This window comes from Pseudomonas sp. NPDC079367, from assembly GCF_044542195.1.
Classification (GTDB): domain Bacteria; phylum Pseudomonadota; class Gammaproteobacteria; order Pseudomonadales; family Pseudomonadaceae; genus Aquipseudomonas.
This window is the reverse complement of sequence record NZ_JBITTW010000012.1, coordinates 56,138-113,808: the sequence shown is the minus strand read 5'-3', so window position 1 is coordinate 113,808 and position 57,671 is coordinate 56,138. Positions and strand designations below refer to the sequence as shown.

Here is a 57,671-nt window from a genome sequence, read left to right as displayed (position 1 = left end):
GCAGGCGGCACTGGTGCGTCAGGCGATCCAGAAAGGCGGGATCGAAGACCTGGAAAGCATCCGCATCGCCGTGGAGGCGTCCGGTTCGCTGGAGTACACCGCGCAGCTGGCTCGCGACTACGTGGCCCGCGCGATCAAGTGCCTCGAGGCGCTGCCGGCCAGCGAATACCGCTATGCGCTGGTTGAACTGAGCGAGTTCGCCGTCGCCCGCACACACTGATATTGCTGAAACAAGATCAAAAGATCGCAGCCTTCGGCAGCTCCTACACATCAACGTAGGAGCTGCCGAAGGCTGCGATCTTTTGCTTTTGACTGCCCCAAAAGCTAAAACCCTATACAATGTGCGCCCTTTAGCCCTCCTGATACCCAAGGAACCTTAGTGAGCACGTTGCCACCCTGCCCGAAATGCAATTCCGAATACACCTATGAAGACGGCACCCAACTGGTCTGCCCCGAGTGTGCCCACGAGTGGTCTGCCAGCGGCGAAGCCGAAGTGGCGGCCGATGATGCCGTGAAGAAAGATTCGGTCGGCAACGTCCTGCAGGACGGCGACACCATCACCGTGATCAAGGATCTCAAGGTCAAGGGCACGTCGCTGGTGGTCAAGGTCGGCACCAAGGTCAAGAACATCCGCCTGTGCGATGGCGACCACGACATCGACTGCAAGATCGATGGCATCGGCCCGATGAAGCTCAAATCCGAGTTCGTCAGAAAAGTCTGAACATTGCGTCATCCATCCCGCGCCAGCCGTGGGATGGAGCTTCACCCTCCCCGCCTCACCTCGGTTAAGTCACTCGATAGCCAAGCGCCAGTCGTTTTGACCTGACACAACCTTTACCCGGAAAAATCCTCTATCCGCCAATAGGCACTTGCTATTTGATGAATAAGAATTATTCTCATTGAAACCCTTCAAGGAGATGAGACTCATGACTTATTTGATCGATGCGTGGCTGGACCGCCCACACCCCTACCTCAGAATCCTCCATCGGGAGACTGGCGAAGTCTGTGCGGTGCTTGAGGAAGAAGCCTTGCATGAGCTGCAGGATCAAGGTGATCTGGATGTCAGCAGTCTCAATTCCAGCGAACCGCTGGTTCTCAAGGAACTGGTGCGCAATCTGTTCCTGTTCTGCTATGCCCGGGCGTTGCGCCCGACCAATGAGTTGCACAACAAGATCGAAATATGAAAATGCAACAGGTCGCAGCGAGCCCTGTGGGAGCGGGCTTGCTCGCGAAGAGGCCGTAACATTCAACATCATCGTTGAATAACACACCGTCTTCGCGAGCGAGCCCGCTCCCACATGACCGAGCCCGCTCCAACCATCAAGCCTTACAGAACGTCCAGCAGCTCGACGTCGAACACCAGAACGCTGTGCGGCGGGATGCTGCCAACGCCTTGTGCGCCGTAAGCCAGCTCGCTCGGCACGTACAGGCGCCATTTGCTGCCGGCATTCATCAGTTGCAAGGCTTCGGTCCAGCCAGCGATCACGCCGCCGACCGGGAATTCTGCAGGCTGGCCGCGCTCGTAGGAGCTGTCGAACACAGTGCCGTCGATCAGCGTGCCGTGATAGTGCGTACGCACCTGGTCTTCACGGGTCGGCTTGGCGCCGTCGCCTTGTGTCAGCACTTCGAATTGCAGGCCGGAAGCCAGAGTGGTGATGCCGTCACGCTTGGCGTTTTCCGCGAGGAAAGCCAGGCCTTCGCCAGCCGCGGCTTCAGCCTTGGCAGCCGCTTCGGCTTGCATGATTTCGCGGATAACCTTGAAGCTGGCGGACATTTCTTCCTGGCCAACACGGCTCGGTTTGCCGGCGAAAGCATCGGTCAGACCGGCCAGGATCGCGTCCAGGCTGACACCCGGTGGCGGGTTGTCGCGCAGCTGGTCGCCGAGTTGACGGCCGATACCGTAGCTGACGCGGGTTTCGTCGGTGGACAGATTTACTTCGGACATGACACTGCTCCGCTGTGCGGACGGTTACAGGACTTGCCGTGCGTGCACAGCGCGTCCCGGCGCGCCCGGAACCAAAAGGGCGAGCAGACTAGCACAGATACCCCGTACTTGGGGCCGGGCCTACAGGGCCGAACGCCAGGCGAGCGGCACTTTCAGGCTTTCATCGAGGCCACCGACCAGACCACACATTTCATCGTGAACCGAGGTGTGCACAAGGTTGAACGGCAGAACCGGAAAGGCATGCAGCAGATCCCGCGCGTGCTCCACTGAGCGCAGCGTCAGCATATTGCCCTTGAGATCGCTCAACGGATACGCCGTCCCATGCATCCTCGCTTCCAGCAGGTAAATGCCCCCTTCCATCGAGATCAGGTTCAGTTCATCGACCTTCCTGGCAACAGCAAACGCGTTCAACTCTTGCAGGTTCATGGAAGCACCTCACACCGTGGCGAATCGCACCGTTACAGGGATAGGCCGGTGCGCTTGAAAGCACAAGGCAGAAACGAAACCGCCCGTCTGTTTCGCAACAGACGGGCGGCTTTTTGCCTGATCGGGTGATCAGTGCTTGGTGACCTTGTCGAGGTAACCCATGGCGAACGCCGAGATCACGAAGGTCATGTGAATGATCACGTACCACATCAGATGCTCGGGATCGACGTTCTTGGCGTCCATGAAAATGCGCAGCAAATGGATCGAGGAGATCGCCACGATCGACGCCGCGACTTTCATCTTCAGCGACGAAGAGTCCATGGTGCCGAGCCAGCTGAGCTTTTCCTTGCCTTCGTCGATGTCCAGCTGGGAGACGAAGTTCTCGTAGCCGGAAATCATCACCATCACCAGCAGACCGCCCACCAGCGCCATGTCGATCAGCGACAGCAGCACCAGAATCAGTTCCGACTCGGCCATGGCGAAGACGTTGGGCAGGATATGCACGATTTCCTGGAAGAACTTCAATGCCAGCGCCAGTAGACCGAGGGACAGGCCGATGTAAATCGGAGCCAGCAGCCAGCGCGTGGCGTACATTGCGTTTTCGATAAAGCGTTCCATTGACTCTCACACCAGGGGCTGGAAATGGCGGCGAGTATAACAGCCCGCTGTGACAGCCAGAAACCGCCGAAAAATCCGCCACCTGCGCGTGTGTGACAAAGCTTTTCTGCTAGTGTCCAAAGCATTGACAGCCCTATAACAGTGGACGGGACGCGTGGAAATGGATGTGCGATCAGCCTTGACGACTGCTGGAATCTGCCTCGCCTTGCTCATCGGCGGTTGCTCGCCCAGCGATGAAAAACACGTCGCCAACCTCGACGAAAAAACCGCCACATTCGAACAGTCACTGGATGCGGTCAGCGATCCGAAGCTAAAGGACGCCATTACCGAACTCGGCGGTTCGCTGCTGTTGCTCGAACGGGCCCGACTCAAGCTCGACGACATCAACCCACACACCGAATACGGCGCCGACGCCCTCGCCGTGCTCAAGCACTACCCTGACCCGCAGGCGCTGGTCGATACGTTCATTAATGGCCTGTTCGTGCTGCACAAGGATGCCAGCTCGGATTACCTGACCGATCTGCAACCGGTATTCCCGTTCAACCTGAACATTCCCGGCGGTTTTCTGTTTCCGCACGGCATCGAGTGGCATTCGGTCACGCTGAGCAACAAACGGGTAATCGCCTGGCAGCCAGAGTGGTCGGAAACCGATCCAGGCATTCAGCTCAGCCCGTCCAGCTCCAACGTGACCAACCCCGACGACCTGACCGTGACCTACCCGTTCATCGACGGCCTCAACGTCGACAAAAAAAGCCTGCCACAACCGGTCAGCCTGCAAGGCCAGGTCGAAGTCATCGCACCGCGTCGCCTGTACAGTTTCGACCTGACGCAAAAAGACGTCGGCCAGACCCGCAGCAACGACAATCTGAGCGTCAAACTGCTCAAGCTGGAAAAGAATTACGCCGAGGTTGAAGTCAGCAACAGCCTGCCGTTGGCCGCAGAAGTCGCCGAAACCCGGATCAATCCGCTGATCGTCCAGGCCCGCGACGCCAGCGGCCAATACCTGGTGCGCGCCGGTTCGATCAACGAAAGCCCGGAGCAGGTCGCGTTCTATCAGCAACAACTGGCGCAGCTACAGAAGCAAACGAGCTGGAGCGATTCGCTGGAGAAACAGCTCAGCGACGACCAGCAGGCCTTCGAGAAAGGCCATCCGCGCCGCTACAACAAGGTCTACTTTCACGGCCCGATCGAAACGCTGGAAGTCAGCGTACTGGACTTTTCCTCAGCGACGATCACACGCAAAAAGCTCGACCTGCCGGTCCGCACCTTCAATCTGCACACCACGGCCAAAGCCGTGCAGCCGCTGGATCTTCCGGTGGTGGTGTATGACGATCTCGCCGCCAGCTGGCTCAAAGGCGCGGAGCTGACCGAAGAACAACTGAAGGCCGGCGTGCGCATTCACCAATCGGTGGAAGAGCCCAGCGCGGCGCGTATCGAGTTTTCCCACCGCCGCACGTTCAATGACGAATTGCTTGGCGACGAACTCAACCCCGGCGTCAGCCCAGTGACCTTCTTCACGGAAAAGCGCGGCGGCAAACTCGACGAGCCGATCGAACTGCCGCCCGAGGCTTATCAGGTCGATGCGCTGCAAGCGACGATCACTTATGACCTGAACCTGTTCCCGGAAAACCCGGCGATCGCCGTGGGCTCGATGCCGTTGTTCCTGGCCACGGTGGCCAGGCAAACCTACGACGCGCCGTCATTGCCCAAAGGCCTGGCGATCAAGGACAACACGCTGGTGGTCGACCTGAAAACCTTCCCGGCCAACGAATGGCGTTTCTTCGTCAAGGACGACAGTGGCAATTACCTCAAGCAGATTCTCTCGGTCAGCCACGACGCCCGCACAGAAGGCCCGGCACTGCTTGGCGTGCATTACTTTTACGGTCGCCCGACTCGCGTGGAAACCTATCAGCGTACCGACCTCGCCACCGTGCAATACGGCTTTGAGGTCAAACTCGAAAAGGCGCCGGTGGACGAGACGGCACCTTAACCGTTGAGGCTGCGCCCACGGCCGCCGTTGATCTGCCGCAACTGAGCCTGCAGGTGCAGGCTCCAGATCTGCGGATCATCGGCCAGTTCATAACCGTGCAAGGTCAGACTCTCAACAATGGTGTCGAGAATCGACTCGGCCGCCACCGGGCCGTGGAACGGGCCCTGGGCTTTTATCGCGGAAGGTTGTTCGCCGGCCATGCCGGCCGCGAAGAGCAGCGTCCACATGCCGTTATCGCCGGCCAGCGGCTTGACGGCGCATTCGATCCGGGTCACCAGACCCAGGCATTGACGGGTGAGACAGAGGTTGCGCGACATGGCGGCGACCCTCGGTAAAGCCGGTATTCAGCCCCCACGGGGGGACTGGCTCGATCCAGTGATACTGTCGATATCCTTGACCTGAGAATAGAAGAAAAGTGTCCCGCACAAGCCAAAAGGGACCAGAAGGCGCCGAATGGTCATTGTATGAAGTTTGACGCCAGAGTAGTGGCACATTTGCCGAAGATGCCCACAAAAACCAATTTGCGAACATAACTGTGGGAGGGGGCTTGCTCCCGAATTCGGTGTATCAGCCAACACATCTGTCGACTGAAACACCGAACCCGGGAGCAAGCCCCCTCCCACCGGGGTTAAGTGTGAATCAGGTCAGGCGGGTTTGGCTTCAGCCAAAGCCTCCTGCGCCAGTTCCTTCTCGGCCTCCTTCAGATCCTCCTCGCTGATCATCTCGGCAATGTCGCGCAGGCGCTCGACCACTCGGGCATTGATGCTGCCTTCGGGGAATTCGCCATCGGCGTTCGGCTCCCCGGCCGGCTCGCCCACCAACAGGCTCAACGCCTCGTCGGCCTGACGCACCGCATAGACGTGGAACTGCCCGGCACGCACTGCGGCCAGGACTTTCTCATCGAGCATCAGCGTGGCGACGTTGGCCTGGGGAATGATCGCGCCCTGCTCGCCGGTCAGACCACGTGCTTCACAGAGCCGGAAGAAGCCTTCGATCTTCTCGTTGACCCCGCCGACCGCCTGCACTTCGCCAAACTGGTTGATCGAACCGGTGATTGCAAAACATTGCTTGAGCGGGGTTTTCGACAGCGCCGAAATCAGCGTGCACGCCTCGCCCAGCGACGCACTGTCGCCGTCGACGTAACCGTACGACTGCTCGAGCGCAATGCTCGCCGAGATCGCCAGCGGGAATTCCTGCGCATAACGGCTGCCCAGATACCCGGTGAGGATCATCACGCCTTTGGAGTGGATCGGCTGGCCAAGATTGACTTCACGCTCGATGTCGACGATGCCGCTGCCGCCCGGATAGACCGTGGCGGAAATTCGCGCTGGCACGCCGAACGCCGAATCGCCGACCTCCAGCACCGTCAGCCCGTTGCACTTGCCGACTGCTGCACCATCGGTATCGATGAGAATGATTCCGGCGAGCATGTCGTCGAGAATCCGCGCCGACACTCGCCCCGTGCGGGTGGCCTTGGCTTTCAGGGCGCGTTCGATATGGCCGGCGTCGGTCATTTCATCGCCGGCCAGATGACGAATGAAATCGGCCTCACTGACCAATTGGAACAGATCGCCAATGCGCGCCGACAAGCGCCCCTGATGCTCGGCCAGCCGTGCGCTGTAGGTCGCCAGACGTGCCACCGCGTCGGCGGTGAGCGGCGCCATGCCTTCTTCCGAAGTGCGGGTTTTCAACAGTTGGGCGAATTGTTCCAGGCTTTCGTCGACCATCGGGATGTCTTCGTCGAAGTCGACCAGAACGCGAAACATCTCCTGGAAGTCCGGATCAAGATCCTGCAGCGTGTAATACAACTGCCGTGCACCGATGATGATCACTTTGACCTGCAACGGAATGTGCTGCGGGTTCAAGGTCACAGTGGCGAACCGGCCCATCTCGCCCAGTGGGGATTCCATTTTCAGTTTGCGCGATTGCAGGGCGCGTTTCAGCGCATCCCACACGAACGGCTCGCTGAGCATTTTTTCCGCTTCGAGTATCAGGAAGCCGCCATTGGCGCGGTGCAGTGCACCCGGACGCAACTGCCGGTAAGTGGTGTAGAGCGCGCCTTGATCGGTGGTGTACTCGATACGGCCGAACAGGTTTTCATAAGTCGGATGCGGCTCGAACACCACCGGCGCACCGCCGCTGGCCGGATGACCGACCACCAGGCTCGGCGCGTATTGCTCCTCAAGCAACTTGCGCGCGACGGCGTCAGTCTTGCTGTCATCGACCAGTTGCTCGACCACGGTTTTCAGCAGGTAGACCTGCATCGCCTGCAGATAACCACAGACGGCGGCATTTTCTGCGTACTTCTCCGACAGCGGTGCCAACAACGGCTGCAACGCCAGCGTGATGGTTTCTTCGTTGAGCTGGCGCAGTTGATTGTTCGATTCGCGCTTCCACTGCGGCAGGCTGGCAAGTTCTTCGTTCAGGCGCTCTTCGAGTCCGGAAATATCATCGTGAAAACGCTCGCGCTCGGCTTCCGGCAACTGAGCGAATTCGGCTTCGTCCAGCGCCTTGCCGTCAAGCATCGGGGTGAACGCGATGTTACTGCTGTCGCGGTACAGGGCGACGTCCTTTTCCAGGGCCAGGCGCTCGATGATGTCCAGCGCCTTGTCGTAGCGCTGGTTGAAGGCCCGGTCGATGGCGCTTTTTTTCTGCTGGTAGGACGGATGTTCGAAGACTGCCGGGAAGGTCGCCAGCAGGTTGTCGATCAAGCCGTTGATGTCGCCGATGAACGAGGCCGCCGTGCCCGATGGCAGCTCCAGTGCGCGCGGTTCACGCGGCTCATCGAAGTTGTTGACGTAGACCCAGTCCGCAGGGGTCTGCAGGCGCTTGCCTTCGGCCTTCAGGTAGCGTTTGACGAACGAGAAACGGCCAGTGCCGGGCTCGCCCATGACGAATACGTTGTAACCGGGGCGTGGCATCGCCACACCGAACTGCAAGGCTTCGACCGCGCGTTCCTGGCCGAGCACACCGCGAAAGGGCTCCAGATCATTGGTGGTAGTGAAGCTGAACTGTTCAGCGGAAAACGGACGAGTCAGCGCTTCGGGCGCAAGACGCAGGCTGGCAGCAACAGGATCAGGCATCGGGCTTCCTTAACAATCAGGCGGGGCAGGTAGCGGCATTCTGGCGCTGCCCGTGCCCCACTGGCAAGGCGCGCCACATGACAAAGCATAGACAAGCGCGCGGCCGACCGACGCGTTCCGGCAAATGGGGGTTTTATTCCAAATATTTTGCAAAAAGTCACGGAACCGCTGGAACGTGCCTAAACTCCAAACTGCGCGGCTGGAACTAATACCGGCCCACTGACACTTTCGGCGTTGTCCTCGGGCAGAGCGCGAAAGGCCAGAACCCTGTCCATTGGTATGCACATAAAGAGAACAAAGCTATGAAACGGATTCTTCTCGGTACTCTCTTCACCGCTGTATCCATCAACGCAATGGCGCAAGCTCCAGGCGGCCCGGATTGCGGTTGGGGCAACATGCTGTTCGAAGGTCAGCGTGGCACCCCGGCGCACTTCCTTGCTTCCACCACCAACGGCACTTCCGGTAACGCTACCTTCGGTATGACTTCCGGTACCAACGGTTGCTCGACCAACGCGTCGCTGACCTACGGCGGTAAATCCTGGTTCGCCATGAATGGCATGATGAACGAGCTGTCCGAAGACATGGCCAAAGGCAACGGCGAAGCGCTGACCACCTATGCCGTGGTACTGGGCGTGGCACCAGAAGATCGCGCGCACTTTGCCGCTGTCACTCACGAGCACTTCCAGCAGATCTTCAGCAAGGCTGACGTGACCGCTGAAGACGTGCATACCAACACCCTGGCGGTACTGAAGTCGGACCCACGTCTGGCCAAGTACGCCACTCAGGCTTAAGCTCGACCCCACCCGCTTCCTTCGGGGAGCGGGTTTTTATTTTTTGCCAAATGACGCGTTGCAGGAGCTGACGAGTGCAACGAGGCTGCGATCTTTTGATCTTCAAAAGCAAAGATCGCAGCCTCGTTGCACTCGTCAGCTCCTACAGTTCGATGGTATTGAATTTTTTCTTTTCGACTTAAGTTGCCGACTATGCTCAAACGCCTTGCCTGGCTGGCGCTCTGTGTCTGCGCCCCGCTGTCCGCCGCGCCTCACATCGATCCTCAACGTTTGCAGCAACTGGCCAACGACCGCTTCTGGATTTCCCTCGGTCACTACGAAACCGCCAAGCTCGGCGGTTGGCGCAGCTATGTCAGCGACAGGAAGTTTTTTCTCGCGCCCGACGGCAACGAACATCCGGACCGCGAACTCGCGGCCACCGTGCAGGCACTGTATGCGCCAGCCAGCCTTGGCGAGCAACACGCACAATGCGTTTACCCGGCGCGCACGCGCTGGCTGAAAGCCCAGCTCAACCTCAACGATCTGCCGACGCCGGAATGTGCCGAATACAAAAAGTGGTTCAAGGACGTCTCGCCGCACAGCGCAGTGATGATTTTCCCGGCCGCCTACCTCAACAGCCCTTCGTCAATGTTCGGCCACACCCTGTTGCGCATTGATCAGGCCGATGTACAGGCCGACAAGACCTCGCTGCTCAGCTACGCGATCAACTTCGGCGCCTATATCGAAGGCTCTGACAACAGCATTCTTTACGCCTGGAAAGGCCTGATGGGCGGCTACCCGGGGCTGTTCGCGCTGGTGCCCTATCAGGAAAAACTCTCCGAATACCGCAGCCTGGAAAACCGCGACCTGTGGGAATACCGGTTGAACCTGACGCAGGAAGAAACCGCACGCATGGTCGAGCATGTGTGGGAGCTCAAGCAGATCCAGTTCGACTATTTCTTCTTTGACGAAAACTGCTCCTATCGCTTGCTGGAACTGCTGCAAGTGGCGCGGCCAAGCCTGCGCCTGACCGAACAATTCCCACTGACCGCGATCCCGACTGACACCGTCAAAGCGGTGAAAGAGGCCGGGCTGGTCGAGCACATCGAATACCGCCCGTCCCGCGAGCGCGAATTGCTCAGCCGCGCCGAGCCGCTGAGCGATGACGAACAGCAATGGGTGCTGAAAGTCAGCGCCGATCAAAAGGTATTGCAAGAGCCGACATTCAAGGCGCTGCCCCGTGACCGTCAGGCGCTGATCGTCGATGCGGCCTATCGTCTGGAGCGCTACCGCGCCAACGGCCAGGAACGCGATCCGCAACGGGCGCAGCGCAGTTTCGAACTGCTGCGGGCGATCAACAAGAACCCGGCGCCGGAGCTGGAAATTCCGCAACCGGGCCTGCCCGAAGACGGTCACGAATCGCGCACCTGGCAGGCCGGCCTCGGCACGCGCGGCGATCGCGCCTTCGGTGAATATGGCCTGCGCATGGCCTATCACGACCTCAACGACAACGCCGAAAGCTTCCCCCTCGGCGCGCAGATCGAGATCCTGCAACTGAAGTTGCGCCAGTACGAAGGCAACGACTGGCAATTGCAGCAACTGGATCTGGCGACCATTCGCTCGCTGACACCGCGCAACGAGCTGCTGCAGCCGTTGTCGTGGCAAGTCACCGGTGGCCTCGAGCGCGTCCCGGGCAAGCATGACGACGAAACGCTGGTCAGCCACGTCAACGGTGGCGGCGGCGGGACGTGGCAGCTGGGCGAAGACGTGCTCGGCTTTGCCCTCGGCACGGTGCGCGTGGAACACAATAACGACTTCGCCGAGTTCGTCTCCCCGGCCGGCGGTTTCAATACCGGGGTGCTGTGGAAAAATCCACTGGGCAATCTGAGCCTGGAGGCCAAGGGCGATTACTTCTTCAACGGTGAAGTACGCCGCAGCCTGAGCCTGAACCAGCAATGGGAGCTGTCACGCAACCTGGGTCTGCGTCTGAGTGCTCAGCGCGAATTCAGCCAGCTCGCCAGCCCTGAAACAGAACTCATGCTTGAAGTGAAGTGGTATCACTACTGATCCGCAGCCCTGCAAAAATCCTCTGTGGGAGCGGGCTTGCTCGCGAAAGCGGTCGGCCCGTCGATATTCGACTCGCCTGACACGACGCCTTCGCGAGCAAGCCCGCTCCCACAGTCGGATCTGTGGTCTGCAACGAATTACTCACACGCCTTTCACCGTCACCTGACGAATTCCCTTCTAGACTTTCCTCATGAGCCGAAAACCGGCGTGGGAGAGTGCAATGTGGCGGTGTGCGGGTGTGCTGGGCGTGTTGCTGGTGCTTGGCGGTTGCCAGACCACCCATGAAGATCTGATCGCCAAGGGTTACCCACCGGCGTTCGCCGACGGGTTCGATGACGGTTGCGTCAGCGGCCGGCAAGCCGCCGGTTCGATCAGCGGCGAATTTCGCAAGAACGTGCCGCGCTATCTCAAGGATCAGCAATACGCCGATGGCTGGGTCGACGGCTTCCGTCAATGTCAGGCGATGCTGGAAAACAAGAGCCGCGAAGACTATCGCAACGAACATTGGGACGAACGCGAGCGCGCCTGGCAGCAACAAAAGGATCAGGACACCGGGCGGGCCTATCGCTCGCAATAGGTCGCTTGCAGACATCCGTTGAAACCAAATGCCGGCGAGCATGGCCCAAATCCTTTAGAGGAGGACTTCATGAGTCGTGCATTCGTCAACGAAGACAACGCCGCCGCGCAGGCCGATCAGCCGGTCGAGCGCCAGGTGAGCACACAGCCCAATTACGTGACGCCGCAGGGCCTGGCGCAGTTGCAGGCGAAAGTCACCGAGCTGCAAGCCCGGCACGCCGAGCAAACGGCCAAAGGCGAGCAAGCCGACAAGCAACGGCTGGCGGATCTGCAACGCGATCTGCGTTATTTCACCCAACGCCTCAGCAGCGCCCAGGTGGCTGTTGCCGCGACCTCCACCGATAAGGTGCAGATCGGCAGCTGGGTCACTTATGCCGACGAGCACGACACCGAACACCGCGTGCAACTGGTCGGCGAGGACCAGGCCGACGCCAGTCAGGGCCTGATCAACTGGGCCTCACCGCTGGGCCGGGCCTTGCTCGGCGCCCGGCTCAACGATGAAGTGTTGTGGCAGCGGCCTGCAGGCGATCAACTGATTGAAGTGATCCGCATCGAACCGGCTTAAACCACGCCTTGCGCCAGCATCGCATCGGCGACTTTGACGAAGCCGGCAATGTTCGCGCCCTTGACGTAGTTGACCTGACCGTTGTCTTCGCCGTAATGCACGCAGGCGTGGTGAATCGACTGCATGATCGCGTGCAGCTTGCTGTCGACCTCGCCCGCCGTCCATAAGAGGCGCATGGCGTTCTGCGACATCTCCAGACCACTCACGGCCACGCCGCCGGCATTCGAAGCTTTGCCCGGCGCAAATAGAATGCCCGCCTCGATAAAGATATCCACTGCCTCCAGCGTGGTCGGCATGTTCGCGCCTTCGGCCACACAGACGCAGCCATTGCCCAGCAGCGTGCGCGCGGCTTCGGCGTCGAGTTCGTTCTGCGTCGCGCAGGGCAGCGCGATGTCGCACGGCAGCGACCATGGATGCTGCCCAGCGCGGAATTCCAGACCATGGGCGCTTGCCAACTCGCTGATGCGCCCGCGTTTGACGTTCTTCAGCTCCAACAGCGCCAGCCACTGTTCTTCGCTCAAGCCTGCTTCGCAATACAGCGTGCCCTCGGAGTCAGACAGAGAAATCACCTTGCCGCCCAGATCCATGACCTTGCGTGCCGCGTATTGCGCAACGTTACCGGAACCGGAAATCACCACCCGTTTGCCTTCCACGGTCTGGCCACGACGCTTGAGCATTTCTTCAGCGAAATACACGCAACCAAAACCCGTGGCCTGCGGGCGAATCAGACTGCCGCCGTAGGTCATGCCCTTGCCGGTGAGCACGCTAGTGAACTGATTGCTCAGGCGCTTGTACTGGCCAAAGAGGAAACCGATCTCTCGCGCACCGACACCGATATCACCGGCCGGCACGTCAACATCGGCGCCGATGTGGCGGTACAACTCGCTCATGAACGCCTGGCAGAAACGCATGACTTCGGCGTCGCTCTTGCCTTTCGGATCAAAGTCCGAGCCGCCCTTCCCGCCGCCCATTGGCAGGGAGGTCAGCGAGTTCTTGAAGGTCTGTTCGAAGGCGAGGAATTTCAGCACACCGAGGTTCACTGACGGATGAAAACGCAAGCCGCCCTTGTACGGGCCGATGGCGCTGTTCATCTGGATGCGGAAACCGCGATTGACCTGGACCTTGCCCTGATCGTCGACCCATGAGACCCGGAACACCACAGCGCGCTCCGGCTCGCAAATGCGCTCGAGGATTCCTGAACTCAGATAGTGCGGATTGGCTTCAAGAAACGGCCACAGACTGCGCAGGACTTCTTCGACAGCCTGGTGAAATTCGGGCTGATCCGGGTCGCGTTTTTTCAAGCGTGCGAGAAAGGATTCGACGGATTCGATCATGGGCAAAGTCTCGGCAAATTTATTATCGTTGGAGGAGATTGGGCCGGACTGTAACAAACGAGTTGCGCACAGGAACAGAGCAAAATGTCGCAGTTATGAAATTAAATGGTGCACAGGATATAAATCAGGACCTTTTTTGAGCTGTACTTGCACCTGAACAGGGATGACATATCCGAGCCATGCACCAATAGTTACATCGCCTTCGCGAGCAAGCCCCCTCCCACAGGGAAATGCATTTCAAGTGTGGGCGCGGGCTTGCTCGCGAAAGGTGCGCGTCGGTCCCCCTGAAAAAACCCGGACAAAAAAAACGGAGCCCGAAGGCTCCGCTTTTTCTGCAACTAACCCGGATCAGGCCAGTTTCTTGTGACGAACCCGGTGTGGCTGGGCCGCTGCTTCGCCAAGACGCTTTTTGCGATCGGCTTCGTACTCTGTGTAGTTGCCTTCGAAGAACACCGCTTGCGAGTCGTCTTCGTACGCCAGGATGTGCGTGGCGACACGGTCAAGGAACCACCGATCGTGAGAGATCACAATCGCCGCGCCCGGGAAGTCCAGCAGCGCTTCTTCCAGCGAACGCAGGGTTTCCACGTCGAGGTCGTTGGACGGTTCGTCGAGCAGCAGGACGTTGCCGCCCTCCTTCAGGGTCAGTGCCAGGTGCAGTCGACCGCGCTCACCGCCGGACAAGTCCTTGACGAACTTCTGCTGATCGCCACCCTTGAAGTTGAAGCGGCCGACGTAAGTGCGCGACGGAATCTCGTAGTTGCCGATGCGGATCTGGTCGGATCCGTCGGAGATCTGCTGGAACACGGTCTTGCTGCCGTCCAGGTCTTCACGGCTCTGGTCGACGCAAGCCAATTGCACGGTTTCGCCGACTTCGATGGAGCCGGAATCCGGGGTTTCCTTGCCCATCAGCATGCGGAACAGGGTTGACTTACCGGCACCGTTACCACCGATCACGCCGACGATGGCGCCCTTTGGCATCGAGAACGACAGGTTGTCGATCAGCACGCGATCGCCGTAGCCCTTGGTGACGTTCTTGAATTCGATGACCTTGTCGCCCAAGCGCGGACCGGCCGGGATGTAGATCTCGTTGGTTTCGCTGCGCTTCTGGAATTCCTGCGATTGCATCTCTTCGAAGCGTTGCAGACGAGCCTTGGATTTCGACTGGCGGGCCTTGGCGCCTTTGCGCACCCACTCCAGTTCTTCTTTCATCGCTTTTTCATGAGCCGACTGCTGCTTGGATTCCTGGGCCAGACGATCGGACTTGGCTTCGAGCCAGCCCGAATAGTTGCCCTCATAAGGAATGCCCGCGCCGCGGTCGAGTTCCAGAATCCAGCCGGCGACGTTGTCGAGGAAGTAGCGGTCGTGTGTGATCGCAACCACGGTGCCCGTGAAGTCATGGAGGAAATGCTCCAGCCACGCCACCGAATCGGCATCCAGGTGGTTGGTCGGTTCGTCGAGCAGCAGCATGTCCGGAGCGGAGAGCAGCAGACGGCACAGGGCGACACGACGTTTTTCACCACCGGACAGGTGTTCTATTTTTGCGTCCCAGGCCGGCAGACGCAGCGCATCGGCGGCGACTTCCAGTTGACGCTCAAGGTTGTGGCCGTCACTGGCCTGCAGGATCGCTTCGAGCTTGGCCTGTTCAGCGGCGAGCTTGTCGAAATCGGCGTCCGGGTCAGCGTAAGCGGCATAGACCTCGTCCAGACGCGCTTGCGCATCCTTGACCACGCTGACCGCTTCCTCGACCACTTCACGTACGGTCTTGGCAGGATCGAGCTGCGGCTCTTGCGGCAGGTAACCGATGTTCAGGTCTTGCATCGGACGTGCTTCACCTTCGAACTCGGTGTCGACGCCGGCCATGATTTTCAGCAGCGTGGATTTACCCGAGCCGTTGAGGCCGAGCACGCCGATCTTGGCGCCGGGGAAGAAGGACAGCGAAATGTTTTTGAGAATTTCCCGTTTCGGCGGAACAACCTTGCCCAGCCGATGCATGGTGAAGACGTAAGAACCTGTCTGTCCGTGCTTGTCACCTTTTGCCATTTTTAAAAACACCTATAAGTCAGATATTGTCGGGCGTTGCAGTGCTTTTCAGCACGCCATACAGAATGAATAGAGTTTCAGACCGGCTAAATTCGATTCGTTACTATACTTGAAAAAGTCAAGTTCTGGAGGCGGATCGTGGGCCATCCCTGGCTCCGCAATTCAAACTCCGCGAGCGCGTACTGGAAAAGCACTCCAGACCTTGTCTACACCTACCGAGCCTTCTAAAAGGGGCAGCCTGAAGCAAAGAACCATGCTTTTCTGCTGGTATCTCATCGACGCAATGATGGTAGCCCCCTCGCACCCGAGTTGGCACATGTTCAGCCACATGTGTTGCGCCACGATGCCGTCTTCACGCTCCTCGGGAGCCTGCACGAGGAGTTGGAAACACTTGCTCCCGAGGACAGCACGACAGAGGCTCAACAACCTGCATCCAGCCCCCCCACAGTCCGATGATGTGCCGGAAATATCTGGCGGCATATCACCGAGCGACAGTCAGCAGCATCAAATACCCAGCGAAAGCTGAACTTACAACTTGCGGTGCATTTTCACAGATCGAACAGGGTGATGAGTTCCTGATATGCGCATTATATGACCGGGCACTCAGCCGAAAGCGGCGATTTAACTAGTATCCAACAAGCACACTAACTTCTCCACTTCTTTCTCCCGCCTTGATGCATACCCAATAAAACATATCCCCAGCAGTGCGCAACGACAATACATACAACCTTATACCCGATGCATGTTTATTTATTTTTTGAGTAGCCCGTCTGAAGAACTCACACTTCCTTACGATCAAAACATGGCGCACGTCCGAAACCAGAGTGTAAGTTCGCAAACATCAAAACCGTCGCCCCACAGCGAATACAACAACTTCGCACAGTGTTTTTTTTGTATTTGAAAGAGGAGATATGATAGTGAACTCGACCACTCTAAATAATTAAGCACTCCGGCAGCCCCGCAGAAACCCTAGTAACAATCAGACAGGCTAGTGGGAATCAAGACTTTCTTTGCTCAACTTTCCTGCTGCCCTTAATGCCGTAGTGCGCTGCATCAAGTATTGATCCAGCCACCGTCAAGTAACTACTCTAAAGGATAATTCTATGAGCCTTAACACCGTTACGCGAGTAAAGCTGTTGTCTCAGCGCGCGGAACTGGAGACTCTTGTCGAGCACACACAAGACTCCCCAGAAACTTTTCGTCAGCAGTTTTCGAACGAACTGCTTTCCAGTGAAGCCGATGAACTTTACCAGGCCGCCTGGGATGCGCGAGACACCGCAATAGTGCACGAAAAATGCCTGCTGACTCGATCGTCGCCATTGCTCCAAAATGCGGTAGCTCTCGGAGTGAAGACCCCACAGGGCGCGTTGCGCGACTACGAAGACCAGTTTGGCAACCGTGCCAGCCGCTATACATCACCCGGTTCGGTGTCTTCGATGTTCTCCCCTGCTGCGTATCTGACCACTCTCTATCGCAACGCTCGCAGGCTGTACCCAGACCAGTCGCCCTATCATATTGACTTCCGCCGCCCGGACCTGAAGGAATTGGCGCTGAGCCAGCACAACATGAACAAGGTGGTGCCGGCGCTGTCGTTGTCTAACGAAGTGCTGATGGCCCATGCCCGCGAGGCCCTGTCCGAGGATAGCGACAGTGCCGTGTTAGATCACTTATCTACCTGGCGCCTGAGCAGCGGAACGCCGTATCACCACGCCTACTCCCGCCTGCGCCAGTGTCGGACACTCAAGGATGAAAAATTTGAGCAGTTGAACGCCAACCCGCAGGTGGCCGGGCTATTTTCTGGCCCGTCATCGGTAGGTATGGCGTTTGATATTTCACCAGAGCTGTACGCCATCCTGACGGAGGAAGTGACAAAGGAAAATGCGGAGGCGCTGTACGCAAAAAACTTTGGTGACCAGTTGCCAGAGGTAATGTTGGAGCCCGAGAACCTGCGCCGCTTTTATGGCCTGAGCGATGACGAAATTCGGTTGTTTCTCGATACAGCCAGCAGCGACTATGTTAACAACCTGCTGGAAGTCAGACTAGGTAACACCTTTTACCGTCTGGAGTGTCAGAGTGTGAGTCCCGACATTAACTTCGCCAGATTGTACCCGCAGGGAGATGGCAGTTATAAATTTCTGGTAAATAGAAAAAAAACAGGGGGCTCGTCACTCACTTGGCTTGAAGCTCAGGTAAGCGGTAAATCCATAGATGCGACAACTCGCACCCTCCCTCACTTGCAAGCTGGAGTGACGTACGAAGTAATCATTTCGCCAGATAAATTGGACTTGGGAAGGTTTGCATTTAATCTCCGCTTCACAAGTACGATCGGCGGCCATTCCGGCTTTATTGATAATGCATGGTACACCATCGATGTTGTATCTCCCGCCACCTATGCATTGAAGTTAAACAAGGCCGTTCGCCTGTGGCGAGCTACAGGCATTCATCCGCAGGCGCTACAGAATGTTGTCAACAGCGTAAACTCCAACAACATTACCGATGAAACGCTGCAACTACTAGTTCAAGTCCAGCGCTGTGTACAGCGTTATGGGATTAAGCCGGACGAAGCACTGAGCCTATGCGGTGGCCGGCTGTCCCTGTCCTCCCATGACGGCGCGCTCAGCCAATTCGACCAGCTATTTAATAATCCGCCAATCGGTGACACGGCGTTCGCCCCCTCTGGACTTCGGCTGAACCTGTCACCCTCTAACACTCAGAACCTAGTTGAAAAAGCCACGTTGAAGCGAGCGCTGCAGGTCGATGCCGCTGGGCTATTCGTACTGTTGGGCATTTATGACAAGGATAACAGCGATGGCGTTATCGAATTAAACCTGCAGAATCTGTCCCGGATGTATTCGCTCAGCCGTTGGGCAAAGTTGCATGCGCTGAGTGTTTGCGAGCTGGGGCGGTTGCTGCAGTTTGCAGGTGCGCCAAGGCTTTTCGAGGCGAACTCAGAGCTCTGGATGTCTTGGTTACAGAGTGTTGACGCCTTGACGAGGTGGCTTAAAGCCCAGCAGTGGGCTGTGGCTGACCTGGGATTAATGCTCGATACTCCGCTCAATGAAAAGACGCCCGGCATCGTTAGCTTATTTGACGCGCTTAAAGAAGAAGCAACGAAAAAACCAGATGCTCTTGCTGAGGAGAAAGTGGCGCTGTTGGCGCCCCACGTCGCCGCTGCGTTTCAACTGCCGTCGGCAGACATCGCGGTTACTTTACTGGAGTGGGGGGACGGGCTGAAATCAGGAGGAATGGGGATTGCTGAGGTTTGGGCTGCCCTGAGTTCGAGCGAGCCCGAAATCCCCGAAACGGCCTTCGCTTTTATCCATGGCCTTCCCCAGTTGGCACTGATTTATCACGCTTCGGGCATCAGCCCACAAGCCTTTGCGCTGTTCGTGGCGACGCCTGAGCGGCTCCAGGGTGGCAGTGCCGTGGTGCTGCCACGCACCTTGAGCACCTTACAAGGGTTCTGCGGTTTTTCAACCTGGTTAAAAGGCCTGGGCGATGCCGCTACCCCCGTGCTCACGGCTTTTTTAGCTGACACCTTGGCGCCCGCCAAACTAGTAGATGCACTGAAATCAGACACCACAACGTTGGCGCAGGCTGCCGCGCAAGCGGTGAAGCATGGACAGGTGAGCAGTGCTACCAAGCTCGGCAACTGGGCAGAGCTGGACGCTGTACGTCAGTGGGTCGCGCTGAGCTCTGCCTTTGGTGTCACTCCGGTGAATATCAGCAACTGGATTGAACTGGAATATGCGCCGAATACAAAGGCAACTTGGGCAGAATGGGGCCTCGTCGCCGACGCGTTCGCGGCCGGCTTGAAGCCAGGCGAGACAGCGAGCGTTGAGCTTGCCCTTTCATCCTCTCTAAGCACCGCCCTGAGTGGGGTTCTGCTGAGTCCGGGTGGAAACCACTACGTGACACACGGTTCCCGCGAAGATCTCTACCAGTACCTGCTATGCGACAACCTGAATGGTCCGCAGGTGAGTACCTCCAGGATTGCTGAGGCCATTGTGAGCTTGCAAACCTTTATCCAGCGCACCTTGAGCTCGCCGGAGGGCGCGGTGGAAAAGTCCGAGCTCACCTCGCAGTTTTTCACAGACTGGGAGCGTTATAACCAGCGTTACAGCACTTGGGCCGGGACTGCGAAGCTTCTCTACTATCCGGAAAATTATATTGACCCAACCGTACGCCTGGGTCAGACCGAAATGATGGGGGAGATGCTACAGACGCTTGGCCAATCCCAACTGAACACCGATACGATTGGGGATGCGTTTCACACTTACTTGAACGGATTTGAGGAAGTCGCCAATCTTCGAGTTATCAGCGGCTATCACGATAACCTGAACGTTAACGAAGGCAAGAGTTACTTCATCGGCACCAACCAGAGCGAACCAAGAGACTTTTACTGGCGCAGTGCCGACGAGGGCAGACGCAGCGAGGAAGGGCAACTAGCGGCTAACGCATGGACCGACTGGCGCGAAGTGGGTTGCGCCCCACAACCGTGGGGAGACTGCATTCGCCCGGTAATATACAAGTCGCGCCTCTATCTCTGCTGGCTCGAACAACAGGATGTCACTCCGCCGAAAGAAAACGGCGACCCGGGCGAAAGTAAAAAATACCGCTACACGGTGAAGATGGCCTACCTGCGTTACGATGGCAACTGGAGTACACCGAACGCCATTGACGTCACAGCACAAATAAACGATTTGGAGTTGGGAGATGAACGCCCAGGCTTGTACTGCAGTAGTTTCCAGTCGGAGACGACGATGCCCGTACTGCTGTATAAAAAGCAGCCGAGCTATGCCGCCAACCAACCGGTGAAAGGACACCTGTTGTATATCTATGAAGACATGAGCTTTGCCCATCAATCTTATTTAACTACGCAGACGTTTGTTGAGTACATGAAGCATGAGTTGGACACCCCAGCGAAAGTTGTGATGAATAACACTTATGCTCAAGGTTTACAGGTGGATAGCGTACTGCGCGACAGGACGGGCACTAGTCTTACCTTTAACGTAACCGGGGAAGCTAGCAATATTGTTGTTGATGGAGGCGCAAGCGGCGATGCGAATGCGACCATTTCTTTGCTTCCTCAGCTTAACGTATCAGTCAATATAGTTGAAGATAGATTACGTGCATTGATCTCTGCCGTCCCCGAAATACGGAGCGCACATGAGTTTTACTTTTGTAAAGGCGTTTCACAATACGTGGCCATCGGCAGGACCAATGGATTTTTCTATGTTATTGCGAAAGGACATTACGGCAATCTTGGAAGAATGGGTGTCCGCTTTGCCGGATTCAGTAACGCCATCCTAATTGATAAGGAGCGAGAGTATCACTATCAAGATTTAAAGATTGGCGTATATAAAGATCCACACCCTCAACTGGATATTCCGCCAGGGAGTCAACATGACCTTAGCATTCAAGTTTTCGTCTCCGGGGGGGGGTACAATGTTCTTTTGGTCGACACAACGACAGGCGGAAACTTACCCAACCCTTTACTGCCTATCCCTGCAGCAAGCGTGAGCATTGAATTTTTTGACGGAACGACAAGGACTCCTTTTTTGGCAAGTCAACATGTAGAGACGCTGCCCTCGTTTGACCCCGACAATGAAATGCACTACTCCTTTAAACCATTAACCAACATCCCGGTGAAGAAAGATTGGGGTGGCCGAAATGAACTGTTGATCGATGTATTTTTCAAAGTGGGCGGCGTGGATTTCGCCAAATACACTCTGCGCCTGTATCGCTCCGTCATAAATGCACAGAATGTCATCCGCCTGGGAACTACCACTGAAAACGCCCAATACATGGAAGTTGGGCCTTACCGCACCCGACTGAACACGCTGTTTGCGCGCCAGCTGGTTGAGCGGGCCTCTGCGGGTATCGACACTATTCTCAGTTATGAGACGCAGAATATTCAGGAACCGAAGTTGGGTCATGGCTTTTACACCACTCTGACCCTGCCCAAATATAATCCTGCCGTGCATGGGAATGAGCCATGGGTAAAAATCTATTACACCTATTTCTTCACCGCCGCAGATACCTATCCTGTCTGGAGCGGCAACCTCAGCCTTGATGCATTCACTCAGGTAACCTTATTTGTACCCCGCCCTGCAAATGGCTGGGCGCAAAGCACTAATGCACATTTGCAAGTTTCTTATAAAAATGACACTAACCCCGCGTTGGGTGGACACTCCGTTATGTTCCACTATGACGTGACTAATCACTCCGCAACTGCGCGTAGACCTGGAACCCTTGCACTTTCAAAGGACATCGTTGAAAGCGTGACCGTTCAAAATACGGTGCCAATGGACTTTGGCGGTGCCAATGCACTCTATTTCTGGGAACTGTTCTACTACACCCCGATGATGATGGCCCAGCGCCTTCTGCAGGAGCAGCAATTTACCCTGGCTGAGCAATGGCTGCGCTATGTCTGGAGCCCGTCTGGTTACGTGGTGCGCGGCAACCAAGAGGATCGTTTTTGGAATGTCCGCCCGTTGCAGGAAGACACTGGCTGGAACGACTCCCCGCTCAAAGCGCTGGACCCGGATGCCGTGGCGCAAAACGACCCGATGCACTACAAAGTGGCCACCTTCATGCGCGGCCTGGACTTGCTGATTGCCCGCGGCGATACCGCGTACCGAAAATTGGAGCGCGACTCCCTGGCGGAGGCGAAGGTGTGGTACAGCCAGGCACTGAATCTGTTGGGCGAGCAGTCATACATCGAGGATGATCTCGAATGGACCGAGCCTACTCTGGGGGATGCGAGCTCGGATGCCGCCGCCGCTCGTCACTTGGCCGTGCTGTGTCTGTTATGCGAGGGCAAAACCCGGGAACTGAAGGCAATGACATCGCCGAAAGTGGCCGGTGCAATCGAATTCCTGCCAGAAGCTAACGAGGTGATGCAGGGGTACTGGCTGACGCTTCGCCAGCGCATGTTCAACCTTCGACACAACCTGACTCTGGACGGTCAGCCACTACTGCTTCCGCTCTTCGCCAAGCCGGCCGATCCCAAAGCACTACTGAACGCTGCGGTGGCGGCTGAGAGTGGTGCCGGTGCAGGCCTCGCCCCGGTCGACCTTCCACTGTGGCGCTTTGAGCCGATGCTGGACAGCGCGCGCGGGCTGGTGAGCCAACTCATCCAGTTTGGCAACTCCGTACAGAATGTACTTGAACGCAAGGATGCGGAGTCGCTCACCGCCCTCCTGCAAAATCAGGGGTTCGAGCTGATGGCCAGCAGCATTCGCCTGCAGGAGGGTGTTCAGCAAGAGCTTGAGGCCGAAAAATCAATCCTGTCGCAGGCTTTAGCCAGCGCCCAGCAACGGCTTACCAGTTACACCCGCCTGTACGATGAAAACATCAACGCTCGCGAGCGTTCCGCTATGGACGCGTTAACAGCATCCCAGTCCATCGCAGCAGGAGCTAAAATTGCCCATATGTCAGCCGCGGCAGCTGATCTTGTGCCGAACATTTTTGGCTTTGCTGCCGGGGGCAGTAAGTATGGTGGCGTGGCCAACGCAGTAGGGATTGGTATCACTTTAGCGGCGGATGCCGCATCGATAGCCGGTACGCGCATTATGCAGGAGGAGGCTTACCGGCGCCGGCGCGAAGAGTGGGAAATCCAGCGCAACAATGCACAGGGCGAAGTCCTTCAGGTTGAGGCTCAATTGACAGCACTCGATGTGCGTCGTGAGTCCGCGCAGCTGCAAACAAACTACTTGAAAACGCAGCAGGGTCAGTTGCGGGCCGGACTGGATTTCCTGCAAAACAAGTTCAGCAACGTAGCACTCTATAGCTGGATGCGCGGCCGACTCGCCTCCATTTACTTTCAATTCTACGATTTGGCCGCCTCTCGTTGCCTGATGGCTGAGCGGGCCTGGCAGTGGGCAAGTGGTGAGAGTCGGACCTTTATTCGGGGCGGCGGCTGGCAAGGCACTTGGGCGGGGTTGACCTGTGGCGAAGGGCTGATGCTGAACCTGGCGCAACTTGAGGCCGCCCACATGAAGGGCGCCCGACGGGCGTTGGAAGTCACCCGCACCGTGTCGCTGGCAGAGCTCTACCGCAGTGACAAGTTGGCCGAAGTGGATCGATTCGAGCTGGCCAGCGCCGTATCAGCAATGATTGGCGGGGATAAAACCGAAGCGGGCAGTGTCGCAAACGGCATTCGCCTGGAGAACGGTGAACTGATTGCAACAGTGACACTGGCAGACCTGGAAATAGCTGGAGACTACCCGGAACAGTTGGGAGCTCAGCGGCGCATCAAACAGGTCAGCGTATCGCTCCCGGCACTACTGGGGCCGTACCAGGATATTCAGGCGGTGATGAACTACACCGGCGGGCAACAACCGCTGCCGCCAGGTTGTGAGCAAATGGCTATATCCCAAGGGATAAAAGATAGCGGGATGTTCACACCTGACTTTAACGACAGTCGCTGGCTGCCGTTTGAGGGGGCAAATGTTGCCGAAGGCAGTCTGGCACTGCGCTTCCCGCAGGCGAAGGGCAAGCAAGAGGATGTGCTGAAAACACTCAGCGACATCATCCTGCACGTCAACTACACCATCCTTCCTTAAAACAGCACCTGACTGGACTCGCCCTTCAAGGGCGGGTCCTTTGGAGAGTTTTTATGCGCGCGCCAGTTTTCACAGAATGCAACTCGTCGACAATCCGTCGGTACGACCCTCGAGTGACTGCCCCACCCCGAGCAATTCATCACGGGATTAATAATAGTCACCCATTCCATGTCATTGCCCCTGAGCACAAGACTGAACAAAAAGTTTATGCATCGTCCTTCCTCTCGCACAGGAATCACGTTGTCTTCGCCACGCAGCAACTGATCGACCTGCCTGACATCAGCCATCGACGTAAGGGAGGTTCGCTATGAACGTTCAGCAGCCACCGCTGATGCAAATCAACGCCCCCGCCCTGCCCAAGGGCGGCGGCGCAATCCAAAGCATTGGCAAGGGCTGGGGAGGCGTAGGCACCAGCGGTGCGGCGTCGCTGACGTTGCCTTTGCCGATTTCCCCTGGACGCGGCTTTGCGCCCGAGCTGAGCCTGGGCTACAGCAGCGATGTGGGCAACAGCCCGTTCGGGATTGGCTGGAGGATGACGGCCGATGCCATCACTCTGCGCACCACCAAGGGTGTGCCGACCTACGACGGCAATGACCAGGTGGTCGGCCCTGGCGGTGATGTGTGGATGCCCGAGCGGGGAAGCGACGGCGAGCCGATCTGCAGAACCGCAACTACCTACAACGGCGTGCCTCTGGATGCCGAGCACTCGGTGGTGCGTCATTGGCCGAGGGTCGAGGGCGAGTTCGCCTTGATCGAGCATTGGTCCACCGCGACCGACCCCGCAGGGTTCTGGTTGATCCACGGTGCCGATGGCAGTTTGCACAGTTACGGAACAACCAGAAACTCGCGCCAGGTCGACCCGAATGCGGACACGCATGTCGGCGTGTGGATGATTGACGAAAGCCTTAACACGCGAGGCGAGCACATCGTCTACGAGTACAAGGCCGAAATAGAGGCCCCCACGCCGCCGCAGTTGCGCGATTACCGCGCTCAGCGCTACCTCAAACGCGTGTGCTACGGCAATGAAAAGGCCCATCCGCATTTGTATTCATGGGTCGCCGATAGCTGGCAAGAGCAACACTGGCATTTTCACTTGGTGTTCGATTACGGCGAGCGCAGCACGGAGCTTGAGACCGCGCCCACCTTCGATGAAACGCAAGCGTGGTCCGAGCGCAGCGACCCGTTCTGGAACTACGCCTACGGTTTCGAACTGGGCACCCGGCGCCTGTGCCAGCAAGTGTTGATGTTTCATCACTTTGTCAAAGAGCTGGGAGCAACACCGGTACTGGTCCAGCGACTGCTGCTGGAACACCGGTCAAGCCCGCTGGGCTACAGTCACCTGACGGCCGCTCACGCCCAGGCCTATGACAGTCTGGGTCAGGTCGAGCACCGACCGCCGATGGAATTCAGTTACAACGCGTGCGAACTCGACCCGCAGCATCAGGGTTGGACCCGATTCCCGGACATGCCAGGGCTAAACGACGGTCAGCAATACCAGATGGTGGACCTGTACGGCGAAGGTATGCCAGGGATGCTGTGCCGTTATGACCAGGCCTGGTACTACCGCGAACCGTTGCGCAGCGCGGCAGGAGGGGATGAGGTCGGTTACAGCGACTGGAAACGGCTGGAGCATCTTCCCGTCGCCGACAGCAGTAAGCCAACTTACCAGTCGCTCACCGATTTGACCGGCGACGGTAAGCTTGACTGGGTGATCGCCCAGCCGGGAATGAGCGGCTTTTTCACTCTGGACCCGGACCGCAACTGGTCCAGCTTCGTGACTTTCGATGCCTTCCCCAGCGAGTTCTTCCACCCCATGGCGCGCATGGCCGACCTGGTTGGTGACGGTCTGAACGACATGGCGCTGATCGGCACCCGCAGCGTGCGCCTGTACGCCAACCGCCGCGAGGCTGGGTTCGCCAACGGCATTGAGGTGCCTCATCTGGATAAAACGGCCGCGGAGGATAACGATGACCTGCCGCTGCTGAGCAACACGCCGACCGAACTGGTGGCTTTTGCCGATCTGCTCGGCAGTGGGCAACAGCATCTGGTGCGGATCCGTCACAACGAAGTCAAATGCTGGCCGAACCTGGGTCGTGGGCGTTTTGGCAGGGGTTTTGTGTTGTGTGCATTGCCGTTTGATCACGCCGAATTCAATGCCTCACAGGTACTCCTGGCCGATCTCGACGGCTCGGGCGCGGCTGATCTGATTTATCTGGAATCCGATCGCCTTCGGGTGTTCATGAACCATGCCGGTAATGGTTACGAGCAGACATCTATCGACCTGTCCTGGCCCGAAGGCGTGCACTACGACCGGTTCTGCGAGGTCAGCACCGCCGACCTGCAAGGGTTGGGCTGCTCCAGCCTGATTGTGACGGTGCCCCACATGGCACCACAGCACTGGCGCTACGACTTCGTCAAGGCCAAGCCCTATCTGGTTAATGGAACCTGCAACAATATGGGTTCCAGCAGCAGCGTGACCTACCGCAGTTCGGCCCAGGAATGGCTTGACGAGAAGCAGGAGCAGATCGAGGTCGGAGTGGAAAACCCCGTGTCCCGACTGCCGTTCGCCATGCACCTGGTAAGCCAGCAAACCCAACTCGATGAGATCACTGGCAACCGGCTGACTCAGGGCTTTACCTACCGAGGCGGTTATTACGATCGCTTCGAGCGAGAGTTCCGCGGCTTTGGCCTGCTGATGCAGACTGACACCGAGGCGACACCGGTTGAGCGCGCGAGCGCGGGTTTCACCGCACCGATCCTGAGCAAGACCTGGTTTCATACAGGTGAGGCCATCGACGCGTCGAGGGACGGTTACTACGCTCGCGATCGGTTGGCTGTTCCTCTGAAGCCCACGTTGCTGGAGCACTACGATTTCAGTGATCGCACAGCGCGAGCACTCGCCGAACCTGACGAAGACACCGCCCGTGAAATCGCCCGCAGCCTGAGCGGTCGGGTAATGCGCTCGGAGGTTTATGCAGCGGACGATGTTCCGGCCACTGCCGTGCCCTACGAGGTACAGGAAAACCGCTACGTAGTACGGGTGTTGCGCCTCAAAGGTGACCATCAGCCTTACGCGGTACTCCAGCCCATGGACCTGGAGTCAATCAGTTACCAATATGAGCCGCACATCGACGATGACCCGCTCTGCGAGCACAGCCTCAACCTGCAATGGGATGAATACGGCAGCGTCGTCCACGCGATGACCGTGAACTACGCTCGACGTAAAAACCTCGCCGATACGCCGCCGTCCTTCAGCGATGAGTATCAGAAAGCCTGGTGGGAGGACGCCCATGACCCTGCTCAACAATGTTGGTACCTGACGCAAACCAAGGCCCTGCATATCCACCATCTGGATGTTGAGGAAAAAGAACCGGACCTGGAGGCTTGGCACCTGGGCTTGCCTTACCAGCAGCGCAGCAACGCCCTGGTGCTGGAAAAGAACCAACTGAACCCCGACGCGATCAATCACGAGAACGTCCTCGAATGGAGCAAGGACGATGGCGAGTGGGCGAAGCAATCGGTGCTGAGCAGTCTGTCTTTGCAGCACTACATGGACCCTGTCAGCGGTCAGACACTGGCGCAGGGCAAAGCGACTTTCGAAGGTTTACCCGCCCATGTGGAAATGGCGGAGCTGGATGAGGTCGCCCTGAGTGCTTACGACACGCTCAAGGACAAGGAGGGCAATATGCCCTTCAACCTGAAAGAAAAGCTCGAATCGCCCGAGGTCGGTTACCGGATCATGAAGCGGTTCCTGCCCGAGGTGGAAAACGAAGCGGCTCCGGACTCCGTGGATGCGAAAGACTATTTGTGGTCCGTACACCGGGGTTTCCCCACTTACCATGGGCTGGACGGCTTTTATAACGTCGAAACGTACAAGGAGACCCAAAATCAGGGTGAAACCCGGCTGACCTACGACGAGTACGGGTGCCTGACCACCGCTGTCACCCTGCCGGATGGTTGTACCACCCAAATCCTTGACATCGATTACCGGTCGTTTCTGCCGGCGGCCATCGAGGATGCCAATCGTAATATTCAGGAAGCTCGTTACAGCGCGTTCGGCGAACCGTTGGTAACCAGTTTCTACGGCACAGAACAGGGAGAGCCGGTGGGTTTCCACTCCCTTCGTGTCTACTTGCCCCCGGATGACCGCAACCCCGCTACCGCCATTGCCGATCCGAAAGCCGCCATCGGTCATTTCGCCAGCGCCAGTTTCTGGGACACCTTCTGCTGGATGGGCCGGATCTCCCAGACCTCGCCGCCGACCCAGGAGTGGACCACATGGGCCAGACGCGAAGGATTTATCCTGCCCAGTGGACACCTCTGCGCCAGAGCCCGGCAGCATATCTGCGACCTGGAGAATCTCGGCCCGAACGAGCGGATCCTGAAGGAGCACATCGACGCATCACACCGTGAGCCCGTTCACGCCGTCACGCTATTGGCCGACCGCTACCCCGGCGATGCCGAGATGCAGGTGCGGGTGAGCATCGCGTACCTCGACGGTTTCGGCCGGGTGCTGCAAACCAAGGTGGAGGTCGAACCGGGCAAGGCCTGGCGGGTCGATGCGAAGGGTTATCTGATTCTCAATCCCGACGGCACGCCGCAAGAGGATGAAGTGCCACGCCGCTGGTGGGTAAGCGAGCCGGTCGAGCACAACAACAAGGGCGAAAAGGTACGTATCTATCGGCCGTACTTTGCCGATGGCTGGGGCTACATCAATGATCAATCGATGCGCAAGCACGCCTGTCACGACCAGCAGTTTTACGACGCGGCAGGCCGCCCGACCGAGACCGTGCTGGCGAAAAAAATGCTGCAAGGCGACCTGCCAGAGTTGAAGCCGCTGCGCCGAGAGATGTGGTACTGGATCTGGTGCAACGTGGCCTTCGATGAAAATGATCTGTTTGAGCCGCCGTCCACGCAACAGAAAACGGGCAGGACATTCCATTGAAAACAGACATTTATTCACAGACCCCACAGCTGGTGGTTATCAACCACCGCGCCTTGCCGGTACGTCAGGTGACGCACTGCCGGCGGGACGTCAGCGAGCTTAACCGATTATTGGAGAGCACCTCATGAGTCCGACTATTCATCGTCATACTCCAACAGTGGCAGCCGTTGACGCTCGACGCCTGCCCGTGAGAGCCATTGCCTACTACCATCGCACCTTGTCCAAGAACCCTGCGCAGGCGCGAGTGAACCGACAAGCCTATGACGGCGCTGGCCGTGTTATCGCACAGTGGGATCCCCGACTTTGGGCCTTGGCGGAGACCGATGCAACGGTGCCGGCAAACCAGACTTCTGTGTACAGCTTGTCGGGCGAAATCTTGGCCAGCACCAGTGTCGACGCCGGGTGGCGGGTCAACCTGCCGACGGAGTCGGGCCGATCGCTGGGAAGTTGGGACAGTCGAGGCAGTCAGTCACGTTTTGAGTATGACGCCCTGTTGCGCCCGGTGGCGACGTTTGAGCAAGCCGCGGGCGAGAGCGAGCGCTGCGCGGAACGCTTGAGTTATGCCGACGCCAGTCCTGCGGCTGCGGCGAGTAATCTATGCGGCCAGTTGATCCGCCACGACGATCCTGCGGGCAGCCACAGAGTGCATGAAGCGAGCCTGAGTGGCGGCATCTTGCAGCAATCGCGACGTTTTTTATCCCAGGACACCTTACCGGACTGGCCGCAGGCGGAGAGTCAGCGAGATGAGCTGTTGGAGCCGGGTGGGGGCGCGGTGACGTGTCAGCAATACAGCGCGCTGGGGGACCCTCTTCAGCAGACCGATGCCAAGGGCCATCGGCAGCGTTTTGCTTATACCTCGGCCGGTCAATTGCACGGTACGTGGCTGCTACTCGCGGGCCAGGCTGAGTCGGATGAGCAAGTGCTGCTGTCGGCGATTCGCTACAACGCCTTCAACCAGGTCGAGACGGAAACCGCCGGCAACGGGGTGGTCACCACCACCCGCTACTCGCCTGTCGATGGTCGATTGGAGCACCTGCTCGCCCGTAAGGCCGACGGCACGTGCCTGCAGGACCTGACCTATACCTATGACCCGGTGGGCAATATCCTGAGTATTCGGGATGACGCTCAGTTGGTGCGTCACTTCAAAAACCAACGGATTGAGCCCGTCAGTACCTACTGCTATGACACCCTGTACCAGCTCATCGAAGCCACCGGTCGAGAGTCTGCCGCGGTGGCTCAGGGCATTGGTCTACCGAAGTTACAACCGACGTCGGATCCCAATCAGTTCACTAACTACACCCAGACCTTCAGCTACGACGCAGGCGGTAACCTGACCACCCAGCGCCATGTCGGTGCACAGTCTTATACCCGTGAGATGCAGGTGGCGGCTCACAGCAACCGTAGCGTGGTAAAAGACGAGGGCGACCTGGCCACGGCCTTCGACGCCAACGGCAATCTGCAACAGTTGCAACCGGGACAGGCGCTCAAATGGGACCTGCGCAATCAACTGCGCCAGGTGACTCCGGTGGAGCGGGCCGAGGCGGCCAACGACGACGAAGTGTATGTCTATGATGGCGGCGGCCAGCGGCTGCGGAAAATCCGCAGCACCCAGGCCCGGAGTGTGACGCACCGGGCCGAGGTGCGCTATCTGCCAGGCCTGGAGTTACGCACCAATACCGCCACCGGTGAAACCCTGCAAGTGATCAGTGTTTCTGCGGGGCGCAGCGGGGTTCGTGTACTGCACTGGGAGCCGGACCAAGGCCCGCCGGAGGGTATGGACAATAACCAATTGCGGTACAGTTTAAGCGACCATCTGGGTAGCTCCACTCTGGAGCTGGATCAGCAGGCCCGGCTGATCAGCCAGGAAGGTTTCTACCCGTATGGCGGTACCGCCTGGTGGACTGGGCGCAATGCCACCGAGGCCAGCTACAAGACCATTCGTTACTCAGGCAAGGAACGTGATGCCACTGGGTTGTATTACTATGGATTTCGCTATTACGCGCCGTGGTTGAATCGCTGGATCAATCCGGATCCGGCAGGAGACATTGATGGACTGAACTTGTATCGGATGGTCCGAAACAACCCAGTGACATTGAAAGATGCAATGGGTCTATCGCCAGATGATGAGGTTTATCACAAATACGAAGCTATAAAAAAAACGAGCATAATACTGTACGAAACCAGACAAGAAGCAGCTCAGTTTCTATACTCCAAAAAAGGCACCATCACATATGGTATTTTCGCTGCCGTAGTCAGGGAAGTCGCAGCTGATATTGGCGGCATAGCTGGAGGTATGATTGGCACACTCGCGGCTCCGGGGCCAGGAACTGTGGCCGGAGGTCTTATCGGAAAGGAAGGAACCAAAAAAATCATCCCCCCTTACAATCTCGTTCCAGACACTGCCATGTCAAAAAAAATAGAAGCAGCATCACAGTCAACTTCCCAAAAAATCAGTAGCTTCTTGACGCACACCTTTAGTGTGAAGAATCTAGTCACAACCTTTACAGAAAAAGGTGCTGATAAAGCTCTGAATTATGGTCTGGGATTTGGGGTGGAAGCCGCTGCAAGTACCGCGATGCCTGTATCAGTTCCATTCATGGGTATTTCCAAAGGAATAAAAGAATTAAATCATGCAAAAAAAATCACAAAGCAAGATTTTATCCAAGAATTAATTTTAGCCATTGACTCTGCGGAAGCTTCAATTGAAAAAATTAATAGCGATATGAGTGAAGGCTTTAAGACGCATGGAAGACAGTTTAATTATCCTGGAGATCCTTTCAATGTTAATAAATGGTCAGGGCCAAGTACCACTCGAGAGTTTGGAGTTCGAGTCAAGGATGGCGTCCATACAAAAACGTGGATAAGACAATCACGATATGAGCATTATTACGCCAAAGCCAAAACCGAGCTGGCAGGACTGAAAGCGCTCGTGAATACTCACTCGAAAGGCTTCACTTACAAGCTTTAAGATAAACAGCGCCGTTGAGGGGAGGGTCTAGATATCCAGACGCTTCTGATGTCCTCGCTGTTTGATGTGTAAAAACACCCACCGCTACTGCGAGCAACCAAGTGCTGCAGGATGCGAGCCTGAATGGCGGCATCTTGCAGCATTCGTAACGCTTTTTATCTCGGTACTGAAACCGTCGGTAACGGGGTGGCCACCACCTTAACGAGTATTTCCGAGCGCAGTAGTTTTAACAGTGTCTGGGCTCCGGCATAACCAACAGAGCTACCCAATGACCGAGGGCAGTCCAGCCGAGAGGGGCTGGCACTTCGCCACGAGTCAAGGCATGCTAGCCGCCCTTCGGGCGTCCGGCTTATAGTGCACGTCGCGCCAGTCCAGCCATATCGCAGGATCACAGCTTGACCAATGTCACTCCGCCAGCCTCTGTGAGCAGCACCCCACCGGCGCCCGGCTCGCCCTTGCGCGGGACATTGAAGGGGGCGCTGGCCACCCTCGTGCTGTTATTGCTCGCATTGCTGTTCTGGCAACTGCTCGATCAATTGCGCGAAACCCAGAAGAACCAGCGTCAGTACACCATCGATTACACCGCCGACCTCGCCGCTCAGGTCAGCCTGAACATGGCGCTGAACGCGCAAATCGCCCTCAATCTGCTACCGATCGTCGAACAACCACAATCGGCCGACGAACAGCAGATGTTGCTACGCAAACTGCAACGCTCGCTGCCCGATCTGCGCAGCATGGCCCTGCTCTCGCCCTCAGGCCGCATTATCAGTGACAGCGCCACCGACAGCTCCGACGCCGATTACCTGACCGAACTGGTGCGCCGCAGTCGCGCTCAGGCGCATTATTTCAGCAACGCCGATGACGGCTCGGTGGTGCATCTGCTGTTGCATCAGGCCAGCGGCAGCAGTCGCGGTTACTGGGCCTTGCGCCTGACGCCGACCTTCTTCGACTCGCTGACCAAACAGGACGCCACCGCCCTGCGCCCGTTGTGGCTGGTGGAAAACCGCCTCAATCACCAGATCATCAGCCGCGAAACTGGGCTGCCCTCGACCAAGGCTGGCGGGCTGACCCCCGACGATGTCGCCAACACTGTGCTGACCGTGCCGCTGAGCAGCAGCGACTGGCAATTGCGTGGGCTGTTCGACCGCCAGCGCGTACTGGAAGAATTGCTCCCGGCGTTCATCGGCAAATGCCTGCTCGGCCTGGCGTTCTCGATGTTGCCGGTGATCGCGCTGCTGAACATGCGCCGCCGCCAGCGTCAGGTGCACGAAGGCCGGCGGCGTTATCAGGATATTTTCGAAGGCACCGGCGTGGCCCTGTGCGTGCTTGACCTGTCCGGTCTCAAGCAGATGTTCGACAAGGCGCAGATCCAGACCAGCGACCAGCTCAAGGCCTGGCTCGACCAACCGCAGCAGCGCCAGCAACTTCTGCAGGAAATGCGCGTCACCGAAGTCAATCAGGTCGCCCTGCAACTGCTTGATGTGCATTCCTGCGACGAGGCCTGGCAATTGCTGATCGACGGCCGGCGCCACCCGCAATGTGCAATCGGCCAGCCGATCCTCGACGCCGTCCTGCAGCAGCAGAAGCAGCTGGAACTGGAAATCAAACTGCCCAACAGCAACGGTCGCGACCAGCACCTGTGGATGGTCCTGCGCCTGCCGAGCGAACAGGACGACTATAAAGCGGTGATCCTCAGCATCAACGACATCACCAGCCGCAAGCTGATCGAGCTGTCGCTGCTGGAGCGCGAAGGTTTCTGGTCGGACGTGGTGCGCACCGTGCCGGATCATCTGTATGTGCAGGACGTGATCAGCCAGCGGATGATTTTCAGCAACCACCACCTCGGCCAGACCCTCGGTTACAACCGCAGCGAACTGCATCAGATGGGCGAGTACTTCTGGGAAATCCTCCTGCACCCGGAAGACGCCGATGACTACCATCGCTCGCGGCAGTTGCAGCGTCACGCCGGTTACAGCCAGTTGCTGCAATGCCAGTTGCGCTTCCGCCATCGCGACGGCAAGTGGCGGCGTTTCGACATCCGTGAACAGGCGCTGGCGCGGGACAAGCACGATCAGGTCACGCGAATCATCGGCGTGGCCAAGGACATCACTGAACAGATCGAAGCCAGCGAATCGCTGCGTGACAGCGAGCAGCGCTACCGCATGCTCGCCGAAAGCATCAGCGATGTGATCTTCTCCACCGACAGCAAGCTCTCGCTGAACTACGTCAGCCCGTCGGTGCAGGCCGTGCTGGGTTACAACGCCGAGTGGATTTTTCAGAACGGCTGGCAATCGACGATCGCCAATCCGGGGCAACTGAACGGCATCTACGCGCTGATGGATCGCGTCAGCAAGGCCCTCGACAAACCCGAACAATTGACGCTGTTGCGCAGTCAGGTGCAGACGCAATTGTTCCTGTTCGATTGCCTGCGCGCCGATGGCCGGAAGATTCCGATCGAGCTGCGTCTGGTCCTGGTGTGGGACGAGCATGGCGCGTTTGAAGGCGTGCTCGGTGTCGGTCGCGACATCAGCCAGCAGCGCCGCGCCGAGAAAGACCTGCGCATGGCGGCCACGGTTTTCGAGCATTCGACTTCGGCCATCCTGATTACTGACCCGGCCGGCTATATCGTCCAGGCCAACGAAGCCTTCAGTCGGGTCAGCGGTTACACCGTTGGCGAAGTGCTCGACCAGTTGCCGAACATGCTCACCGTCGACGAGCAGCAGGACGCGCACCTGCGCTACGTGCTCAAGCAATTGCACGAGCACAGCACCTGGGAAGGCGAAGTGTGGATGAAGCGCCGTAACGGCGAGCATTACCCGGCGTGGGTCGGCATCACTGCCGTGCTCGACGACGAGGGCGATCTGGCCAGTTACGTGTGTTTCTTCAGCGACATCAGCGAGCGCAAGGCCAGCGAGCAGCGCATCCACCGCCTCGCCTATTACGACGCCCTCACCCACCTGCCGAACCGCACGCTGTTCCAGGACCGCCTGCACACCGCGCTGCAAGCGGCCGAGCGACAGAAGTCATGGGTGGTGCTGATGTTCCTCGATCTGGACCGCTTCAAACCGATCAACGACTCGCTCGGCCACGCTGCCGGCGACCGCATGCTCAAGGACATGGCCACGCGCCTGCTGGCCTGCGTCGGCGAAGACGACACCGTGGCGCGCATGGGTGGCGACGAATTTACCTTGCTGTTGCAGCATCGCTCCAGCCGCGAACTGGCGCTTAACCGGGCGATTCACGTCGCCGAGCAGATTCTCGCCAGCCTGGTGCGCCCCTTCGTGCTCGAGGGTCGCGAGTTTTTTGTCACCGCAAGTATCGGCATCGCGCTGAGCCCGCAGGACGGCAATGAACTCAGCCAGTTGATGAAGAACGCCGACACGGCGATGTACCACGCCAAGGAACGCGGCAAAAACAACTTCCAGTTCTACCAGGCCGACATGAACGCCAGTGCGCTGGAACGTCTGGAGCTGGAAAGCGATCTGCGCCATGCGCTGGAGCAGAACGAATTTGTCCTGTACTACCAGCCGCAGTTCAGCGGCGACGGCAAACGCCTGACCGGCGCCGAAGCTTTGCTGCGCTGGCGCCATCCGCGGCGTGGGCTGGTGCCGCCGGGAGATTTCATTCCGGTACTGGAAGAGCTTGGGCTGGTGGTGGACGTGGGTGATTGGGTAATCAGCGAGGCCTGCCGGCAGCTGAAAACCTGGCACCAGCAGCGCGTGCGGGTGCCGAAGGTCTCGGTGAACATTTCCGCACGGCAGTTCTCCGACGGCCAATTGGGCACGCGGATCGCTACGATCCTGCGCGAAACCGGTCTGCCGCCGGCATGCCTGGAACTGGAGCTGACCGAAAGTATCCTGATGCGTGAGGTCAGCGAGGCAATGCAGATTCTGGCCGGGCTGAAGAACCTCGGCCTGAGCATTGCGGTCGACGACTTCGGCACCGGTTATTCATCGCTGAACTACCTCAAGCAATTCCCGATCGACGTGCTGAAGATCGACCGCACCTTCGTCGACGGCCTGCCGTCCGGCGAACAGGACGCGCAGATTGCCCGCGCGATCATCGCCATGGCCCACAGCCTGAATCTGGCGGTGATCGCCGAGGGCGTGGAAACCCACGAGCAACTGGAATTCCTGCGTGAGCATGGCTGCGATGAGGTGCAGGGTTATCTGTTTGGTCGACCCATGCCGGCGGGACGGTTCGAGGCGCAGTTCAGCAATGATGCGCTGTTCATGTTCGACTGAAGATTTGCGGCGTGCCCGAAAAGATCGCAGCCTGCGGCAGCTCCTACAGGTTGATGCCAGTCACAAGATCCGGGGTGAGTCGGCACAAACGCCACCTGTCTGCGCATGAACGCCACTTGTCTGCGACATGATGTCGTTTCATATGTCATCCAAAAGCGGTTGGGTTAGAATGCCCCCCTTTTCTGCCCCCGATCCTTGAGGACCGCCATGTTCAGCCGTGATTTGACTATTGCCAAGTACGACGCCGACCTTTTTGCCGCCATGGAGCAAGAAGCTCAGCGTCAGGAAGAACACATTGAGCTGATCGCTTCGGAAAACTACACCAGCCCAGCGGTGATGGAAGCTCAAGGCTCGGTCCTGACCAACAAGTACGCCGAAGGTTATCCGGGCAAGCGCTACTACGGTGGTTGCGAATACGTCGACGTGGTCGAGCAACTGGCCATCGACCGTGCCAAGGAACTGTTCGGCGCCGATTACGCCAACGTTCAACCGCATGCCGGTTCGCAAGCCAACGCCGCTGTGTACCTGGCTCTGCTGTCGGCTGGCGACACCATTCTGGGCATGAGCCTGGCCCATGGTGGTCACCTGACCCACGGCGCCAGCGTTTCCTCCTCGGGCAAGCTGTACAACGCCGTTCAATACGGTATCGATGCCAACGGCCTGATCGACTACGACGAAGTCGAGCGCCTGGCGGTCGAGCACAAGCCGAAAATGATCGTTGCCGGTTTCTCGGCCTACTCGCAGATTCTCGACTTCCCGCGCTTCCGCGAAATCGCTGACAAGGTCGGCGCCTACCTGTTCGTCGACATGGCTCACGTCGCCGGTCTGGTTGCCGCTGGTGTCTACCCGAACCCGGTGCCGTTCGCTGACGTCGTGACCACTACCACGCACAAGACCCTGCGCGGTCCACGTGGCGGTCTGATCCTCGCGAAGGCGAATGCCGAGATCGAGAAGAAGCTCAACTCCGCCGTATTCCCGGGCGCCCAGGGTGGCCCGCTGGAGCACGTGATCGCCGCCAAGGCAATCTGCTTCAAGGAAGCGCTGCAGCCTGAGTTCAAGGCCTACCAGCAACAAGTGGTGAAAAACGCCCAGGCCATGGCCAGCGTATTCATCGAGCGCGGTTTCGACGTGGTTTCGGGCGGTACTGAAAACCACCTGTTCCTGCTGTCGCTGATCAAGCAGGAAATCTCCGGTAAAGACGCCGACGCCGCGCTGGGCAAAGCGTTCATCACCGTGAACAAGAACTCCGTGCCTAACGATCCACGCTCGCCGTTCGTCACCTCTGGCCTGCGTTTCGGTACCCCGGCTGTGACCACTCGCGGCTTCAAGGAAGCTGAGTGCAAAGAGCTGGCCGGCTGGATCTGCGACATCCTGGCAGACCTGAACAACGAAGCGGTGATCGACGCCGTTCGTGAGAAAGTCAAAGCCATCTGCAAGAAACTGCCGGTGTACGGCGCTTAAGTGCGACGTTAAATCTGCAGCAGGAAAAACCGGCCAAGTGATTGGCCGGTTTTTTTTCGCCTGCAATTCAGCTGTAGGAGCTGCCCAAGGCTGCGATCCTTTGATCTGGATTTTAAAAACAAGATCAAAAGATCGCAGCCTTCGGCAGCTCCTACGCGGCTTTGGCCGCTGGTCAGACCGGTCATGCCAAATTCATGTTCACCCCTTGTAATCAGGAAAAACCCAAGCCTAGACTGCGCCTGCACTGGACATACCGGTAAGACCACAATAATTAAGTCCTGAATCCGATGCGCCAAGCGTGCGGCAGCCAGGACACCGACCCAGGATTCCTCCCATGCTCAGATGGTGCTCGCGTTCAATCTTCCTCCAAGTGGTCCTCGGACTGATGCTCGGCATCGTCTGTGGGCTGACCCTCCCTGAATACTCGGCCCAGCTCAAACCGCTCGGCGATGGCTTCATCAAACTGATCAAGATGCTTATCGGCCTGATCGTGTTCTGCGTGGTGGTCAGCGGCATCAGCGGCGCGGGCGACCTGAAGAAGGTCGGGCGCATCGGCCTCAAGTCGGTGATCTACTTTGAAGTGCTGACCACCATCGCCCTGGTGATCGGCCTGGTGTTCGCCTTCAGTACCGGCATCGGCAGCGGCGCGAATATCCATCTGGAACAGCTTTCCAGCGCCGACATGGGCGACCTCGCCGAGCGCGGCCAGCACATGCACACCACCACCCAATTCCTCATGGACCTGATCCCGACCTCGGTGATCGGTGCCTTCGCTGACAACAATATTCTGCAAGTGCTGCTGTTCTCGGTATTGTTTGGCAGCGCGCTGAATCTGGTCGGCGAAGCGGCGTCCGGTATCTCGCGGCTGATCAACGAACTGAGCCACGTGATCTTCCGCATCATGGGCATGATCGTGCGTCTGGCGCCGATCGGCGTGTTCGGCGCCATCGCCTTCACCACCAGCAAATATGGCCTGGATTCGCTGCAGCACCTGGGCAGTCTGGTCGGCCTGTTCTATCTGACCTGCATTGCATTCGTCGGCGTGATTCTCGGTCTGGTGATGCGTGCTTCCGGCCTGCGCATGTGGCCGCTGCTCAAGTACCTGCGTGAAGAACTGCTGATCGTCATGGGTACCGCTTCTTCCGACGCCGTATTGCCGCAGATCATGCGCAAGCTCGAACACCTCGGCATCGGCAGCTCCACTGTCGGTCTGGTGATCCCGACCGGGTATTCGTTCAACCTTGACGGTTTCTCGATCTATCTGACTCTGGCCATCGTGTTTATCGCCAACGCCACCGGCACACCACTGGCGATGACCGACTTGCTGACCATCCTGCTGGTGTCGCTGATCACTTCCAAGGGTGCCCACGGCATTCCCGGCTCGGCGCTGGTGATTCTCGCGGCGACACTGACGGCGATCCCGGCGATTCCCGTAGTCGGTCTGGTGCTGGTATTGGCCGTGGACTGGTTCATGGGCATCGGCCGCGCGCTGACCAATCTGATCGGCAACTGCGTCGCCACCGTGGCCATCGCCCGCTGGGAAAAGGACATTGACGTGCAGCGCGCAAACAAGGTGCTCAATGGCGAACAGGGCTATAACTTTCAACCGCGAAAAACTGTCGCCCAGGCGGCGGCCAAAGAATTTTGAATGAGTGCCGTGCCTGCTGCCTGGCAGGCACGGCGCAGGGAGCCAATACGTGATAACAACTTCAACCGTCGTCAACTCAGTGGTGGAAAAGCTCCGCGCCGCGTTGGCCCGAGGGCAGTGGCGCTCCGGCGACATGCTGCCGGGCCAGCGCGAACTGGCCGAGCAATTGGGCATCAGCCGACCAAGCCTGCGCGAAGCGGTGACCGTGCTGGAAACCCTCGGCCTGGTGCGCTCGATGCCGGGCAAAGGCGTAGTCGTGCTCGACGCACAACTGAGCGACAGCCAGAGCCACGACAGCGCGGTAGCTGGCGCCAGTCTCGAAGATGTGCTGCAGCTGCGCTACACCCTCGAGCCGTTCATTGTCGGACTGGTCGCGCAATCGATCAGCAGCAAGGAAGTCGGCCAGCTGCGCCTGACCCTGATGGACATGCGCGAAGCCCTCGAGGCCGGTGACAGCGAAGCCGGAGTCAGTGCCTACATTGCCTTCCACGAAGAGCTGTTCACCCTGACTTCGAACCCGATTTTCCAGAGCGTGGTTCAGCAGACCAGCAATGCCCTCAAGCAAAGTGCCGAAGTGTTGCGCAACTCTCCCGAGCATCTGGCCGAACGCCTGCAAGAAAACGAAGCCGTTGTCCGCGCAATCCGCAGCAAGAACAGCGCCCAGGCCAGCGCCGAAATGCGCCGGCACATTCTGCGAGAAGGCCAGCGCATGGGCATCGAGCTGAATATCCCGGATGACAACCTGCCCACCTGATCTGCCAGGAGAACGGCCATGAACACTTTTGCTTGCGCATCGCATGCACATTCGACCGCCCTGCCCTTCCTTCACCAGCGGGCGCCGGTGGAGGATCTGTACCCGCGAGTGTTCGACGCAATACTCGAACAGCGTATCGATGAAGCCAGCCGGTTCACCGAGGACAGTCTGAAGGCGATGTTCAGCGCCAGCCGCGCCGATGTGCGGCGGGTGCTGACCCAGTTGTCCCATGAACAGATCGTGGTATTGCGCGCCAATCATCGACCGCGCGTGGCGGCGCCAGATCGTGAACTGATCAGGCAGACCTTGCATGCGCGTCGGCTAGCCGAAAGCACATTGGTGCGACTGGCGTGTCAGCGTCCGCAGATAGATCAATTGACACGCTTGCGCACCTTGATTGAACGCGAGAAGCGCGCCGTAGAGCAGGATCGGCGCGCAACGGCGATTCGTTTGTCCGGGGAGTTTCATTTGCTGATGGCGCGGATGGCGGGGAATGTGCCGCTGGCGCATTTTCTCGGGAGTCTGGTGCCGTTGACATCGTTGGCGATTGCGCGAAGCACGTCGCAGACGCACAGCTGTTGCGCATGGCAGGAACATTCGGCGCTGGTAGAGGCCTTGGAGCGACGAGATGCTTCAAAGGCCGGGATGCTGATGGGTCAGCATCTGGATCATCTTGAGCAAACGCTGCTGGGTTCAGACCTTGAGTCTTATGCTGTCGGTTAGATTGCCTTCGCGAGCAAGCCCGCTCCCACAGGAGACCGTATTCCTTCCAGAGAAATGCAGTCAACTGTGGGAGCGGGCTTGCTCGCGAAGAGGCCATCAATGACAACAAAGCCCCATCAGAGCGCCACCACTGTGGCAAACCCCGCCCGAATCTTCTCTTCCGGCAAGTCATCGGCGATGAACACGATCACGCTTTCCCGCGCCTCGCCCTCGGCCCACTCGGTGTCCCAGTCAAAACCATAAAGCTTCAACACGCCCTGAAACACCAGCCGCCGATCCTCGCCAGCAATATTCAGCACGCCTTTGTAACGCAGCAATTGCTTGCCGTGTTCTTCCAGCAGTTCGTTCATGAACTCGCTGAGCTGATCGATATCCAGCGCCTGATCGGTGCGCAGAACAAGGCTGGAGATGCGATCAATCGACGGCGCCTTGCTCACCGGCCGCAGGCTCAATCCGCCGCCCAGATCGGCATTGAGATTGAAGCCGCGCACATCCAGCAGTTCGCCCAGATCGATGTTGCCATGCTCGACCACGCGGATCGGCGCGCGGCGGTTGATTCGTGTCAGTCGCTCGCTGAGCGCGGTGAAGGTTGCCCCGTCAACCAGATCGGTCTTGCTCACCAGCAGGCGATCGGCGAAACCGATCTGGGCCTGAGCGATGGTCTGGGTCAGGTGCACATCGGCGTGAGCGGCATCGACCAGGGTGATGATGCCGTCGAGCAGGTAACGCTCGCGCAGTTCTTCGTCGATGAAAAAGGTCTGCGCCACCGGCGCCGGATCGGCAAGCCCTGTGCACTCGATAACCAGACGATCAAACGCGATCTCGCCGCTGTCCAGGCGTTCGAGCAGCAGGTACAGGGCCTTGGTCAGGTCGGTGTGAATCGTGCAGCAGACGCAGCCGTTGGCCAGGGTCATGACTTGCACCGGCTCGTCACCCAACAGTTGGGTGTCGATGCCGGCGTCGCTGAATTCGTTTTCGATCACGGCGATCTTCAGGCCGTGCTCGGCTTTCAATAAGTGGCGCAGCAAAGTGGTTTTGCCAGCGCCGAGGAAACCGCTGAGTACCGTTACCGGAATGGGAGAGGACAAACGCTTTCTCCTTCATATAAATGAACAACACAAAAACAAATGTGGGAGCGAGCTTGCTCGCGAAGGGGTCGTGTCAGCCGACATCATTGCCCGATGACACACCGCTTTCGCGAGCAAGCCCGCTCCCACAGGGGATTACCTCAACCGCAGGCTGTCAGCTCAACAGCACTTCGGCCCACCCTTGCCACCGTAACGGGCCTCCTGACGTTCGCGAAAGAACATCTCGTAGCTCATCACCGGTTTGTCCGGGTGTTTGGTTTGCATATGCTCGACGTAGGTGTCGTAGTCGGGCATGCCGACCATCAGGCGCGCGGCCTGACCGAGGTATTTACCGAGGCGACTCAGGTCATTGAACATGCTGCAATCCTCCGGTTACGCATCGGGCAGGGCCTGGAATGGCGATTCTTTGTCCGTACGCTCTTTTTTGCCCCAGGCGGCGATGCCGACCTTGAGCGCATAGAACAGGATGCTGAACACCACGAACAGGAACAGCGCGGTGAGTGTGGCGTTGGTGTAGGCGTTGAAGATCACGTGCTGCATCTGCTCGACGCTTTTCGCCGGTGCCAGCACCTGACCATTGGCCAGCGCATCGCTGTACTTCTTGGCCAGGGACAGGAAGCCGATCGCCGGGTTGGCGTCGAACAGCTTGATGAAGCCAGCCGTGGTGGTGCAGATCAACAGCCATGTAGCCGGCAACAGGGTGACCCAGATGTAGCGCTGGCGCTTCATCTTGATCAGAACCACGGTGCCGAGCATCAGCGCGATACCGGCGAGCATCTGGTTGGAGATGCCGAACAATGGCCACAGGGTGTTGATGCCGCCCAGTGGATCGATCACGCCCTGATACAGCAACCAGCCCCACATCGCCACACAACCGGCGGTGGCAATCAGGTTGGCAGTCCACGATTCGGTACGCTTCAGCGCCGGAACGAAGGAACCGAGCAGGTCCTGCAGCATGAAACGCCCGGCACGGGTACCGGCGTCGACAGCCGTCAGAATGAACAGCGCTTCGAACAGGATCGCGAAGTGGTACCAGAACGCCATGGTGTTTTCGCCCGGCAGGACACTGTGCAGGATCTGCGCAATACCCACCGCCAGGGTCGGCGCACCACCGGCGCGAGCCAGGATTGTGGTTTCGCCGATGTCATGGGCAACCGCTTGCAGCGCCTCCGGCGTGATTGCGAAGCCCCAACTGGTGACCATTTGCGCTACTGACGCGGCATCACTGCCAACCACGGCGGCCGGGCTGTTCATGGCGAAGTACACGCCCGGCTCGATCACCGAAGCGGCAACCATGGCCATGATCGCCACGAACGATTCCATCAGCATGCCGCCGTAACCGATGTAACGGGCGTTGGTTTCGTTATCCAAAAGCTTCGGCGTGGTGCCCGAAGAAATCAGTGCGTGGAAACCCGATACCGCGCCGCAGGCAATGGTGATGAACAGGAACGGGAACAGACCGCCCTTCCACACCGGCCCGGTGCCGTCGACGAACTGGGTCAGCGCCGGCATTTTCAGCTCGGGCATGGTCACCAGAATGCCGATCGCCAGCGCGACGATGGTGCCGATCTTGAGGAAGGTCGACAGGTAGTCACGCGGCGCCAGAATCAGCCAGACCGGCAGCGATGCAGCCACAAAACCGTAACCGACCAGCATCCAGGTAATCTGCACACCGGTGAAGGTGAAGGCTTTGGCCCATACCGGATCGGCAGCAATCTGCCCGCCCAGCCAGATCGAACCGAGCAGCAGCAACACACCGACCACGGAGATCTCGCCGATGCGGCCCGGGCGGATGTAGCGCATGTAGATGCCCATGAACATCGCGATCGGGATGGTCGCCATCACGGTGAAGATGCCCCACGGGCTCTCGGCCAAGGCCTTGACCACGATCAGCGCCAGCACCGCGAGGATGATGATCATGATCAGGAAGCAGCCGAACAGTGCGATGGTCCCGGGAATCCGGCCCATCTCTTCACGCACCATGTCGCCCAGGGAACGGCCGTTGCGGCGGGTGGACATGAACAGGACCATGAAGTCCTGCACCGCACCCGCCAGCACCACACCGGCAATCAGCCAAAGTGTGCCGGGCAGATACCCCATCTGCGCCGCCAGCACCGGACCGACCAGCGGCCCCGCGCCAGCGATGGCCGCGAAGTGGTGACCGAAAAGAATGTGTTTGTTGGTCGGCACATAGTCCAGACCATCGTTGTTGAGCACGGCGGGGGTGGCCCGACGCGGATCCAGTTGCATCACGTTGTTGGCGATGAACAGACTGTAGTAACGGTACGCAACCAGATAAATGGCCACGGCAGCGACCACAATCCACAAGGCGTTGATCGCCTCGCCGCGGCGCAATGCCACTACGCCCAGGGCGCACGCTCCTACGATTGCCAGCACGAGCCAGGGTAAGTGGCGCAGCAGGCTATTATTATTTTTCATTTTATTATTCCAGCCAGGGTGGACAAGAAAGACAGCCACCCCGAGTTTAGCGCTTACGGCGCCAAAGGCCATACCCCGACATAGGTCTAGACGCTTGAGCGATTGGCTGGCGTCCGCATTCGCGGTCTATAGTCAGCGAACCTTCATGAGGATTGCGCCATGAGTGAGCACCCTGCCAATCGACGTCGTTTCAAACGTATTGCGTTCGATGCCCGAACCGAGCTGAAACAGGGCGAGTACATCTGGCCGGTCAAACTGATCGACCTGTCGCTCAAGGGTCTGCTGATCGAGCGACCGGAGCCGTGGCTGGGGGATAAAGAGCAGGACTTCTTCGTCGACATTCATCTGAGCGAAGACGTCGATATCCAGATGGATGTGCATCTGGCGCATGAGGAGAACGGGCACTTGGGGTTCATCTGTCGCCACATCAGCCTGGAATCGATCCAGCGCCTGCGCCGGTTGATCGAGCTGAATCTGGCGGATGAGGCCGAGCTGGAACGCGAACTGGGTGCACTGATCGAGATCTGACCTGGCCCCCTGTAGGAGCTGCCGAAGGCTGCGATCTTTTGATCCTGATCTTTTAAAAGCAAGATCAAAAGATCGCAGCCTTCGGCAGCTCCTACATAGGGGATCGTGGTTACTCGAAGAGTGCGTCCAGGGCTTGTTCGAGGCGCGTCACGGCAATGATCTGCAGCCCCGCCGGCGACTCTTTCGGTGCGTTGCCCTTGGGCACGATTGCGCGTTTGAAGCCGTGCTTGGCCGCTTCCTTCAAGCGCTCCTGGCCGCTCGGCACCGGGCGTACTTCGCCGGAAAGGCCAACTTCGCCGAACACCAGCAGATCATGCGGCAACGGCCGGTTGCGCAAGCTCGACATGACTGCCGCCATCAGCGCCAGATCCGACGCCGTCTCCAGCACCTTCACGCCACCCACCACGTTGAGGAAAACGTCCTGATCGTGGGTCGGAATCCCGCCATGGCGATGCAGCACTGCAAGCAGCATCGCCAGACGGTTCTGATCCAGGCCCAGCGTCACTCGGCGCGGATTGGCCAGATGACTGTCATCGACCAGCGCCTGCACTTCGACCAGCATCGGTCGAGTGCCTTCCCACGTTGCCATGACCACACTGCCCGGGACTTCTTCCTGAGCGCGCGTGAGGAAAATCGCCGATGGATTGGAGACCTCTTTCAGACCCTTGTCGGTCATGCCGAACACGCCCAACTCGTTGACCGCGCCGAAACGGTTTTTCACCGCACGCAGCAGACGCAGACGACCATCGGATTCACCTTCGAAATACAGCACGGTGTCGACCATGTGTTCCAGGACACGAGGACCGGCCAAAGCGCCCTCTTTGGTGACGTGGCCGACGAGGAAGATCGCTGTCCCGCTCTGCTTGGCGTACCGCACCAGCAGCGCCGCGCTTTCACGCACCTGGGACACGCCGCCCGGCGCCGATTGCAATTGTTCGGTGAAAATGGTCTGGATCGAGTCGATCACCATCACCTTGGGCTTTTCCTGGCGGGCGGTGGCGATGATGGTTTCGATGCAGGTTTCGGTCATCACCCGCAGTTGATCCTGCGGCAGGCCGAGACGGCGTGCACGCATCGCCACTTGCTGCTGGGATTCCTCACCGGTGACGTAAAGCGCCGGCATGCTCTTGGCCAGATTGCACAGGGTCTGCAGCAAAATGGTCGACTTGCCGATCCCCGGATCACCGCCGATCAGCACCACCGAACCGTCCACCAGACCGCCGCCGAGCACGCGATCGAGTTCACCGGAAGCGGTGGAAAAACGTGGAATTTCTTCGATGCTGACTTCGGCCAAGGTCTTGATCTGCGCCTGCTGGCCAGCCCAGCCGGTGCGCCCGGTGGGTGCCGTGGCACCGCCGCTTTCGATCATGGTTTCGGTCAGGGTGTTCCAGGCACCGCACTCGCCGCACTGCCCGGCCCACTTGGGAAAGGTTGCGCCGCACTCGGTGCAGCCGTACATGCGCTTGGCCTTGGCCATCAGAACCCCCGGAACAAAAGACGCGATGATAACGCAGCCATCGCCGATCAGTGCGGCGCAGCGGTGCGGATTTCGCCGCTGGCCAGACGCGCGGCACTGTTGCCCAGCGGATCCTCGGCATTGAGGTCGGCGCCCTTGGCTTTTAATGCATCGAGCAATTCCAGACGTTTGAACAGCCCGGCATACATCGCCGCTGTCTGGCCGGCGCCGTTACGTTGGTCGGGGCTGCAATCGGTAGCCATCAGGCGCCGGGCGATCTGCAACTCGCCTTTGAAAATCGCGCCCATCAGCGCCGTGTTGCCGCGTTGATCCTGCGCACAGGCATCGGCTCCGGCGGCGAGCAGGCGTTCAACCGCCGGCGCCTGACCGTGATATGCCGCCAGAATAAGCGCGGTGTAACCCTTGTTGTCACGGGTATCGAGGGAATAACCGGACTCGATAAACGTCTCGAGCATCGGCACATCGCCGCGCCGGGCGGCATCGAAGTAGTAATCCTGCAACTGCGCCTTGAGCGACTCGGGGCTTTGCTCGACCGGCGCCGCCGACGCTGCGAACGACAGACACGCGGTCAACCATAAAAGACAAATACGCATCGAACTCTCTCCTGAACGCACGCGAGGCCGGACGGGCCCTCGCGTGCGCCGCATCGCTATCAGTCGGTCAGTTTCGCCGCCAGTGCTTTCACGCGGCCGAGATCGCCCTTGGCCACCTCGGTCACGCCGCTGCCGTACTCAGGGTCGGCCTTGTACAGGAACGACAGAATGATGTGTTTGCTCTCGTCATCGGTGGTAGCCAGCGAGCCGCCGAAGCTGTCAATCAGGTCGCGACGCTCCTGCTTGCTGTACGAGCGATACAGATCACCGGCCTGCTTGAAGTTCTGCTCACGCTGAATCTTCGCCTGCTGGGTGCTGCCCGACAGCGCCGACTGGCTGTAACGCGCCGCTGGCGTCTCTTCACGCGGTTGCAGGCGACTTGGCTGGTAATTGACGCCGGACTGGCTGGCGCCGAAGTTCATCGCGCCGTCCTGATTGCCATTGTTCACTGCGGTTTTCGGCGCGTTGATCGGCAATTGCAAAGCGTTGGCGCCGAGGCGATACATCTGCGTATCGGCATAAGAGAACACCCGCCCCTGCAACAAGCGGTCTTCCGAAGGCTCGATACCCGGAACGACGTTGGCCGGCGCCATGGCCACTTGTTCGGTTTCCTGGAACACGTTGGCAGGATTACGGTTCAAGACCATTTGTCCCACTTTGCGCTCGGCAATCCCCGGCCAGATCTTGGTTGCATCCAGCGGGTCGAAATCGAACGTGGACAAATCCTGCGGCTTGAGAACTTGCACGTACAAGTCCCACTTCGGAAAGTTACCCTTGTTGATATTGCTCACCAAGTCGTTGGTCATGTGACTGTAATCCTGACCCTGAACTTCGCTGACTTGTTTTGGCGTGAGATTCTTGATGCCTTGCAAACTCTTCCAATGAAACTTCACATAGTGAACTTCATTTTTTGCATTGATCAGCTTGTAGGCATGCACGCCATTACCATCCATCTCTCGATAACTGGCCGGCGTGCCGTAGTTGGAATACAACTCGGTCAGTGTGCGGGTGGCTTCGGGTACGTGCGAGAAGAAATCGAACCGGCGCGAATCATCATCGAGGTTAGTGCGTGGATCGGGTTTGAAGGCGTGCACCATGTCCGGGAACTTGATCGCATCGCGGATGAAGAAGGTCGGGAAGTTGTTGCCGACCAGATCCCAATTACCGTCAGCGGTGTAGAACTTGGTGGCGAAGCCGCGCGGGTCGCGCAGGGTTTCCGGGGAATGGTTGCCGTGCACCACGGCCGAAAAACGCACGAATACTGGCGTGCTCTGACCTGCTGCGAACACCTTGGCCTTGCTCAGGTCGCTGAGGTCGTCGGTCACGGTGAAGGTGCCGTGGGCTCCGGTACCGCGCGCATGCACGACGCGCTCGGGGATGCGTTCACGGTCGAAGCGCTGCAGCTTCTGGATCAGCTGCACATCCTGCAAAAGCACCGGGCCGGTGGCCCCAGCGGTTTGCGAGTTCTGATTGTCACCGACAGCAGCGCCATTATCGCGGGTCAGCGGAGCGGCATTGACCGAGAAGGTCAGCAGGCTGGCGGTGAGGACGCCGAGGGTGCGGCGATGGGGAAAAGCCCCCAGTCCAGGAGTGGTTGTCATCTCAGATTCCTCTGGTTTTATTGGGCGCATCCGGGTGCGCCACACCAAGGCTAGAGGCCTGTGCCGCAGAACATAAATAGAAAGAAAATAACGCCACGATTGAAGAATTTGCCTGTGCAATCAGCGATTTAACGCGTATTTCGCGCGCGACTGCTGGCACTTTGCAAACTAATCGTCAATTGATGTGTCGATAAAAACGGGCATTGTAAGAAGGTGTTTCGCGCAATAGGCGTTTCGCTGATTTACACTGCTCACACCAAACTCATCTGTAACAAGGAAATAACTATGGGCGTGCTTAGCGAGTTCAAGGCCTTCGCGGTCAAAGGCAATGTGGTCGATATGGCCGTCGGTATCATCATCGGCGCGGCGTTCGGCAAGATCGTTTCGTCGTTTGTCGGCGACGTGATCATGCCGCCGATCGGCCTGTTGATCGGTGGGGTCGACTTCAGTGATCTGGCCGTCACGCTCAAAGCCGCCCAGGGTGACGCGCCCGCCGTGGTGCTGGCTTACGGCAAATTTCTGCAGACGGTGCTGGATTTCGTGATCGTCGCATTCGCGATTTTCATGGGCGTCAAAGCCATCAACCGCCTCAAGCGCGAAGAAGCCGTCGCACCGACCGCGCCGCCGATCCCGAGCAAGGAAGAGCAACTGCTGGGCGAGATTCGCGACCTGCTCAAGGCGCAGAACGAACGGCCCTGAAGCATTCGCTTCGCAATAAAACGGCACCTGCGGGTGCCGTTTTCGTTACCAGTAATTCTCCACGGCAACCTGCCCCGGCTTGCGCGTCAGGCTCAGACGCATGTCGCGCTGCTTGAGCAAGGCGCGGGTGTCGTCGATCATCTGCGGGTTGCCGCACAACATTACCCGCGAATGCTCTGGCGAAAGTTGAACGCCTGCCGCTCGCTCCAGTTCGCCATTTTCGATCAGCGTAGTAATCCGGCCCTGCAACGCCCCGGGATGCGCTTCACGGGTCACGGTCGGGATGAATTGCAGCTTGTGCGCATGCTCGCTGAGGTAGTCACGTTGCGCCAACCCGGCGATCAACGCCTGATAGGCCAGCTCCCGCGCTTCACGCACGCTGTAAACCAGGATGATGCGCTCGAATTTTTCCCAGACTTCGAAGTCCTGCAGGATCGACAGAAACGGCGCCACTCCGGTACCGGTGGACAGTAACCACAGATCTCGGCCGTCGACAAAGCGATCCAGCGTCAGGTAGCCGAACGCCTGACGCTCGACCATCAAAGTGTCGCCAACCTGGAGCCGGCTCAGCTCACTGGTGAATTCGCCGCCAGGCACGACGATGGAAAAGAACTCAAGAAACTCGTCGAACGGCGACGACACCATCGAGTAAGCGCGCCAGACCGTGCTGCCGTCAGCCTTGGTCACGCCCAGCCGCGCGAACTGGCCGGCGCGGAAGCGAAACCCGGGATCGCGGCTGGTGCGCAGCGTGAACAGATTCGGGGTCAACGGTTGCACATCAAGCAAGGTCTGGGTGGTGTATTTCTCGGCACTGGCAGTCATGAGGCACTCCTTGAGACGATCGGCCTCAGTGTCCCGCAAAACAGGCTCGCCAAACACTCGTGATTGGTAATGATATTCAGGCGATCGCCGCCGCGCGGGCCGGGTTCACCTGACAGCTGAACGCTATCGCGCGGTAATCCTTCAAGTATTTGCGTGCAAAAAAACGTACCATTCAGGCCTCTCCGAGTGATGACGCACACCGCTTGCATCGCAGTCCACTCGGTCGGATCCCGTCGCACGACATGCAGGCAACGGGATATCTGCCGAATAGCCTGAGTCCTCGCCCCATGCCTTTGCTCGAAACACCTTTCGCCCAACTCGACCTGATCCGCCAGCCCGAACAGCAGAATGAACCGCTGCAAGCCTTCGATGCAGCCGACGAATACCTGCTCAATCATCTGGCCGGCGAACAACTGGCAAGCAGCGCCCGCGTGCTGGTGCTCAACGACAGCTTCGGCGCCCTGGCGATCAGTCTGCTGGGCAAGGCCGAAGTCAGCAGCAGCGGCGACTCGTTCCTGGGTTTCGTCGGGCTGGAAAGGAATCTGCTGCGCAACGGCCAGGCGTTCGACGCGATCCGTCCGATACCGGCCAGTGAGCCTCTGGTCGGGCCGTTTGATCGGGTGCTGATCCGGGTTCCCAAGACCTTGGCACTACTGGAGGAGCAGTTGATCCGCCTGCAAGGACAACTCGCTCCGGGCGCGCAAGTGATCGCCGCCGCCATGATCAAGCATCTGCCGCGTGCTGCCGGCGATCTGCTGGAGCAATACATCGGCCCGGTGCAGGCGTCGTTGGCGGTGAAAAAAGCCCGGCTGCTGATCGCCACGCCTGAAACCAAAACGCCCGCTACATCGCCCTACCCGACTCGTTATCGCCTCGACGAACCGGCGATCGAACTACTCAACCATGCCAACGTGTTCTGCCGCGAAGGCCTGGACATCGGCACTCGCGCCTTTCTGCCGCATCTGCCCAACAACCTTGGCAACGCGCGAGTCGCCGACCTGGGTTGCGGCAACGGTGTTCTGGCAATTGCCAGTGCCCTACGGAACCCGGATGCGCATTACACGCTGGTCGATGAATCGTTCATGGCGGTGCAATCGGCTGCCGAGAACTGGCGCGCGGCGTTGGGCGATCGCGAAGTCATCGTGCGCGCTGGCGACGGTCTGGCCGGGCAAGCGCCGCAGTCACTGGACGTGGTGCTGTGTAATCCCCCCTTCCATCAGCAGCAGGTGGTCGGCGACTTCCTCGCCTGGCGCATGTTCCAGCAGGCGCGCGAGGCGCTGGTAGTCGGCGGTGCGCTGTACATCGTCGGCAATCGTCACCTTGGCTATCACAGCAAACTGGCGCGCTTGTTCCGCGGTGTCGAGCAAGTTGCGGCCACGCCGAAGTTCGTCATCCTCAAAGCCCGAAAATAGTACCGGGCATAAAAAACCCTCCGTGAGGAGGGTTGCAAAGCCGTACCCGAAGGCGCCGGGACGGGATGTATCAGTGGGTGGTCAAGCCTGCGGCATTCATGAACATGCGCATCAGGCTGGCGGCGATGAACAGCACGCCCACGCTGCCTACCCAGATCAGGGCCAACCAGCCGAGCCGCTGCCACAGCGGTTTTTTTTCGGCTTCTTCGATGTCGTGCAGGGAATGTTTGCCGGTCATTGTCTTCAAACCTCTTCAAAATTGATGGCGCTGCTGGCGACGCCATCGCGGGCAAGCCCGCTCCCACAGGGTTTCGCTTAGTGGTAACCATCTTCATGGGTGACCTTGCCGCGGAACACGTAGTAGCTCCAGAAGGTGTAACCCAGGATGAACGGGATGATGAACAGTGTGCCGACCAGCATGAAGCCCTGACTTTGCGGCGGCGCGGCGGCGTCCCAGATCGAGATCGACGGCGGCACGATGTTCGGCCACAGGCTGATGCCCAAACCACTGTAACCGAGGAAGATCAGCACCAGCGTCAGCAGGAACGGCGTGTAGTTGGCGTTACGTGCCACCGCGCGAATCAGCCCATACAAGGTCACCAGCACGAGAATCGGCACCGGCATGAACCAGAACAGATTCGGCATGCTGAACCAGCGCGAAGCAATTTCCGGGTGCGACAACGGTGTCCACAGGCTGACGATACCGATCACCGCCAGCAGGACGAACGCCAGCGGCCGCGCCAGATTGTGCATTTGTTCCTGCAACTTGCCTTCGGTTTTCATGATCAGCCAGGTGCAGCCGAGCAAGGCATACGCCACTACCAGCGCCGCGCCGCAGAACAGCGTGAACGGCGTCAGCCAGTCCAGTGAACCCCCGGCAAACTGGCGGTTGACCACTGGCAAACCGTCGATGAACGCCCCCAGTGCCACGCCCTGAAAGAACGTCGCCGCGATCGAACCACCGATGAACGCCTTGTCCCAAAGGTGACGTTTTTCATCCTTGGCCTTGAAGCGGAACTCGAACGCCACGCCGCGGAAGATCAGGCCCATCAGCATGAAGATCAGCGGCAGGTACAGCGCCGACAGCACCACCGAATAGGCCAGCGGGAACGCGCCGAACAACGCCGCGCCACCCAGCACCAGCCATGTTTCGTTGCCGTCCCAGACCGGAGCGACCGTGTTCATCATCACGTCGCGATCGGTCTTGCCCGGCACGAACGGGAAGAGAATGCCGATGCCCAGGTCGAAGCCGTCCATGACCACGTACATCATGATGCCGAAGATGATGATCACGGCCCAGATCAGCGGAAGATCAATACCCATGAGTCAAATCTCCTTGGTCAAGCGAGTGTTGTCTTCGTGCTCGCCCTCGGCCGGATCGTCGGCTGCGGACAACGGACGCGCCGGGGTGCGTTTCTTGCCTGGACCACCGTCCGGCGTTTCGCTGCCCTCGCTGATCTTCGGCCCTTTGCGTACCAGACGCATCATGTAGCCCAGACCTGCGCCGAACAGGGCGAAATAGACCACGACGAACATGATCAGGGTGATGCTCATCTGCATGAAGCTGTGGTTGGACGAAGCATCTGCAGTGCGCATCAAACCGTAGACCACCCATGGCTGACGGCCGATTTCCGTGGTGAACCAGCCAGCCAGAATCGCGATCAGGCCCGAAGGTCCCATCCACAAGGCCAGATGCAGGAACGGCCGCGAGGTATACAGCGAGTCGCGCTTGCGCAGCCACAGACTCCACAACCCGGTGAAGATCATCAGGAAGCCGAGGCCGACCATGATCCGGAACGACCAGAACACGATGGTCGAATTCGGCCGGTCTTCGGGTGGAAATTCCTTCAGCGCCGGTACCTGTTTGTCCAGCGAATGAGTGAGGATCAGGCTGCCGAGATAAGGAATCTCCACGGCGAATTTGGTGCGTTCTTCTTTCATGTCCGGCCAGCCGAACAGAATCAGCGGCGTCGCTTCGTCGCCATGGTTTTCCCAGTGGCCTTCGATTGCCGCGATTTTCGCTGGCTGATGCTTGAGCGTATTGAGGCCGTGGAAGTCGCCGATCACTGCCTGGATCGGCGCGACGATCAGCGCCATCCACATGGCCATCGACAACATGGTGCGGATCGCCGGGTTGTCCCTGCCACGCAGCAGGTGCCAGGCCGCCGACGAACCGACGAAGAACGCCGTCGCAACGAACGCGGCAGTCGCCATGTGCATCAGGCGATAAGGGAATGACGGGTTGAAGACAATGGCCAGCCAGTCGGTCGGGATAACCTGGCCGTTGACGATCTCAAAGCCCTGCGGCGTCTGCATCCAGCTGTTGGAGGCGAGAATCCAGAAAGTCGAAATCAGCGTGCCGACCGCCACCATCACCGTCGAGAAGAAGTGCAGGCCGCGCCCGACCTTGTTCCAGCCGAACAGCATCACGCCGAGGAAACCGGCCTCAAGGAAGAATGCCGTAAGCACTTCATAAGTCAGCAACGGCCCGGTAACAGCGCCGGCGAAGTCGGAGAAGCGGCTCCAGTTGGTGCCGAACTGATAGGCCATGACCAGCCCGGAGACCACGCCCATGCCGAAGTTGACCGCGAAGATCTTCGACCAGAAATGGTAGAGGTCACGGTAGGTGTCGTTGCGGGTTTTCAGCCACAGACCTTCGAGCACCGCCAGGTAACTCGCCAGGCCAATGGTGATGGCCGGGAACAGAATGTGGAACGAGATGGTGAACGCGAACTGAATTCGGGCGAGATCGAGAGCCTCTAAACCGAACATATGGCTTCCTCTGTCAGGTAGTACGGGTAGCGGACCCGGAGGCCTGCACCACTGCCCCCACGGATATGGAGTGCGGCGAATTCGGATTCGTTCTTTTTTTACAACCATCGCAACGCAGGGAGTCTGGCCAACTGGCCGTCAGATCAGTTCCGGATGAGGCCTTGATCTGGATCAAGCAACGTTGAAAGAGTAGTCCCATTTTTGCCAACGAACTGCGTGGTCGTTTGCCGCGTGGCAAGTTGTCTCACTCTTCAGAATCAATCGAATGGCCGACGCGCCTGATCCACGCGGCTTACAAAATCGTTGTCTGGCTGACCGAATTATTTCCAGTAGCAACTTCCTGTTACAGACTGGTGATAATCTCGCCGTTCACTCGTCCAAGACTTGCCTTCAGATGCCCACACCAGCGCCCCTGCTGTTACGTCACCATCGCCCGTTCATGGCCTTCTGGCTGGCGCGAATTTTCACCGCCAGCGGTTTCCAGATGCTCACCGTGGCGATTGGCTGGAATCTTTATCAACTGACCGGCAACGTACTGGATCTGGGCCTGGTCGGGCTGGTCGAATTCGCCCCGCGTGTACTGTTCATGCTGCACACCGGGCATGTCGCCGATCGCTATGACCGGCGCAAGGTCGCCGCGCTCTGTCAGTCGTTGCAGGCATTGATTGCCTTGGCGCTGGCCATCGGCAGTGCGACGGACCATGTCACCCGCGAGATGATTTTTATCCTCGCCTTTCTGCTCGGCGCGGCACGTTCGTTCGAGATGCCGACGACTCAGGCGCTGCTGCCGAGCATCGTCCCCAGCGCGCTTTTCCCCCGTGCAGTGGCCGCCGCGCAATCAGCGCAACAGTCGGCCACCATCGTCGCCCCGGCTCTCGGCGGCTTGCTCTATGCATTTGGCAGCGTCTGGGTCTACGGCCCGACCGTGTTGCTGTATGTGATCGCCTGTTCGCTGATGCTCAACCTGCCGGCACGCCAGAAGCCGTTGAATAAAGGCAAAGCCACGCTGGATTCATTGCTGGCCGGGATTCGCTTCATCCGCAGTCGCCCGGACATCCTTGGCGCGATCTCGCTGGATCTGTTCGCCGTGTTGCTCGGTGGCGCCACGGCGTTGCTGCCGGTATTCGCCAAGGACATTCTGCTGACCGGTCCGTGGGGCCTGGGTTTGCTGCGCTCGGCGCCAGCGGTGGGCGCGTTGCTGATGTCACTGTTTCTGGCGCGATTTGCCGTGGAACGCAATGTCGGCCGGGTGATGTTCACCGCTGTCGGCATCTTCGGCGTCGCCACCATCGCGTTCGGCCTGTCGACCTCGTTCTGGTTCTCGCTGGCGGTACTGGTGGTGCTCGGCGCGGCGGACATGATCAGCATGGTCATCCGCGCCTCGTTCGTGCAGTTGGAAACCCCGGACGAAATGCGCGGCCGGGTCAGCGCGGTCAACGGCCTGTTCATCGGCGCTTCCAACCAGTTGGGCGAATTCGAATCCGGCCTCACCGCCCACTGGTTCGGCACCGTGCCGGCGGTGGTCATGGGCGGGATCGGCACGCTGGTGGTGACGGGAACGTGGATCAAACTGTTCCCGACGTTGGCCAATCGGGACCGGATGCATGTGCCGGTGGAGGAGAAGGTCTGAAACTTTCAAGCCATCAACTCCCCCGCCATCTTCAACCGCAACGCCTTGCCGCCAAGTTGCTCGACCAGGGTCAAGGCAAACTCCAGCGCCGCGCCAGAGCCTTGGGCGGTGACGCAGTTGCCGTCGACCACCACCGGTTGATCAACAAACGTACAGCCTGAGAGTTGGTGGCTGGCGCCGGGCAGGCAGGTCATGCGGCGCTGGCGCAGCACACCTGTAGCTTGCAGCGCGACAGCCGGGGCTTCGCCGATGGCGGCGAACAGTCGGCCGGCGCTGGCTTGATCCTTGAGCAATTGCTGCAAGGGCTGATGCGCCGCCAGATGCTGCGAACCGACGGCGCCGCCCGGCAGGACGATCAGGTCAAAGCTTTGCGCCAGCACATCGACCAGCATGCCGTCGGCGGTGAGCCGGGTGCCGCGCGCGCAGGTCAGCATGCGCCGGCCTTCGATGCTGGCGGCGACCACCTCGATGCCGGCGCGGCGCAGCACGTCGATCAGGGTCACGCTTTGCAAATCATCGATTCCCTCGGCGAGGGCAATCAGAGCTCTGGAAGTCATGGGCGCTTTCCGCTGGGTAGTCTGTAAAGCGTAGACAGCTTTGTCCCACCCTGTTCGAAGACAGCCGTTACTTGATGTAAAGCTGGGTCGAGAGTGTGTTGCGCGGGGCGTTTATCGAAGTGTTGCTGAAGCTGAAGGTGCCTTCCTGCTTGCCAGCCAGATCGAAGGTATAAAGAGAACCGACGGTTTTGCTGCCAGGCGTGCACTCGGTGAGATTGCCATTATCGAAGGCACACACCGGACCTCGGGTGCCGTTGACCTCGAAGCCATCCAGAGTCACGTGCGGCTGGTTCTGGCCATAGCCGACTTCCAGCACGTAGACCCTGATGTTCGGCCCGCTGTGATTGCACTGGGTTTGCGGTTGGTTATCGGCAATATCCTCCAGGCCGCAGGACGGCGATTGCACCTTGATCACCTTCACTTCGCTCAACGGCGGCGCCGATGCTGCGAACGCCGGGACTGCCACCAGCACTGCTGCAACCAATCCAAAAACTGTTATCCCGCCGTTGCGCATGCCTGCCCACTCCGAAAAATCAGCGCGCAGTATGGCGCAGTTGTCTGCTGCGCAAAACTTCGCCGACGATCGACACCAACATCCGCCAAATTCTTCACGCGGCTGGTATGATGCGCGGCTTTTTCCGGCCCACGACAATTTTCCAGGCGCTTGCGACGGTCTGTGCTTTGCTGTTGAGGTCGATACATTCACGGCGCCATGCGCGCCCCGGGGAGCAGACATGCTGGAAAGGCTGTTTCAACTCAAGGCACACAACACCAACGTGCGCACCGAAATTCTTGCGGGCGTCACGACTTTCCTGGCCATGGCTTACATTCTGTTCGTCAACCCGAGCATCCTCGGCGAGACCGGTATGGACAAGGGCGCGATCTTCGTCGCCACCTGTCTGGCGGCCGCCATCGGTTCGACCGTGATGGGCCTGATCGCCAACTACCCGATCGCCCTCGCCCCTGGCATGGGTCTGAACGCCTTCTTTACCTACACCGTGGTTCTGCACATGGGCCACACCTGGCAGGTGGCGCTGGGTGCGGTGTTCATTTCCGCCGTGCTGTTCTTCCTGTTGTCGATCTTCCGCATTCGGGAATGGATCATCAACGCCATCCCGCTGCCACTGCGCTCGGCGATCGCCGCCGGTATCGGCCTGTTCCTGGCGCTGATCGCCCTGCACAACGCCGGCATTGTGGTCAGCAACCCGGCGACCATGGTCGGCCTCGGCGATCTGACCAAGCCTGCACCGATTCTGGCCACCGTCGGCTTTGCCGTGATTGTCGCGCTCGAAGCGCTGAAAGTGCGCGGCGCGGTGCTGATCGGCA

General features: G+C 58.8%; 41 protein-coding genes (2 of these 41 running past the window's edge). 21 read left to right on the top strand and 20 right to left on the bottom strand.

What is annotated here, in order from left to right; translation table 11 throughout:
- The 3 genes from ACIGDJ_RS13150 to ACIGDJ_RS13140 all read left to right on the top strand — a co-directional run.
- Positions 1 to 220: the 3' portion of a polyprenyl synthetase family protein gene (locus ACIGDJ_RS13150; RefSeq protein WP_397479915.1), read on the top strand. Its footprint begins 749 nt before the window's first position; only the last 220 of its 969 coding nucleotides appear in the window; its start codon lies beyond the left edge, outside the window; the stop codon is at positions 218 to 220.
- Between the two features lie 159 nt (positions 221 to 379).
- Positions 380 to 721, top strand: coding sequence for a zinc ribbon domain-containing protein YjdM (locus ACIGDJ_RS13145; protein ID WP_016773119.1), 342 nt, complete (start codon positions 380 to 382; stop codon positions 719 to 721).
- Positions 722 to 926: 205 nt separating this feature from the next.
- Complete coding sequence (locus ACIGDJ_RS13140) at positions 927 to 1,184, top strand: hypothetical protein (protein ID WP_016773118.1); 258 nt, start codon at positions 927 to 929, stop codon at positions 1,182 to 1,184.
- A gap of 143 nt (positions 1,185 to 1,327) precedes the next feature.
- On the opposite strand, the gene ACIGDJ_RS13135 is transcribed toward ACIGDJ_RS13140, so the two are convergent.
- The 3 genes from ACIGDJ_RS13135 to ACIGDJ_RS13125 form a co-directional block, all read right to left on the bottom strand.
- Positions 1,328 to 1,945 (bottom strand): FKBP-type peptidyl-prolyl cis-trans isomerase, encoded by a 618-nt coding sequence (locus tag ACIGDJ_RS13135; protein ID WP_016773117.1) that lies wholly within the window; start codon positions 1,943 to 1,945, stop codon positions 1,328 to 1,330.
- 120 nt (positions 1,946 to 2,065) lie between these two features.
- Positions 2,066 to 2,371: a DUF6482 family protein gene (locus tag ACIGDJ_RS13130; RefSeq protein ID WP_101157563.1), complete on the bottom strand. Its 306-nt coding sequence runs from the start codon at positions 2,369 to 2,371 to the stop codon at positions 2,066 to 2,068.
- A 129-nt stretch (positions 2,372 to 2,500) separates the two neighbouring features.
- Entirely contained in the window at positions 2,501 to 2,989 is a 489-nt protein-coding gene (locus ACIGDJ_RS13125) for a TIGR00645 family protein (RefSeq protein ID WP_090286455.1), read from the bottom strand.
- 160 nt (positions 2,990 to 3,149) lie between these two features.
- Between ACIGDJ_RS13125 and ACIGDJ_RS13120 the strand changes: the two genes are divergently transcribed.
- On the top strand, positions 3,150 to 4,979 hold the full coding sequence (locus ACIGDJ_RS13120) for a hypothetical protein (protein WP_397479916.1): 1,830 nt from the start codon (positions 3,150 to 3,152) through the stop codon (positions 4,977 to 4,979).
- Here ACIGDJ_RS13120 and ACIGDJ_RS13115 read toward each other — a convergent pair.
- Both ACIGDJ_RS13115 and ACIGDJ_RS13110 read right to left on the bottom strand, forming a co-directional pair.
- The gene (locus tag ACIGDJ_RS13115; protein ID WP_016773114.1) at positions 4,976 to 5,296 is read right to left on the bottom strand and encodes a hypothetical protein; all 321 of its coding nucleotides are present in this window, start codon (positions 5,294 to 5,296) and stop codon (positions 4,976 to 4,978) included. The genes ACIGDJ_RS13120 and ACIGDJ_RS13115 overlap by 4 nt on opposite strands.
- A 327-nt stretch (positions 5,297 to 5,623) precedes the next feature.
- Positions 5,624 to 8,062 carry a Lon protease family protein gene (locus ACIGDJ_RS13110; RefSeq protein ID WP_101157559.1) on the bottom strand — a complete coding sequence of 813 codons (2,439 nt, stop codon included), beginning with the start codon at positions 8,060 to 8,062 and terminating at the stop codon, positions 5,624 to 5,626.
- A 302-nt stretch (positions 8,063 to 8,364) separates the two neighbouring features.
- Here ACIGDJ_RS13110 and ACIGDJ_RS13105 point away from each other — a divergent pair, with 302 nt between their 5' ends.
- From ACIGDJ_RS13105 to ACIGDJ_RS13090, 4 genes are all read left to right on the top strand, one after another.
- A complete protein-coding gene (locus ACIGDJ_RS13105; protein WP_007909797.1) occupies positions 8,365 to 8,853 on the top strand; it encodes a DUF3015 domain-containing protein in 489 nt (162 codons plus the stop codon).
- A 192-nt stretch (positions 8,854 to 9,045) separates the two neighbouring features.
- Complete coding sequence (locus ACIGDJ_RS13100; RefSeq protein ID WP_397479918.1) at positions 9,046 to 10,899, top strand: DUF4105 domain-containing protein; 1,854 nt, start codon at positions 9,046 to 9,048, stop codon at positions 10,897 to 10,899.
- A gap of 220 nt (positions 10,900 to 11,119) precedes the next feature.
- On the top strand, positions 11,120 to 11,476 hold the full coding sequence (locus tag ACIGDJ_RS13095) for a hypothetical protein (protein WP_313005457.1): 357 nt from the start codon (positions 11,120 to 11,122) through the stop codon (positions 11,474 to 11,476).
- A 69-nt stretch (positions 11,477 to 11,545) separates the two neighbouring features.
- Entirely contained in the window at positions 11,546 to 12,040 is a 495-nt protein-coding gene (locus ACIGDJ_RS13090) for a GreA/GreB family elongation factor (RefSeq protein WP_101158789.1), read from the top strand.
- Here the strand turns inward: ACIGDJ_RS13090 and gdhA are convergent.
- Positions 12,037 to 13,374 (bottom strand): NADP-specific glutamate dehydrogenase, encoded by a 1,338-nt coding sequence (gdhA, locus tag ACIGDJ_RS13085; protein WP_397479919.1) that lies wholly within the window; start codon positions 13,372 to 13,374, stop codon positions 12,037 to 12,039. The genes ACIGDJ_RS13090 and gdhA overlap by 4 nt on opposite strands.
- A 348-nt stretch (positions 13,375 to 13,722) precedes the next feature.
- A complete protein-coding gene (ettA, locus tag ACIGDJ_RS13080) occupies positions 13,723 to 15,414 on the bottom strand; it encodes an energy-dependent translational throttle protein EttA (RefSeq protein ID WP_397479920.1) in 1,692 nt (563 codons plus the stop codon).
- Positions 15,415 to 16,517: 1,103 nt separating this feature from the next.
- Here ettA and ACIGDJ_RS13075 point away from each other — a divergent pair.
- The 5 genes from ACIGDJ_RS13075 (at position 16,518) to glyA (ending at position 37,602) form a co-directional block, all read left to right on the top strand.
- Positions 16,518 to 23,984, top strand: a complete 7,467-nt coding sequence (locus ACIGDJ_RS13075) for a neuraminidase-like domain-containing protein (protein WP_397479921.1) — start codon at positions 16,518 to 16,520, stop codon at positions 23,982 to 23,984.
- A 307-nt stretch (positions 23,985 to 24,291) separates the two neighbouring features.
- A complete protein-coding gene (locus ACIGDJ_RS13070) occupies positions 24,292 to 28,929 on the top strand; it encodes a SpvB/TcaC N-terminal domain-containing protein (RefSeq protein WP_397479922.1) in 4,638 nt (1,545 codons plus the stop codon).
- Positions 28,930 to 29,053: 124 nt separating this feature from the next.
- Complete coding sequence (locus ACIGDJ_RS13065; protein ID WP_397479923.1) at positions 29,054 to 31,897, top strand: RHS repeat-associated core domain-containing protein; 2,844 nt, start codon at positions 29,054 to 29,056, stop codon at positions 31,895 to 31,897.
- A gap of 395 nt (positions 31,898 to 32,292) precedes the next feature.
- The gene (morA, locus tag ACIGDJ_RS13060) at positions 32,293 to 36,141 is read left to right on the top strand and encodes a cyclic di-GMP receptor MorA (protein WP_101158799.1); all 3,849 of its coding nucleotides are present in this window, start codon (positions 32,293 to 32,295) and stop codon (positions 36,139 to 36,141) included.
- Positions 36,142 to 36,348: 207 nt separating this feature from the next.
- A complete protein-coding gene (gene glyA / locus ACIGDJ_RS13055; RefSeq protein ID WP_313005406.1) occupies positions 36,349 to 37,602 on the top strand; it encodes a serine hydroxymethyltransferase in 1,254 nt (417 codons plus the stop codon).
- A gap of 8 nt (positions 37,603 to 37,610) precedes the next feature.
- Here glyA and ACIGDJ_RS13050 read toward each other — a convergent pair whose 3' ends face one another.
- Positions 37,611 to 37,787 (bottom strand): hypothetical protein, encoded by a 177-nt coding sequence (locus ACIGDJ_RS13050; RefSeq protein ID WP_178081183.1) that lies wholly within the window; start codon positions 37,785 to 37,787, stop codon positions 37,611 to 37,613.
- 149 nt (positions 37,788 to 37,936) lie between these two features.
- Between ACIGDJ_RS13050 and ACIGDJ_RS13045 the strand changes: the two genes are divergently transcribed.
- The 3 genes from ACIGDJ_RS13045 to ACIGDJ_RS13035 are packed head-to-tail and all read left to right on the top strand — an operon-like array spanning position 37,937 to position 40,727.
- Entirely contained in the window at positions 37,937 to 39,250 is a 1,314-nt protein-coding gene (locus tag ACIGDJ_RS13045) for a C4-dicarboxylate transporter DctA (protein ID WP_397479924.1), read from the top strand.
- 49 nt (positions 39,251 to 39,299) lie between these two features.
- Complete coding sequence (locus tag ACIGDJ_RS13040) at positions 39,300 to 40,004, top strand: FadR/GntR family transcriptional regulator (protein WP_313005410.1); 705 nt, start codon at positions 39,300 to 39,302, stop codon at positions 40,002 to 40,004.
- An 18-nt stretch (positions 40,005 to 40,022) separates the two neighbouring features.
- On the top strand, positions 40,023 to 40,727 hold the full coding sequence (locus tag ACIGDJ_RS13035; protein ID WP_397479925.1) for a GntR family transcriptional regulator: 705 nt from the start codon (positions 40,023 to 40,025) through the stop codon (positions 40,725 to 40,727).
- Between the two features lie 116 nt (positions 40,728 to 40,843).
- Here ACIGDJ_RS13035 and yjiA read toward each other — a convergent pair whose 3' ends face one another.
- From yjiA to ACIGDJ_RS13020, 3 genes are all read right to left on the bottom strand, one after another.
- The gene (gene yjiA, locus ACIGDJ_RS13030; protein WP_101158804.1) at positions 40,844 to 41,815 is read right to left on the bottom strand and encodes a GTPase; all 972 of its coding nucleotides are present in this window, start codon (positions 41,813 to 41,815) and stop codon (positions 40,844 to 40,846) included.
- Positions 41,816 to 41,974: 159 nt separating this feature from the next.
- Positions 41,975 to 42,172, bottom strand: a complete 198-nt coding sequence (locus ACIGDJ_RS13025) for a YbdD/YjiX family protein (protein WP_003228401.1) — start codon at positions 42,170 to 42,172, stop codon at positions 41,975 to 41,977.
- A 15-nt stretch (positions 42,173 to 42,187) separates the two neighbouring features.
- Positions 42,188 to 44,254, bottom strand: coding sequence for a carbon starvation CstA family protein (locus tag ACIGDJ_RS13020; RefSeq protein WP_041477781.1), 2,067 nt, complete (start codon positions 44,252 to 44,254; stop codon positions 42,188 to 42,190).
- A gap of 159 nt (positions 44,255 to 44,413) precedes the next feature.
- Between ACIGDJ_RS13020 and ACIGDJ_RS13015 the strand changes: the two genes are divergently transcribed.
- Positions 44,414 to 44,782: a PilZ domain-containing protein gene (locus tag ACIGDJ_RS13015; RefSeq protein WP_313005415.1), complete on the top strand. Its 369-nt coding sequence runs from the start codon at positions 44,414 to 44,416 to the stop codon at positions 44,780 to 44,782.
- Between the two features lie 109 nt (positions 44,783 to 44,891).
- On the opposite strand, the gene radA is transcribed toward ACIGDJ_RS13015, so the two are convergent.
- Genes radA through katB form a run of 3 tightly spaced genes read right to left on the bottom strand, consistent with a single transcriptional unit; the run spans position 44,892 to position 48,453 of the window.
- Positions 44,892 to 46,259 carry a DNA repair protein RadA gene (radA, locus tag ACIGDJ_RS13010; RefSeq protein WP_095181861.1) on the bottom strand — a complete coding sequence of 456 codons (1,368 nt, stop codon included), beginning with the start codon at positions 46,257 to 46,259 and terminating at the stop codon, positions 44,892 to 44,894.
- A 47-nt stretch (positions 46,260 to 46,306) separates the two neighbouring features.
- Positions 46,307 to 46,852, bottom strand: coding sequence for an ankyrin repeat domain-containing protein (locus ACIGDJ_RS13005; protein WP_313005418.1), 546 nt, complete (start codon positions 46,850 to 46,852; stop codon positions 46,307 to 46,309).
- A gap of 59 nt (positions 46,853 to 46,911) precedes the next feature.
- Positions 46,912 to 48,453 carry a catalase KatB gene (katB, locus tag ACIGDJ_RS13000; RefSeq protein WP_101158807.1) on the bottom strand — a complete coding sequence of 514 codons (1,542 nt, stop codon included), beginning with the start codon at positions 48,451 to 48,453 and terminating at the stop codon, positions 46,912 to 46,914.
- 285 nt (positions 48,454 to 48,738) lie between these two features.
- Between katB and mscL the strand changes: the two genes are divergently transcribed.
- Positions 48,739 to 49,152 (top strand): large-conductance mechanosensitive channel protein MscL, encoded by a 414-nt coding sequence (gene mscL / locus ACIGDJ_RS12995; protein ID WP_024014404.1) that lies wholly within the window; start codon positions 48,739 to 48,741, stop codon positions 49,150 to 49,152.
- Between the two features lie 45 nt (positions 49,153 to 49,197).
- On the opposite strand, the gene ACIGDJ_RS12990 is transcribed toward mscL, so the two are convergent.
- Positions 49,198 to 49,974, bottom strand: a complete 777-nt coding sequence (locus ACIGDJ_RS12990) for a ferredoxin--NADP reductase (protein ID WP_313005421.1) — start codon at positions 49,972 to 49,974, stop codon at positions 49,198 to 49,200.
- 287 nt (positions 49,975 to 50,261) lie between these two features.
- Here ACIGDJ_RS12990 and ACIGDJ_RS12985 point away from each other — a divergent pair, with 287 nt between their 5' ends.
- Positions 50,262 to 51,386 (top strand): class I SAM-dependent methyltransferase, encoded by a 1,125-nt coding sequence (locus tag ACIGDJ_RS12985; RefSeq protein ID WP_313005423.1) that lies wholly within the window; start codon positions 50,262 to 50,264, stop codon positions 51,384 to 51,386.
- Positions 51,387 to 51,456: 70 nt separating this feature from the next.
- On the opposite strand, the gene ACIGDJ_RS12980 is transcribed toward ACIGDJ_RS12985, so the two are convergent.
- The 3 genes from ACIGDJ_RS12980 to ACIGDJ_RS12970 all read right to left on the bottom strand — a co-directional run bounded on the left by ACIGDJ_RS12980 (position 51,457) and on the right by ACIGDJ_RS12970 (position 54,158).
- Entirely contained in the window at positions 51,457 to 51,624 is a 168-nt protein-coding gene (locus ACIGDJ_RS12980) for a DUF2474 domain-containing protein (RefSeq protein WP_016773090.1), read from the bottom strand.
- Positions 51,625 to 51,701: 77 nt separating this feature from the next.
- Positions 51,702 to 52,709 (bottom strand): cytochrome d ubiquinol oxidase subunit II, encoded by a 1,008-nt coding sequence (gene cydB / locus ACIGDJ_RS12975; protein ID WP_101158810.1) that lies wholly within the window; start codon positions 52,707 to 52,709, stop codon positions 51,702 to 51,704.
- 3 nt (positions 52,710 to 52,712) lie between these two features.
- Positions 52,713 to 54,158, bottom strand: a complete 1,446-nt coding sequence (locus ACIGDJ_RS12970) for a cytochrome ubiquinol oxidase subunit I (RefSeq protein ID WP_101158811.1) — start codon at positions 54,156 to 54,158, stop codon at positions 52,713 to 52,715.
- 394 nt (positions 54,159 to 54,552) lie between these two features.
- Between ACIGDJ_RS12970 and ACIGDJ_RS12965 the strand changes: the two genes are divergently transcribed.
- Positions 54,553 to 55,788 (top strand): MFS transporter, encoded by a 1,236-nt coding sequence (locus tag ACIGDJ_RS12965; protein WP_313005429.1) that lies wholly within the window; start codon positions 54,553 to 54,555, stop codon positions 55,786 to 55,788.
- A gap of 5 nt (positions 55,789 to 55,793) precedes the next feature.
- Here ACIGDJ_RS12965 and ACIGDJ_RS12960 read toward each other — a convergent pair whose 3' ends face one another.
- Together ACIGDJ_RS12960 and ACIGDJ_RS12955 are read right to left on the bottom strand one after the other, a co-directional pair.
- On the bottom strand, positions 55,794 to 56,345 hold the full coding sequence (locus ACIGDJ_RS12960) for a DJ-1 family glyoxalase III (protein ID WP_313005431.1): 552 nt from the start codon (positions 56,343 to 56,345) through the stop codon (positions 55,794 to 55,796).
- A 67-nt stretch (positions 56,346 to 56,412) separates the two neighbouring features.
- On the bottom strand, positions 56,413 to 56,859 hold the full coding sequence (locus ACIGDJ_RS12955; protein WP_101158814.1) for a DUF4879 domain-containing protein: 447 nt from the start codon (positions 56,857 to 56,859) through the stop codon (positions 56,413 to 56,415).
- 220 nt (positions 56,860 to 57,079) lie between these two features.
- Between ACIGDJ_RS12955 and ACIGDJ_RS12950 the strand changes: the two genes are divergently transcribed.
- Positions 57,080 to 57,671: the beginning of an NCS2 family permease gene (locus ACIGDJ_RS12950; RefSeq protein ID WP_313005435.1), read on the top strand. Its footprint extends 704 nt past the window's final position; 592 of the gene's 1,296 nt are visible here — the first part of the coding sequence; the start codon lies at positions 57,080 to 57,082; its stop codon lies off the right edge, out of view.

Coding starts and splice junctions, on each gene's coding strand:
- ACIGDJ_RS13140 (WP_016773118.1), top strand. CDS start 927: ATGACTTATTTGATCGATGCGTGGCTGGACCGCCCACACCCCTACCTC.
- ACIGDJ_RS13135 (WP_016773117.1), bottom strand. CDS start 1,945: ATGTCCGAAGTAAATCTGTCCACCGACGAAACCCGCGTCAGCTACGGT.
- ACIGDJ_RS13130 (WP_101157563.1), bottom strand. CDS start 2,371: ATGAACCTGCAAGAGTTGAACGCGTTTGCTGTTGCCAGGAAGGTCGAT.
- ACIGDJ_RS13125 (WP_090286455.1), bottom strand. CDS start 2,989: ATGGAACGCTTTATCGAAAACGCAATGTACGCCACGCGCTGGCTGCTG.
- ACIGDJ_RS13120 (WP_397479916.1), top strand. CDS start 3,150: ATGGATGTGCGATCAGCCTTGACGACTGCTGGAATCTGCCTCGCCTTG.
- ACIGDJ_RS13115 (WP_016773114.1), bottom strand. CDS start 5,296: ATGTCGCGCAACCTCTGTCTCACCCGTCAATGCCTGGGTCTGGTGACC.
- ACIGDJ_RS13110 (WP_101157559.1), bottom strand. CDS start 8,062: ATGCCTGATCCTGTTGCTGCCAGCCTGCGTCTTGCGCCCGAAGCGCTG.
- ACIGDJ_RS13105 (WP_007909797.1), top strand. CDS start 8,365: ATGAAACGGATTCTTCTCGGTACTCTCTTCACCGCTGTATCCATCAAC.
- ACIGDJ_RS13100 (WP_397479918.1), top strand. CDS start 9,046: ATGCTCAAACGCCTTGCCTGGCTGGCGCTCTGTGTCTGCGCCCCGCTG.
- ACIGDJ_RS13095 (WP_313005457.1), top strand. CDS start 11,120: ATGTGGCGGTGTGCGGGTGTGCTGGGCGTGTTGCTGGTGCTTGGCGGT.
- ACIGDJ_RS13090 (WP_101158789.1), top strand. CDS start 11,546: ATGAGTCGTGCATTCGTCAACGAAGACAACGCCGCCGCGCAGGCCGAT.
- gdhA (WP_397479919.1), bottom strand. CDS start 13,374: ATGATCGAATCCGTCGAATCCTTTCTCGCACGCTTGAAAAAACGCGAC.
- ettA (WP_397479920.1), bottom strand. CDS start 15,414: ATGGCAAAAGGTGACAAGCACGGACAGACAGGTTCTTACGTCTTCACC.
- ACIGDJ_RS13075 (WP_397479921.1), top strand. CDS start 16,518: ATGAGCCTTAACACCGTTACGCGAGTAAAGCTGTTGTCTCAGCGCGCG.
- ACIGDJ_RS13070 (WP_397479922.1), top strand. CDS start 24,292: ATGAACGTTCAGCAGCCACCGCTGATGCAAATCAACGCCCCCGCCCTG.
- ACIGDJ_RS13065 (WP_397479923.1), top strand. CDS start 29,054: ATGAGTCCGACTATTCATCGTCATACTCCAACAGTGGCAGCCGTTGAC.
- glyA (WP_313005406.1), top strand. CDS start 36,349: ATGTTCAGCCGTGATTTGACTATTGCCAAGTACGACGCCGACCTTTTT.
- ACIGDJ_RS13050 (WP_178081183.1), bottom strand. CDS start 37,787: ATGACCGGTCTGACCAGCGGCCAAAGCCGCGTAGGAGCTGCCGAAGGC.
- ACIGDJ_RS13045 (WP_397479924.1), top strand. CDS start 37,937: ATGCTCAGATGGTGCTCGCGTTCAATCTTCCTCCAAGTGGTCCTCGGA.
- ACIGDJ_RS13035 (WP_397479925.1), top strand. CDS start 40,023: ATGAACACTTTTGCTTGCGCATCGCATGCACATTCGACCGCCCTGCCC.
- ACIGDJ_RS13025 (WP_003228401.1), bottom strand. CDS start 42,172: ATGTTCAATGACCTGAGTCGCCTCGGTAAATACCTCGGTCAGGCCGCG.
- ACIGDJ_RS13020 (WP_041477781.1), bottom strand. CDS start 44,254: ATGAAAAATAATAATAGCCTGCTGCGCCACTTACCCTGGCTCGTGCTG.
- ACIGDJ_RS13015 (WP_313005415.1), top strand. CDS start 44,414: ATGAGTGAGCACCCTGCCAATCGACGTCGTTTCAAACGTATTGCGTTC.
- radA (WP_095181861.1), bottom strand. CDS start 46,259: ATGGCCAAGGCCAAGCGCATGTACGGCTGCACCGAGTGCGGCGCAACC.
- ACIGDJ_RS13005 (WP_313005418.1), bottom strand. CDS start 46,852: ATGCGTATTTGTCTTTTATGGTTGACCGCGTGTCTGTCGTTCGCAGCG.
- katB (WP_101158807.1), bottom strand. CDS start 48,453: ATGACAACCACTCCTGGACTGGGGGCTTTTCCCCATCGCCGCACCCTC.
- mscL (WP_024014404.1), top strand. CDS start 48,739: ATGGGCGTGCTTAGCGAGTTCAAGGCCTTCGCGGTCAAAGGCAATGTG.
- ACIGDJ_RS12990 (WP_313005421.1), bottom strand. CDS start 49,974: ATGACTGCCAGTGCCGAGAAATACACCACCCAGACCTTGCTTGATGTG.
- ACIGDJ_RS12985 (WP_313005423.1), top strand. CDS start 50,262: ATGCCTTTGCTCGAAACACCTTTCGCCCAACTCGACCTGATCCGCCAG.
- ACIGDJ_RS12980 (WP_016773090.1), bottom strand. CDS start 51,624: ATGACCGGCAAACATTCCCTGCACGACATCGAAGAAGCCGAAAAAAAA.
- cydB (WP_101158810.1), bottom strand. CDS start 52,709: ATGGGTATTGATCTTCCGCTGATCTGGGCCGTGATCATCATCTTCGGC.
- ACIGDJ_RS12970 (WP_101158811.1), bottom strand. CDS start 54,158: ATGTTCGGTTTAGAGGCTCTCGATCTCGCCCGAATTCAGTTCGCGTTC.
- ACIGDJ_RS12965 (WP_313005429.1), top strand. CDS start 54,553: ATGCCCACACCAGCGCCCCTGCTGTTACGTCACCATCGCCCGTTCATG.
- ACIGDJ_RS12960 (WP_313005431.1), bottom strand. CDS start 56,345: ATGACTTCCAGAGCTCTGATTGCCCTCGCCGAGGGAATCGATGATTTG.
- ACIGDJ_RS12955 (WP_101158814.1), bottom strand. CDS start 56,859: ATGCGCAACGGCGGGATAACAGTTTTTGGATTGGTTGCAGCAGTGCTG.